The sequence below is a fragment of the Celerinatantimonas yamalensis genome (assembly GCF_046054155.1).
Classification (GTDB): domain Bacteria; phylum Pseudomonadota; class Gammaproteobacteria; order Enterobacterales; family Celerinatantimonadaceae; genus Celerinatantimonas; species Celerinatantimonas yamalensis.
On the sequence record NZ_JBEQCT010000005.1, the window covers coordinates 115,343 to 173,013 of the forward strand.

Annotated in this window: 48 protein-coding genes and 2 pseudogenes (2 of these 50 running past the window's edge); 34 read left to right on the plus strand and 16 right to left on the minus strand. The window is 45.1% G+C overall.

Annotation, left to right across the window (positions count from 1 at the left end; all coding sequences use genetic code 11):
- Window positions 1–163, minus strand: partial view of a putative quinol monooxygenase gene (locus ABUE30_RS11700; RefSeq protein ID WP_408623966.1) — the 5' portion only. 137 nt of this gene lie to the left of the window's left edge; only the first 163 of its 300 coding nucleotides appear in the window; it begins with the start codon at window positions 161–163; its stop codon lies off the left edge, out of view.
- Window positions 164–181: 18 nt separating this feature from the next.
- Entirely contained in the window at window positions 182–772 is a 591-nt protein-coding gene (locus tag ABUE30_RS11705; protein WP_408623967.1) for a malonic semialdehyde reductase, read from the minus strand.
- Window positions 773–929: 157 nt separating this feature from the next.
- On the opposite strand from ABUE30_RS11705, the gene ABUE30_RS11710 reads away from it, so the two are divergent.
- Window positions 930–1,898, plus strand: a complete 969-nt coding sequence (locus ABUE30_RS11710; RefSeq protein ID WP_408623968.1) for an AraC family transcriptional regulator — start codon at window positions 930–932, stop codon at window positions 1,896–1,898.
- A gap of 161 nt (window positions 1,899–2,059) precedes the next feature.
- Window positions 2,060–2,335: pseudogene (locus ABUE30_RS11715) on the plus strand (transposase); the annotation flags it as partial.
- A gap of 119 nt (window positions 2,336–2,454) precedes the next feature.
- On the opposite strand, the gene ABUE30_RS11720 reads toward ABUE30_RS11715, so the two are convergent.
- Together ABUE30_RS11720 and ABUE30_RS11725 are read right to left on the minus strand one after the other, a co-directional pair.
- Window positions 2,455–2,583 (minus strand): transposase, encoded by a 129-nt coding sequence (locus ABUE30_RS11720; protein ID WP_408623969.1) that lies wholly within the window; start codon window positions 2,581–2,583, stop codon window positions 2,455–2,457.
- Window positions 2,584–2,713: 130 nt separating this feature from the next.
- A complete protein-coding gene (locus tag ABUE30_RS11725) occupies window positions 2,714–3,607 on the minus strand; it encodes a LysR family transcriptional regulator (protein WP_408623970.1) in 894 nt (297 codons plus the stop codon).
- A 149-nt stretch (window positions 3,608–3,756) separates the two neighbouring features.
- Here ABUE30_RS11725 and ABUE30_RS11730 point away from each other — a divergent pair, with 149 nt between their 5' ends.
- The 3 genes from ABUE30_RS11730 to ABUE30_RS11740 all read left to right on the plus strand — a co-directional run bounded on the left by ABUE30_RS11730 (window position 3,757) and on the right by ABUE30_RS11740 (window position 5,950).
- Window positions 3,757–4,512 carry an SDR family NAD(P)-dependent oxidoreductase gene (locus ABUE30_RS11730; protein ID WP_408623971.1) on the plus strand — a complete coding sequence of 252 codons (756 nt, stop codon included), beginning with the start codon at window positions 3,757–3,759 and terminating at the stop codon, window positions 4,510–4,512.
- Window positions 4,513–5,191: 679 nt separating this feature from the next.
- A complete protein-coding gene (locus ABUE30_RS11735) occupies window positions 5,192–5,680 on the plus strand; it encodes a lipid-binding SYLF domain-containing protein (RefSeq protein ID WP_408624127.1) in 489 nt (162 codons plus the stop codon).
- Between the two features lie 111 nt (window positions 5,681–5,791).
- Entirely contained in the window at window positions 5,792–5,950 is a 159-nt protein-coding gene (locus tag ABUE30_RS11740; RefSeq protein ID WP_408623972.1) for a DUF3309 family protein, read from the plus strand.
- A 96-nt stretch (window positions 5,951–6,046) separates the two neighbouring features.
- Here the strand turns inward: ABUE30_RS11740 and ABUE30_RS11745 are convergent.
- Together ABUE30_RS11745 and ABUE30_RS11750 are read right to left on the minus strand one after the other, a co-directional pair.
- Window positions 6,047–6,614 (minus strand): annotated as a pseudogene (locus tag ABUE30_RS11745) (transposase).
- A gap of 291 nt (window positions 6,615–6,905) precedes the next feature.
- The gene (locus ABUE30_RS11750; RefSeq protein WP_408623973.1) at window positions 6,906–7,712 is read right to left on the minus strand and encodes a PRC-barrel domain-containing protein; all 807 of its coding nucleotides are present in this window, start codon (window positions 7,710–7,712) and stop codon (window positions 6,906–6,908) included.
- A 306-nt stretch (window positions 7,713–8,018) separates the two neighbouring features.
- Between ABUE30_RS11750 and ABUE30_RS11755 the strand changes: the two genes are divergently transcribed.
- The 4 genes from ABUE30_RS11755 (at window position 8,019) to ABUE30_RS11770 (ending at window position 21,635) form a co-directional block, all read left to right on the plus strand.
- Window positions 8,019–16,787, plus strand: coding sequence for a GH36-type glycosyl hydrolase domain-containing protein (locus tag ABUE30_RS11755; RefSeq protein ID WP_408624128.1), 8,769 nt, complete (start codon window positions 8,019–8,021; stop codon window positions 16,785–16,787).
- A 926-nt stretch (window positions 16,788–17,713) separates the two neighbouring features.
- On the plus strand, window positions 17,714–19,303 hold the full coding sequence (prfC, locus tag ABUE30_RS11760; RefSeq protein ID WP_408623974.1) for a peptide chain release factor 3: 1,590 nt from the start codon (window positions 17,714–17,716) through the stop codon (window positions 19,301–19,303).
- A 117-nt stretch (window positions 19,304–19,420) separates the two neighbouring features.
- Complete coding sequence (locus ABUE30_RS11765) at window positions 19,421–20,215, plus strand: TatD family hydrolase (protein WP_408623975.1); 795 nt, start codon at window positions 19,421–19,423, stop codon at window positions 20,213–20,215.
- A 160-nt stretch (window positions 20,216–20,375) separates the two neighbouring features.
- A complete protein-coding gene (locus ABUE30_RS11770) occupies window positions 20,376–21,635 on the plus strand; it encodes a NupC/NupG family nucleoside CNT transporter (RefSeq protein ID WP_408623976.1) in 1,260 nt (419 codons plus the stop codon).
- Window positions 21,636–21,688: 53 nt separating this feature from the next.
- On the opposite strand, the gene ABUE30_RS11775 is transcribed toward ABUE30_RS11770, so the two are convergent.
- Window positions 21,689–23,077 (minus strand): hypothetical protein, encoded by a 1,389-nt coding sequence (locus tag ABUE30_RS11775; protein ID WP_408623977.1) that lies wholly within the window; start codon window positions 23,075–23,077, stop codon window positions 21,689–21,691.
- A 631-nt stretch (window positions 23,078–23,708) separates the two neighbouring features.
- On the opposite strand from ABUE30_RS11775, the gene tal reads away from it, so the two are divergent.
- The 5 genes from tal to deoD all read left to right on the plus strand — a co-directional run bounded on the left by tal (window position 23,709) and on the right by deoD (window position 28,988).
- The gene (tal, locus tag ABUE30_RS11780; RefSeq protein ID WP_408623978.1) at window positions 23,709–24,659 is read left to right on the plus strand and encodes a transaldolase; all 951 of its coding nucleotides are present in this window, start codon (window positions 23,709–23,711) and stop codon (window positions 24,657–24,659) included.
- A 611-nt stretch (window positions 24,660–25,270) separates the two neighbouring features.
- Window positions 25,271–25,447 carry a hypothetical protein gene (locus tag ABUE30_RS11785; RefSeq protein WP_408624129.1) on the plus strand — a complete coding sequence of 59 codons (177 nt, stop codon included), beginning with the start codon at window positions 25,271–25,273 and terminating at the stop codon, window positions 25,445–25,447.
- A gap of 172 nt (window positions 25,448–25,619) precedes the next feature.
- Window positions 25,620–26,951 (plus strand): thymidine phosphorylase, encoded by a 1,332-nt coding sequence (gene deoA, locus ABUE30_RS11790; protein ID WP_408623979.1) that lies wholly within the window; start codon window positions 25,620–25,622, stop codon window positions 26,949–26,951.
- Window positions 26,951–28,186, plus strand: a complete 1,236-nt coding sequence (locus tag ABUE30_RS11795; RefSeq protein WP_408623980.1) for a phosphopentomutase — start codon at window positions 26,951–26,953, stop codon at window positions 28,184–28,186. The genes deoA and ABUE30_RS11795 overlap by 1 nt, the downstream gene beginning before the upstream one ends.
- A gap of 97 nt (window positions 28,187–28,283) precedes the next feature.
- On the plus strand, window positions 28,284–28,988 hold the full coding sequence (deoD, locus tag ABUE30_RS11800) for a purine-nucleoside phosphorylase (protein WP_408623981.1): 705 nt from the start codon (window positions 28,284–28,286) through the stop codon (window positions 28,986–28,988).
- On the opposite strand, the gene ABUE30_RS11805 is transcribed toward deoD, so the two are convergent.
- Window positions 28,971–29,612: an AhpA/YtjB family protein gene (locus tag ABUE30_RS11805; protein ID WP_408623982.1), complete on the minus strand. Its 642-nt coding sequence runs from the start codon at window positions 29,610–29,612 to the stop codon at window positions 28,971–28,973. The genes deoD and ABUE30_RS11805 overlap by 18 nt on opposite strands.
- Before the next feature lie 119 nt (window positions 29,613–29,731).
- Between ABUE30_RS11805 and serB the strand changes: the two genes are divergently transcribed.
- Window positions 29,732–30,721: a phosphoserine phosphatase SerB gene (gene serB / locus ABUE30_RS11810; RefSeq protein WP_408623983.1), complete on the plus strand. Its 990-nt coding sequence runs from the start codon at window positions 29,732–29,734 to the stop codon at window positions 30,719–30,721.
- 19 nt (window positions 30,722–30,740) lie between these two features.
- Here the strand turns inward: serB and ABUE30_RS11815 are convergent, their stop codons facing one another.
- Window positions 30,741–33,089, minus strand: a complete 2,349-nt coding sequence (locus ABUE30_RS11815) for a PilZ domain-containing protein (protein ID WP_408623984.1) — start codon at window positions 33,087–33,089, stop codon at window positions 30,741–30,743.
- Window positions 33,090–33,238: 149 nt separating this feature from the next.
- Between ABUE30_RS11815 and radA the strand changes: the two genes are divergently transcribed.
- Window positions 33,239–34,603: a DNA repair protein RadA gene (gene radA, locus ABUE30_RS11820; RefSeq protein ID WP_408623985.1), complete on the plus strand. Its 1,365-nt coding sequence runs from the start codon at window positions 33,239–33,241 to the stop codon at window positions 34,601–34,603.
- 11 nt (window positions 34,604–34,614) lie between these two features.
- Here radA and ABUE30_RS11825 read toward each other — a convergent pair whose 3' ends face one another.
- Window positions 34,615–34,983 carry a PilZ domain-containing protein gene (locus ABUE30_RS11825; RefSeq protein ID WP_408623986.1) on the minus strand — a complete coding sequence of 123 codons (369 nt, stop codon included), beginning with the start codon at window positions 34,981–34,983 and terminating at the stop codon, window positions 34,615–34,617.
- Window positions 34,984–35,374: 391 nt separating this feature from the next.
- On the minus strand, window positions 35,375–36,121 hold the full coding sequence (locus ABUE30_RS11830) for a lysophospholipid acyltransferase family protein (RefSeq protein ID WP_408623987.1): 747 nt from the start codon (window positions 36,119–36,121) through the stop codon (window positions 35,375–35,377).
- 191 nt (window positions 36,122–36,312) lie between these two features.
- Here ABUE30_RS11830 and ABUE30_RS11835 point away from each other — a divergent pair, with 191 nt between their 5' ends.
- Window positions 36,313–37,122 (plus strand): hypothetical protein, encoded by an 810-nt coding sequence (locus tag ABUE30_RS11835; RefSeq protein WP_408623988.1) that lies wholly within the window; start codon window positions 36,313–36,315, stop codon window positions 37,120–37,122.
- Window positions 37,123–37,238: 116 nt separating this feature from the next.
- Here ABUE30_RS11835 and ABUE30_RS11840 read toward each other — a convergent pair whose 3' ends face one another.
- The 4 genes from ABUE30_RS11840 to ygfZ are packed head-to-tail and all read right to left on the minus strand — an operon-like array spanning window position 37,239 to window position 40,437.
- Window positions 37,239–38,459 carry a flagellar assembly protein T N-terminal domain-containing protein gene (locus tag ABUE30_RS11840; protein WP_408623989.1) on the minus strand — a complete coding sequence of 407 codons (1,221 nt, stop codon included), beginning with the start codon at window positions 38,457–38,459 and terminating at the stop codon, window positions 37,239–37,241.
- The gene (locus ABUE30_RS11845) at window positions 38,447–39,205 is read right to left on the minus strand and encodes a flagellar basal body L-ring protein FlgH (protein ID WP_408623990.1); all 759 of its coding nucleotides are present in this window, start codon (window positions 39,203–39,205) and stop codon (window positions 38,447–38,449) included. The genes ABUE30_RS11840 and ABUE30_RS11845 overlap by 13 nt, the downstream gene beginning before the upstream one ends.
- 57 nt (window positions 39,206–39,262) lie before the next feature.
- Complete coding sequence (locus tag ABUE30_RS11850; RefSeq protein WP_408623991.1) at window positions 39,263–39,451, minus strand: DUF1289 domain-containing protein; 189 nt, start codon at window positions 39,449–39,451, stop codon at window positions 39,263–39,265.
- Between the two features lie 26 nt (window positions 39,452–39,477).
- Window positions 39,478–40,437 carry a tRNA-modifying protein YgfZ gene (gene ygfZ, locus ABUE30_RS11855; RefSeq protein WP_408623992.1) on the minus strand — a complete coding sequence of 320 codons (960 nt, stop codon included), beginning with the start codon at window positions 40,435–40,437 and terminating at the stop codon, window positions 39,478–39,480.
- Between the two features lie 124 nt (window positions 40,438–40,561).
- Here ygfZ and ABUE30_RS11860 point away from each other — a divergent pair, with 124 nt between their 5' ends.
- From ABUE30_RS11860 to ABUE30_RS11925, 14 genes are all read left to right on the plus strand, one after another.
- Entirely contained in the window at window positions 40,562–40,825 is a 264-nt protein-coding gene (locus ABUE30_RS11860; protein WP_408623993.1) for an FAD assembly factor SdhE, read from the plus strand.
- A complete protein-coding gene (locus ABUE30_RS11865) occupies window positions 40,785–41,168 on the plus strand; it encodes a protein YgfX (RefSeq protein WP_408623994.1) in 384 nt (127 codons plus the stop codon). Before ABUE30_RS11860 ends, ABUE30_RS11865 begins: the two co-directional genes overlap by 41 nt.
- A 347-nt stretch (window positions 41,169–41,515) precedes the next feature.
- Entirely contained in the window at window positions 41,516–42,097 is a 582-nt protein-coding gene (gene rpoE / locus ABUE30_RS11870; protein WP_408623995.1) for an RNA polymerase sigma factor RpoE, read from the plus strand.
- A 15-nt stretch (window positions 42,098–42,112) separates the two neighbouring features.
- Window positions 42,113–42,682: an RseA family anti-sigma factor gene (locus ABUE30_RS11875; RefSeq protein ID WP_408623996.1), complete on the plus strand. Its 570-nt coding sequence runs from the start codon at window positions 42,113–42,115 to the stop codon at window positions 42,680–42,682.
- 16 nt (window positions 42,683–42,698) lie between these two features.
- Window positions 42,699–43,736 carry a MucB/RseB C-terminal domain-containing protein gene (locus ABUE30_RS11880; protein ID WP_408623997.1) on the plus strand — a complete coding sequence of 346 codons (1,038 nt, stop codon included), beginning with the start codon at window positions 42,699–42,701 and terminating at the stop codon, window positions 43,734–43,736.
- Window positions 43,729–44,181 carry a SoxR reducing system RseC family protein gene (locus tag ABUE30_RS11885; RefSeq protein WP_408623998.1) on the plus strand — a complete coding sequence of 151 codons (453 nt, stop codon included), beginning with the start codon at window positions 43,729–43,731 and terminating at the stop codon, window positions 44,179–44,181. Before ABUE30_RS11880 ends, ABUE30_RS11885 begins: the two co-directional genes overlap by 8 nt.
- 90 nt (window positions 44,182–44,271) lie before the next feature.
- A complete protein-coding gene (lepA, locus tag ABUE30_RS11890; protein ID WP_408623999.1) occupies window positions 44,272–46,065 on the plus strand; it encodes a translation elongation factor 4 in 1,794 nt (597 codons plus the stop codon).
- 3 nt (window positions 46,066–46,068) lie between these two features.
- Entirely contained in the window at window positions 46,069–46,983 is a 915-nt protein-coding gene (lepB, locus tag ABUE30_RS11895) for a signal peptidase I (RefSeq protein WP_408624000.1), read from the plus strand.
- Window positions 46,983–47,657 carry a ribonuclease III gene (gene rnc, locus ABUE30_RS11900; RefSeq protein ID WP_408624001.1) on the plus strand — a complete coding sequence of 225 codons (675 nt, stop codon included), beginning with the start codon at window positions 46,983–46,985 and terminating at the stop codon, window positions 47,655–47,657. The genes lepB and rnc overlap by 1 nt, the downstream gene beginning before the upstream one ends.
- The gene (gene era / locus ABUE30_RS11905) at window positions 47,654–48,574 is read left to right on the plus strand and encodes a GTPase Era (protein ID WP_408624003.1); all 921 of its coding nucleotides are present in this window, start codon (window positions 47,654–47,656) and stop codon (window positions 48,572–48,574) included. The genes rnc and era overlap by 4 nt, the downstream gene beginning before the upstream one ends.
- Window positions 48,561–49,259 carry a DNA repair protein RecO gene (recO, locus tag ABUE30_RS11910; protein ID WP_408624004.1) on the plus strand — a complete coding sequence of 233 codons (699 nt, stop codon included), beginning with the start codon at window positions 48,561–48,563 and terminating at the stop codon, window positions 49,257–49,259. The genes era and recO overlap by 14 nt, the downstream gene beginning before the upstream one ends.
- 3 nt (window positions 49,260–49,262) lie before the next feature.
- Window positions 49,263–49,997: a pyridoxine 5'-phosphate synthase gene (gene pdxJ / locus ABUE30_RS11915; RefSeq protein ID WP_408624006.1), complete on the plus strand. Its 735-nt coding sequence runs from the start codon at window positions 49,263–49,265 to the stop codon at window positions 49,995–49,997.
- Complete coding sequence (gene acpS, locus ABUE30_RS11920) at window positions 49,998–50,384, plus strand: holo-ACP synthase (protein ID WP_408624007.1); 387 nt, start codon at window positions 49,998–50,000, stop codon at window positions 50,382–50,384. It abuts the gene before it with no gap.
- 73 nt (window positions 50,385–50,457) lie between these two features.
- Window positions 50,458–50,757 (plus strand): hypothetical protein, encoded by a 300-nt coding sequence (locus ABUE30_RS11925; RefSeq protein ID WP_408624008.1) that lies wholly within the window; start codon window positions 50,458–50,460, stop codon window positions 50,755–50,757.
- Window positions 50,758–50,813: 56 nt separating this feature from the next.
- On the opposite strand, the gene barA is transcribed toward ABUE30_RS11925, so the two are convergent.
- On the minus strand, window positions 50,814–53,621 hold the full coding sequence (barA, locus tag ABUE30_RS11930) for a two-component sensor histidine kinase BarA (protein ID WP_408624009.1): 2,808 nt from the start codon (window positions 53,619–53,621) through the stop codon (window positions 50,814–50,816).
- Between the two features lie 92 nt (window positions 53,622–53,713).
- Here barA and rlmD point away from each other — a divergent pair, with 92 nt between their 5' ends.
- The 3 genes from rlmD to ABUE30_RS11945 form a co-directional block, all read left to right on the plus strand.
- Window positions 53,714–55,018, plus strand: a complete 1,305-nt coding sequence (gene rlmD / locus ABUE30_RS11935; RefSeq protein WP_408624010.1) for a 23S rRNA (uracil(1939)-C(5))-methyltransferase RlmD — start codon at window positions 53,714–53,716, stop codon at window positions 55,016–55,018.
- Between the two features lie 19 nt (window positions 55,019–55,037).
- A complete protein-coding gene (gene relA / locus ABUE30_RS11940; protein ID WP_408624011.1) occupies window positions 55,038–57,263 on the plus strand; it encodes a GTP diphosphokinase in 2,226 nt (741 codons plus the stop codon).
- Window positions 57,264–57,364: 101 nt separating this feature from the next.
- Window positions 57,365–57,671: the 5' portion of a phosphate-starvation-inducible protein PsiE gene (locus ABUE30_RS11945; RefSeq protein ID WP_408624012.1), read on the plus strand. 95 nt of this gene lie beyond the right edge of the window; the window shows 307 of its 402 coding nt (coding positions 1–307); its start codon is at window positions 57,365–57,367; its stop codon lies beyond the right edge, outside the window.

Sequence of the window (57,671 nt, forward strand, 5' to 3'; positions counted from 1 at the left end):
GCTCTATGGCTACAATACGACCTGCAATAGCATCTTCAACAACAATATTGTAAAACAAACACCCTTTTTCTGCTCTCGTACTCGAAGTAATCTTTCGGATATCCTCGACAAATTCATTTACATCTTCTGGTTTTAAATGGACATAGCCCGTTAGAATAATCATTTATTTCTCCTTGTATGTTTATATAAATTGGCAAACTTCATCAAAGCTAAGACGTGGACCTCTTGCAAAGAGTTTTGAATCATCTCCATATCCCAACGTACAAAGAAAATTTGATTTTAGATCGGTTCCTGCAAAAAATGCCTTATCGACTCCAGCGTTATCAAATCCAGACATAGAATTTGTATCAAGACCTAATGCCCTTGCTGCCATAATCAGGTAAGCACCTTGAAGGGAGCTATTTCGAAAGGCGGTGTCAGAGCTTATTTTCGGATCGTTCTTAAAATAATCGGTCGTATCATAAGCCGGATAAAGCCTCTTAGCATTTGTATAAAATTTTTCGTCATAAGCAATAATGACGGTCACAGGAGCACTTTTCACTTGTTCAACATTGGAATCCATCAAGTAGGGATAAAGCTTTTCCTTTACCAATTCGGTTTGTACGAAAACAAATCGTGCGGGTGCCAAGTTGACGGAGGTTGGTGCCCATTTCATCACCTCATAAAGCTCGCGCAAAGTCTCTTGTGAAACCGGATGCTCAGTCCACGAGCGATGTGAGCGGGCCTTAGTAAATAGCAGCTCGATTGATTCATTTGGAATTGGATATCTCATTTAACTTCTCCTCGCTTCTGATGAGTCCAATATAAATGCTTTTAAAAGTACTATGAATGCCTAATAGTCTATATTTTCGGCTCAAAACGCCAAAAAATAAGATGAAAAGTGTTAATCATGGTATGGTTTTAATGATTCGATTTAGTTGGAGGGTTTTATGGATGTACTTGGGCAAGTAATGACTTTACTTAGAACAAAAGGCCATATCTATGGGCGTTTAGAAGCGCTTGGCGATTTTAGCATTCGATTTCCTTATGAAGTTGGTCACTGTCTTATCGTCACACGCGGTTCATGTTTTCTCGTTGTTGAAGGACAAAAACCTGTGGCTTTAGTGTCAGGAGATTTTGTCATTCTTCCAACCTCAAAATCTTTCTGTCTTAAAAGCAAACTCGAACTAAAAAGATCAACTGACATAACGCCAAAACAAGGCGAAGACTATGTGCAAACAGGTGTTCTCGCTTTTGGTAGTGGAGAAGGGCTGCCAGTATCAATGATCTCAGGATGCTTTAGTTTTGCTTTCGCCGAAAGCCGATTACTTACAGAATATCTTTCACCAATTATTCATTTAAAAGGTAATACACCGAATGCACCAATTGGAATCCAAACAATTTTACAGATGATTGAAAATGAAATCACTCAGGCACATCCAGGATCAACAACGGTCATTGATCGACTTTCTGAAGTGCTTCTGATTCATGCACTTCGAAATCATTTTGAATCATTATCTGAAAATAATCCAAGTTGGTTGAAAGCACTTGGAGATCCTCAAATTGGTAAATCATTAAGCCATATGCACGAAAAACCAGAGAGGACTTGGACGATCGAACAACTTGCAAAAAGTGTCGGTATGTCTAGGTCGGCCTTTGCTACCAAGTTTAAAATAGTGGTCGGCAAAACACCTCTTGAACATCTAACCGAGTGGAGAATGTTTAAAGCGGCAACGATGATAAGTGATCCCACCCCAATGAAAATCGAAGATATCGCGTTGGCAGTGGGATACGAGTCCGATAGAGCTTTTAGACAAGCTTTTCGAAAAATTATGGGCTCATCACCTCGCGAATATAAACAACGTAACCTGAACAAAGACATTAATGAATCTAATGGATATCATTCAACTCATGCATAGTTTAATAATTAGGGGCACATTGAAGCAGCATTGGAGTTGATTAGTGGTATTGATCTTCTTATACAGTCTAGAGGGTATTTTGTTGCCGTGTAGTGGCATAGTGAATTTTGCCACCTGAATAGAGATGTTAAGATATATCTCAGAAGCAAACAGGTGACTTTATGGCAAATCGTACAAGACGCACTTTTAGTGCAGAGTTTAAACTAGAAGCAGCACAATGAGTAACAAAGCATGGCTATTCGGTCAGCGAAGCAGCCAACGCAATGAACATAAGTAAATCGGCGATGGATCGTTGGGTTAGGTAACTAAAGCAAGAGCAACAAGGCATTGCGCCGAAAGCGTCTCCGCTGACGCTAGAACAAATAGAAATTCGTGAGCTCAAGAAGAGAATAGCCAATCTTGAGGAACACAATGATATTTTAAAAAAGGCTACTGGCCTCCTTTAGGATATATCTCTCCTGTTGCACACGTTTTAATTCACGCTGAAGCTGAGCTATTTGAGTTTGTAAATCTTGTTCATTTTCACGTTGTTTTGGGGGGGTGAGAATGTTTTAGTCTAAGCATATAAGGTTTTAGAACTGATCCCTAAACGCTCAGATACATCGTTGACAGAATAACCGTGCTTAATCACTTGATTGACGGCTTCTTGTTTAAATTCAGGTGTATAACGAGTGCCTTTACTCATGCTTGACTTCTTATGGTTTAAGTTACAATTTTTACCATAAAAAGTGTCTATAAGTCTCAGGCCTTACCAATAAGGCGTTTTTCACAATAGGTGTTTTTCAATAACTTGACCCAAAGCGCTGTGACTTTTATTACGTTGCTAGGGTGATTGATTGCAGCCAATCCATAAAGACAGTTAGGCGTTTGGTTGGTTGTCTTCGTGATGAATAGAGTAAAGACACCGGCATTGGCTCGGCTTCAAATTGAGGTAACACTGAAATAAGTAGCCCCTCTTTGATGAAGTCTTGCGCACCAATAACGGGGATTTGTGCAATGCCAAGCCCTGCTAAACAGGCATTTAAATAGGCGTCTGTGCCGTTTACCGCTAGGCTGCTTGGCATGGATTGTTGTTTCACTTTTTTGTCTTCCATGTACTCAAATTGTGCGTCGAGATTGCCTAGCGAATGGGAATATTCGATCAGCTTATGATTAGCTAACTCGTTAAGGCTTCGTGGAATGCCAAATTTTTTGATGTAGCTGGGTGACACACAGTTTAGACTTTTGTACTGCGTTAAGGGGCGAGCGATAAGGCTGCTGTCATCAAGAATACCTACTCGAATTACACAATCAATGCCCTCTTTAATCATGTCTACTCGATAATCCGCGCAGCTTATTTTTAGATGGATATTTGGGTATTTTTCGAAAAAGTCGGCCAAATGCGGAATGACAACTGTGGAGGCAAAACGGCTTGGCATGTCGACTCTCAGTATGCCTCGGACATCATTTGGATTACGTTGGAACTGACTTCCCAAAGCATCCAGTTCAGCCAGTAGGGTTTGGCATTGTGGCAAGTAGATTTCACCGTCTTGCGTTAAAGTGATATTGCGCGTACTGCGATGAAAAAGCCGCGTGCCTAATTCACTTTCAAGGCCTTGTATGGCACTGGATATGCTTGATTTTGGCAAGCCAAGTGCGTCTGCGGCTTTAGTAAAACTGCCAAATTGAGCAACCAATACAAAGCGCTGCATGGCTTCAAACTTGTCCATCTCTTCTACCTCTGTTCGTTTAATACGAACAATGCTATCACTTTTTGCTTATATATCGATCACAATAAATTATCTACTCTAAATAAGTACTAAGAGCCAGTGCAGCTTATAAGACTTAAAGATTCTTACACAATGAAATGGAGTAGACGATGAATAAATTAGCAATTATTACTGGTGGTAGCCGTGGTTTAGGAAGAAATAGTGCCTTAGCACTAGCGGACAAAGGTATAGACGTTATTTTCACTTACCACAGTAACGCTCAAGCTGCACAAGATGTGATTGAAGAGATTAAACAAAAAGGCCAAAAAGCCTTTTCTCTTCAATTGGATACGCGCGATTTTGATGCCATTCCTGAATTTGTTAGTCAGGTTGAGGGATTGTTAACCAATGAGTTTGCACGAAGCGATTTCGATTATTTGTTAAATAATGCTGGCACAGGTTTGCATGCAAGTGTTGAAGAAACCACTTATGAAGAGCTAGAAGATATGCTGGCGATCCATGTAAAAGGTCCTTTCTTTTTGACACAAGGTTTACTGCCAAAAATTAAAGACGGCGGTCATATTCTCAATATTTCTTCTGGTTTGGCGCGCTTTAGTTTGCCCGGCTCAAGTGCCTACGCGATGGCTAAAGGGGCGGTAGAAGTGATGACGCGTTACATGGCTAAAGAGTTCGCAAGCCGACAAATTCGGGTCAATACCTTGGCACCCGGCGCGATAGCAACAGATTTTCGTGGTGGAAATGTGCGAGACAATCAACAAATGAACCAGATGGTAGCATCCATTACCGCCTTAGGGCGTGTTGGCGAAGCGGATGATATTGGTAACGCGGTTGCCATGTTGCTCAGTGAAGGCAGCGGTTGGATTACGGGGCAACGCATTGAAGCATCGGGTGGTATGTTTCTTTAATAGGCGTTAAGAATAATCGAACATGCCATTGTCGTTATCATTGGATAGCTAGACTAATACTTTGGCGGGGGGATGGATTTTTCTACCTTAGTTATTCCAATACGAGCAGATGGGTGTTAGGTGTGAAAACACAAAGGCAGTTGGAAAAGTAAAGTATAGAATTTTCCAGCGAAAACTTAATGTTAAGGTGCGTGAGTATGCGTCTCATATTTTTACTGAAACAGTTGTGAATGGAGCCATCGACAAGGCTGGGTGAAAAGCGTTTAGTTGGCTGTTTAAATACATTTCTAGTCATAATGTGGCTTGCTAGACCATTAATATGGTAGTTCCTGTTACTCAAGGGGCTCAAGGTGAAAAGATGAGTTTGGCATCCCCTGTTGGCGAGCGGCGAGCCGCGCTCAAATGACCATTGGGTGTTCGTTTTATGGGGACCAGCCTTTAATTTGCTAGATACTTTTTCTGATTTCAAGGGCCCTCTATGGGCAATAAATCACATTCAACATGTATATAATTTGTCCGCTCTGTACGCTAGAGTACAGAGAATTATTTTACATTTCTTTACTCTTTTATTTGATAACAATGTTTCCATCATCAAACATGAAGAGGAATGACTATGTTAAATCTGAGGAAAAGACTACTACTCATCACGGCCATCATTGTAACATTTTTAACTCTTGGTATGAGTGCGCATGCGGCGACTGCTGAAGATTTAAACAATGACGCTATCCAGTCACTTAAGATTCTCTATAAATCAAATCCTGCGGCGCTGGATGTTTCCAAACGAGCTAAAGCGGTTTTGGTATTTCCTAGTATCATCAAAGCTGGTCTAGTTTTTGGCGGTAGTTACGGCGAAGGCGTATTGTTAGAAAATGATCAACCCAAAGATTATTACAACTCAGTGACCGGTTCTTGGGGCTTACAAGCAGGCGCTCAATCATACGGTTATGCGATATTTTTTATGAATGATAAGGCGATTAAGTATCTTGAAAAATCCCATGGTTGGGAAATAGGCGTGGGCCCAACGGTTGTTGTTGTTACCGAAGGTATTGCGAAAAACTTATCGTCATCAACGCTTAAAGATGATGCTTACGCATTCATTTTTGATCAGACAGGTCTGATGATAGGTGTCAGTATTGAAGGGACCAAAATTTCGCTTATCAAGCGTTAGAAGGTTTTGTGCGCTATGACATTTATCTTGCATAGCGCCTTTCTAAGGCATCTTTTGTGATCCTACAAAGCCTATTCTTGAATAGGTATATCGTTATAGGGGAAATACACCATGGGTTTAGGAACTATACTTTTAATCGTGCTCATACTCATGCTTATTGGCGTGATACCGGCTTGGCCGCATAGCCGATCTTGGGGATATGCACCAACGGGTGGCATTGGATTCATTTTGCTCATTGTATTGATTTTGTTCTTAATGGGCAAAATTTAGTCAAACTCATAGAGCAAGAGTCAGTGGCAAAGTTATAATGATACGATGGTGAGCGATTGACCGTATAACAGAGACTACGGCGTCAATAGTTAATTTTTAGCCGTATTTATATCCCACAGCACCGTCTCTAAGCATGGAATTTAGTATGGCCACCATCTTTCTGACGCAGGCAATAATGGCGACTTTTTTTGGTTTTCCGGCCTCAAGAAGTCGCTGATAAGTGGCTTTAAAAATGGGGTTACTTTGAATTGCTGACATCATCACCATGAACAATATCGTTCTGACCTAGTGACGCCCACCTTGGATAATTCGTTTGCCTTTATATCGGCCACTTTCTTTTGTAATGGGGGCGACTCCGATAAGTGAAGCTGCTTGTTTGTTGGTGATGTACCCTAATTCTGGAACGTTACTGATGATGGAAGTCGGAGTGGTTTTCCCAATGCTAGTCATGTTTTGAAGAATGTCATTTTTAGCTTTTCTACCGATGGCTCCAGCAAACTTGTTGATATGGAGCGGGTTGGCGATGACGTAGGGAGGTTTCGCATCAGCACATGCTTATCTTGGAAACAGAAAAATAAATGTCGAGTGGACAGATATAGATATCGAACTGTGATTTGCTGGTATCAACGCTGACATGAATGTTTTGAGGTGTGTTTGTATTCATAATAAGCTAACTTTGCATTGCAAAATGTGGGTTCGAGACCCAGAAGACTATTCGAGTGTGTTGCTTGGAGTGCTATGTAGCGTTCTTACTTGTTACCGGTCTCTCGATGGAGATGCCAACGTTCAATTGAACTGCTACATAGAGATCTTTTGTTGCAGCGAAAGCCTGGGTTTCACTTTACCCTAAGTTTGTTACTTATTATCCATACCAGCGGTTCGACCGATCCCGCTGGTCGCAATGTTGATATGACTCGAGTCCATATGGCTCACCACATTAGTTTTAATTGTTATTTTATTTTTTTTCGCGGGTCCAATAACCGGTTAATCCGTAGTGCTCGTAAATAGCCTGCTCATGCTGGTGGTTAAGCTGTTCAGTCGAATGGTATTCAGGCGCATCTTGTATCTTTTGCCGACTCAGATCGACTGAGACGGAGCAATCGAGCCATTGTACTTGGTCGATCCATTCTGGAGAAATCAACACATTGTGTTTTCCCCACCAACTGCTAGTATCAACAACGAAATAGCGCACCGCCCAAGTACTCTCTTCGACTAATAAACCTGATATATGCCCAATATCGCCGTCATTAGCGTGAATATGATAGCCGATGATGGCTTTGCAGCTACGCAGATTTGGATCGTCGTTTTGCTGTGCTTCGAGTTCAGTCTTGTCGTCAATGATGTGGGTGTTATTGGGATTCGCTTGTTCATATAAGAAATTGGTATAGCCTGGATACAGCATATATGGGTACATGCCAACACCCCATAAACAATCTTCTCCCCAATAGTAAGGATACCCGTAGAAGTCGAGATAATTCATTTCGTGTTGTCGAGAGACGGGTTTATCTGTATCGATGTCGGGGCTGTTTTTAACCTGATCTGTAGTCATCTGTGCTGGAAGGGTTTTTTCTTTCCAGTTTGGCTTTTGGAGGCTAATGGGCGAAATTAATACCTTGCGGTTTGATAACCAAGTTCCTGTTTCGACGACGAAATAACGGATCACCCATGTTAAGTCATCAAACAGAAAGTCTTTGACGTTGCCAACACTGCCATCGCTGGCAACGACTGTGTAATTTTCTAAGTCCTTTATGCTGCGTAACATCGGTAGTCCTCTTTTTTAGTTGGTAGTTCACATTCAAATGTAACCTTTGATATCGCGAATTTGGATGATGCATTGTCTTATGAGGTATGCGCTAAGTTAATCGCCATTTTGGCACTAAGTGACTGATAATAACGCTTGCTCGTTACCCTTCTTAAAGCCTAATCCGCTTAATGCCTGTCGTCAGTGCGCTGGCGAACAGACCTAGAATGTCTCTATCCAATAGTATGAAATGGCGAGGCTAGACTTCCGATATCGCCCTTAATGCCAGCTTAGTCTTGCAATTCACATAAGGACGTTCAGATGACAATGCTACGCGCTATTTATTCAATATTAGGTCGGTCGACTTCTTATTCACCTTGGCATAATGTCGTGCCAGTTCGGGAGGAGTTGTTTGGTTTAGAGCGGCTTGAAGAGCATGCGATTAGTTTGGCAAAAGCCCAACATGTTGGTGATTCAGTGCCTAGGGTATTGTCGTTACATAAGCGTTTAAATGACAACGCTACATCATTGTTAGCCTCTTATCGCGAAAGCGCCGCACAGTTAGAGGCTGGGAACAGTGTTGTTCCTGCAGCCGAGTGGTTGTTGGATAATTATCATTTGGTGGAGGAGCAACTTCGCGAGATTCGAGATGATCTTCCAGTTGGCTATTATCGTCAATTACCTAAACTATCGTCAGGACCTTTTGCTGGTTACCCACGGGTATTTGGATTAGCTTGGGCGTTCGTGGCCCACACCGATAGTTATATTGACCCAGAAATACTGATCCACTTTATTCGTGCCTATCAGAGCGTACAACCACTGACCATTGGTGAGCTATGGGCGGTGGCGATTACCTTACGAATTGTGTTGATTGAAAACCTACGCCGTCTGGCCGATCAAATTGCGGTTGGACGTAAAGCTCGCAATGACGCCGATCAACTGACAGAACGACTTTTAGTTGATGGGTGTGCTCATTCCGCGTTGCAAGAAGATATCGCATCGCGCTCATCAACCCCATTATCTGAAGTTTTCGCCGCTCAGTTGGCTAAGCGTTTACGCGACCAAGACCCAAAAAACACACCCACGTTAGATTGGTTGGAGCAGCGTCTTAAATCGCAAGGACTCTCTGTTGAGGAAGCCGTACAACATGCACAGCAACGCCAAGGAGCATCTAACGTCAGCATCCGCAATGTGATTACCAGCATGCGTTTGATTTCAGACATTGATTGGTCTGAGCTGTTTGAAAAAGTGAGCCTTGTCGATCAAGAATTCTGTCGCTATAGCCTATTTGCCAAAATGGACTTCCCAACGCGTAATTTGTATCGCAGTGCCGTAGAACAGCTAGCGCGAGGTTGTGATTTTTCTGACATTGAAATCGCTCAACGTGCTGTGCAAATGGCCAAAGAAAGCCTTAATCATGATGAGCAAGCAGAAGAGGCGAAACACCCAGAAATGGATCGTATTGAAAAAGAGCGCCTAAGCGATCCGGGGTATTATCTTATTGATCAAGGACGGCTTGATTTAGAAGCATTGCTGCACTACAAGCCAACATGGCGTTTAAAAATTAGACGCCTTCATGTTCGATTGGGCGTAGCGGGTTATAGTGGTTCCATCGCTGTGGTGGCATTGGCGTTGTTAGGGGGGGCTTCTTTATTCCCTAATTTCTTAACGCTTTCTGCCATACAGTGGTCGTTTTGGGTGCTTATTGGTTTTATACCGGCGACAGAGGTGGCCTTTGCCATTGTTAACCGTTTAGTGACGTGGCGATTTGGCGCTCAAATTCTTCCGGGATTGGAGCTGAAATTGGGTGTTCCATCGTCCTTACGCACCTTGATTGCGGTGCCGACCGTGCTGACGTGTGAATCTGATTTGTTAGAACAAATCGAACGTCTAGAAGTTCATTATTTAAGCGGCATCGATGGTGATATTAGTTTTGCCTTATTAACCGATAACGTGGATGCCGACCACGAAACTTTAGAAAACGATGCGGCATTGCTGGCATTGGCGGCGAAAGAAATCGAACGATTAAATGCGCGCTATCCTTATGGGGACAGTGAAGGGATGAGCGCTCGTGCAGCGCGCTTTATACTTTTGCATCGTCGTCGACAGTTTAACCCTAGTGAAGAAGTGTGGATGGGATGGGAGCGTAAACGTGGCAAATTACACGAACTGAATCGACTGCTGCGCGGTGCAAAGGATACCAGTTTTGTCGCGGTGAATGGTATTCCTCCGAGTGTACCGAGTGATGTTCGCTATGTGATTACGTTGGACGCCGATACCCGTTTACCCAGAGGAGCTGCGCTACGGTTGGTGGGGAAGATGGCTCATCCGTTAAATCGTCCCTGTTTAGATCTCGATAAGCAGCGAGTCGTTGCCGGTTATGGGGTGCTTCAACCTAGGGTGACGCCGTCATTATCGATAGGTTCAGAGGGATCTTTCTACCAACGTGTTTTTTCAGCGCCAGGGGGGATTGATCCCTATACCGCCGCAATTTCTGACGTCTATCAAGACTTATTTGAGGAAGGCTCGTTTACTGGCAAAGGCATTTACGATGTAGACATCTTCGAAGCCGCACTCGCGGGGCGTGTTGTCGATAACACGATGCTCAGCCATGATTTATTTGAAGGCATTTTTGTGCGTGCAGGTTTGGTGTCTGACATCGAAGTGGTTGAGGAGTTTCCAGCGCGCTACGATGTGGCGGTTAAGCGTCAGCATCGCTGGACACGAGGCGACTGGCAGTTGTTGCCTTGGATTGTTGCAAAACAGTCTAATAATCAGAGCATCACATGTTTAGGCCGTTGGAAATTACTGGATAATTTGCGACGTTCGCTGGTGGCGCCAATGACGCTGTTAGCATTGGTCCTGTGCTGGCTTTTGCCCCCGTTGGCTGCATTATGGGTGAGCTGTTTGTTGTTGGCCAGCATTGCTATTCCGGCTTTTATTCCTTGTTGTTTTTCGTTGATTCCCCATCACTCCGGCGTTAATACTCGTAATCATTTGCGCCTCTGGCTAGGCGATTTACGGCTTGCATTAAATCAGGTGTTTCTTTGTGTGGCGTTTCTTCCTGATCAAAGCTTTCGAACCTTGGATGCCATTAGCCGCACGCTTATTCGCTTATGGATCACCCATCATCATTGTTTAGAATGGATAACCGCTGCCCATTGCAATGGTACGCCCCGTCTTAGATGGTTGGGTTTTTACCGAATGATGCTAGGCGGATGCTTACTCAGCCTAGCTGTGTGTGGCGCAGCACTGTTAGTGAATCCTATGGTTTGGTTAGTGATTACTCCATTTGCGCTGCTTTGGTGTATGGCACCTATATTGGCATTTTGGGTGAGTCGCCCTCCTGTTATTGTGATTGATGATAAGCTAAATGGCGGCACTAAATCGTTACGACTGACAGCGAGACGAACTTGGCGTTATTTTGAAACCTTTGTCACGCCTGCTGAGAATATGTTGCCACCGGACAATTTTCAGGAAGATCCAGAACCGATGATTGCCCATCGAACGTCTCCGACCAATATTGGTTTGTATCTTTTGTCTTGCGCCGCGGCACGTGATTTTGGGTGGGCTGGCTTGGTAGAGACCATTGAACGATTAGAAGCCACGTTTGCCAGCTTAGACAAACTTTCTAAATATAAAGGGCATCTGTTTAATTGGTACGATACTCAGACATTACAGTCACTATCGCCTGATTATATTTCTTCGGTCGACAGTGGTAATTTTGCCGGTCACCTAATTGCTCTGGCGAACGCTTGCGATGAATGGCGAGATTTGTCGGCGCTAAACCCCATTGATGCCGATCTATCCGTTCGTGCTGGCTTTATGGATAACCTTGAATTGGCGCGAGCCATTGTCGCGGTTGTTTCTCCTTTGATAAGCGCTTCTACTGTGGCTAGTGCAACTCAGGGCAAAGAGGTTGAGCATCCATTGCGGATGGCTATAGATGATATTGTTGAGCAATTTAATAGTGGAACTGCAATTAGTATCTTGTCTCCGATCTTGATTAGATTGAGCGCGAGAACTATCCAATTGGTGAAAGAACAATCGCTCGGTGTTATTGACGGCCTGTTACCTGAGCGCTCTGAAGATTTTATTTTTTGGATGACTGCGGCACAAAGTGTGATGGTAGAGCAACAACGAGACAAACTTGAATGGCTTAATAGCTCCGATTTTATGATCACCCGATTGAACCGACTTGCTCAAAAAGCACGCGATATGGCGCAAGCGATGGATTTCTCTTTTTTGATTGATCCGGAAAGGAAACTTTTGTCAATTGGCTTTTCCCTCACCGAAAACAGCCTTGATCCAAGTTGCTATGATTTACTTGCCTCAGAAGCAAGGCTAGCCAGTTTGTTTGCTATTGCTAAAGGTGATGTTGTCACCAAACATTGGTTTCGTCTAGGACGCTTGGCGACTCCACTGGGGAATGGATCAGCACTTATTTCTTGGTCTGGATCGATGTTTGAGTATTTGATGCCTTCATTGATCATGCGGGCGCCAACAGGTAGCTTGCTGGAACAGACAAATCGTCTAATTGTACAAAGACAACAAGATTATGGGCGATTATTGGGTATTCCGTGGGGGGTGTCTGAGTCAGCCTATAATGCACGCGATATTGAATTTACTTACCAGTATTCAAACTTTGGCGTGCCAGGGCTTGGCCTCAAACGTGGGTTGGCAGAAAACACGGTGATCGCCCCTTATGCGACGGGACTGGCGACCATGGTGGACCCAAAAGCCGCGGTGTTGAATTATCATCGGTTACAGGCCATGGGTGCGGGTGGGCGTTTTGGTTTTTACGAAGCCCTCGATTTTACGCGATCCAGACTGCCTGTTGACAGTGAAGTCGCCATTGTTCGTAGTTTTATGGCACATCATCAGGGCATGACGATAGTGGCGATCGCGAACACTTTACATAAAGGAGTGTTCAGACAGCGGTTTCATCAAGAGCCGATGATCCAAGCCTGTGAATTGTTGCTTCAAGAGCGCATGCCAAGGGATGTGTGTATGAGCCATCCGCGAGCAGAAGAAGTGAAAACGTACGCGTTTAATGAACCAGAAAATACACCCAAAGTGCGCCGTTTGAGTGCCACAGCCAGTGGGTCGCCAGTCACTCATCTATTGTCGAATGGACGATACGTGGTGATGCTTACCGCCACTGGTGCAGGTTACAGCCGTTGGCGTGATATTGCGGTGACCCGTTGGCTAGAAGATACAACGTGCGACCAATTTGGCAGTTTTATTTTTCTACGCGATACCCACACCGAACAACTTTGGTCTAGCACGGCACACCCATTGGGCGGCGAAGATCGTTATTTATCTGGGGTGTTTGAGGAGGATTATGCTGAATTTGTGCGCCATGATGGCAGTTTAACGACAACGACCAATGTGCTGGTATCCGGGGAAGATGATGGTGAAGTTCGACGCGTTTCACTCAGCAATAATGGTCGTGGTGCGCGTGAGATAGAGCTGACATCTTATAGTGAACTGGTTTTAACAACGCCGGCAACAGATAATGCCCATCCTGCGTTTGCAAAAATGTTTGTGCAAACACAATACCTTGCTGAGTACGGCGCTCTTATTGCAACTCGGCGCAAACGTACTGCCCAGGAACCTTCGATTTGGGCGGCTCATTTTGCCATTGTGGAGGGTGAAGTAACCGCCGACCCTCAATACGAGACTAACCGAGCTTTATTTATTGGGCGAGGGAATTCCATCACGACTGCGACTGCATTTGAGCCGACTAACACCCAGCAAGGGCGTTGTGATCCGACTCATCCTGATTTATCAAGTGCTACTCTATCCAATACGGTTGGTACGGTTCTCGATCCTATTTTTTCACTGCGTTATCGTGTCAATGTCCCTGCTGGCAAGGTTGTTCGAGTGGCATTTTGGACGATGGTTGCCTCGTCTAGGGAGGCGTTATTAGCGTTAATCGACAGACACCATGATCGCAGTGCTTATGATCGTGCTAAAACCTTGGCTTGGACGCAGGCGCAAGTACAATTACGCCATCTTGATATTAGTTCGGTAGAAGCGGCTGGTTTTCAGCGTATTGCTGCGCCAATTTTGTACGCCGATCCTCGTTTTAGGGTCGCCGCGAAGGTGATTGTTCGCGGTATTGATTGTCAATCAATGCTTTGGACTCATTCCATTAGCGGGGATTTGCCAATTGTATTATTGCGTATTGATGATGTGGAAGACATCGATCAAGTGAAACAACTCTTGCGCGCCCACGAGTATTGGCGCATGAAACGCCTTGCCGTGGATTTAGTGATTATCAACGAACATGCCTCTTCTTATATTCAAGAGTTGCAGGTTGCCATTGAAACGGCTGTTCGTCGGAGCCAGTCACGTCCGCGTTTTATCGATAAATTCAATATCGAGCATGTCAAAGGTGCGGTGCATATGCTGCGAACGGATTTAGTCGAAGCCAATATTCGCGACTTGCTTTGTGCTGTGGCGCGTGTGGTACTGATTGCTCGGCGTGGACCGATTGCTAAACAGATTAGCCGATTGGCACCGGTCTCTAATTGGCATCAGTCAGCGCCATCTTTTGGACAACTTACCCGAATGGGACGATTAGCCCGAAGCAATGCAATGCCACCGATAAAATCGATGGATGGGTCTGCTGGACCGACGTCTTATGTTGATCCTAAAGTGGCTTCGTTAAAAAACACCTTAGAGTTTTTCAATGGGTTAGGCGGCTTTGGCCTCGGTGGTCGTGAATATACAGTCATTTTAAATAATGGTGCGTTGACACCTGCACCTTGGATTAATGTGATCGCCAACCCCCACTTTGGTTTTAATGTGGCGGCTGAAGGTGGCGGTTATACTTGGTCGGAAAATAGTCGTGAAAATCAATTGACGCCTTGGTGTAACGATCCAGTCTCGAATCCTTCTGGTGAGGCGTTGTATATACGAGACGAAGAAACATTGGCGCTGTTTAGCGTCACCGCGCAACCCAAGTTGAAGTCCAATACGGGCGCTTTTATTGCGCATCATGGGCGAGGTTATAGTCGGTTCGAGCATCAAGTCGATGGATTAGCCTTAGCCTTATTGCAATTTGTGCCCTTGGCTGACCCTATCAAAATTTCGCGCCTGACGTTGCACAATGGATCTAATCGCCATCGTCGACTGTCGATTACCGCTTATACCGAGTGGGTTTTAGGCACTTCTCGCAGTGCCTCAGGGCCGTTTATCACCACTGAACTGGATGGGGAATCTAATACTATTTTGGTTCAAAACCCATGGGGCGTTGCCTTTCCTGGCCGAGTCGCTTTTGCTGACATGGGCGGAGAGCAATCGTCGTGGACGACCGATCGCAGTGAGTTTTTAGGCCGGCATGGCAATATGAATGCGCCAGCCTCTTTGCTTAGCGACAATGCCCTTTCAGGGACCCTAGGCGCAGGGCATGATCCCTGTACAGCTCAGCAAGTTGTTATTGGTTTAGCGCCGAATCAATCGCTCGATGTGGTGATGTTTATCGGTCAGTGTGCTTCCAAACAAGAGGCTTCGGATTTGGTCACTCGTTATCGTCAAGCTGACTTAGATCAGATGCTTGATGACGTGATCAATTATTGGGATACCTTGTTAGGTGCGGTACAGGTTAAAACCCCTGAACGTAGCATGGACATCATGCTCAACGGTTGGCTTTTGTATCAAACGGTGGCGTGTCGGATGTGGGCGCGTTCGGGGTTTTATCAAGCGAGTGGTGCGTATGGTTTTCGCGATCAATTGCAAGATGGTCTGTCATTGACGTTTCGCCGGCCTGATCTCACCAGAGCGCATATCTTGCGTGCAGCCGGTCGACAATTTGTAGCGGGTGACGTGCAGCATTGGTGGTTACCTCACAGCGGACAAGGTGTGCGTACGCATATTTCAGACGATAGAGTGTGGTTGACGTTTGCCACGGCAAGTTATATTCAAACCTCAGGCGACGTGTCTATTTTAGACGAAGAGATATCATTTATTGACGGCCCATTATTGGAAGACGATCAGCACGATGCCTATTTTCAAGCGATGGTATCGGATGAGTCGGCGAGCTTATTGGAGCATTGTGCTCGCGGCTTAGATCAATGTTTAGCGCTCACAGGCATCAATGGCTTGCCTTTGATGGGGACAGGTGACTGGAACGATGGTATGAATCGTGTGGGAGAAGGCGGTCAAGGGGAAAGTGTATGGCTGGGCTGGCTATTGATCCGTACTATTGATTTATTTGTTCCTCTGCTGAAAGAAAAAGGGGAACGTGGACGCAAACAGCGTTGGGTCGCCCACGCCAGTAAGATCAGACAAGCAATTGAAGAGAAGGCGTGGGATGGCCAGTGGTATCGACGAGCCAGCTTTGACGACGGCAGTTGGCTTGGCTCAAAAGAAAACGATGAATGCCAGATTGATTCCATCGCGCAGTCTTGGGCCGTGCTCTCGCAAGCCGCAAATCCTGAGCGAGCCGCGCAAGCGATGGCCGCGATTGAGCAATGGTTGATTCAGCCGAAACAAAAACTGGCCTTGTTATTTACACCCCCGTTTGACAAAACCACCCATGACCCTGGCTATATTAAAGGCTATCCGCCCGGTTTGCGGGAAAACGGTGGTCAGTATAGTCATGCGGCGATGTGGGCTATTTTGGCCTATACCAAGCTCGGTGATGGGAACAAAGCTTTCGACTTGTTTCATTTGCTTAACCCGATTAATCACGCGCTTAATGCTGAAGATGCTGAGTGTTACAAGGTAGAACCTTATGTCGTGGCGGCCGATGTATATTCTGTTGCACCGCATGTTGGCCGCGGGGGATGGACGTGGTATAGCGGCGCGTCCGGCTGGATGTATCAAGCTGGAATGGAAGGGATTCTAGGTATTCATCGCGAGGGTAACGAACTGACCATTCAGCCATGTATTCCGTCACATTGGCCTGGATTTGAGGCTACGGTAAAAGTCCAAGCGAGTGACTATGCTATCACTGTGAATCAGTTACCTCACAACGGTGAAAAAAATATGACTGCCATCCTCGATGGTATGACAATTCAACCATTAAACCGTATTATTCGGGTACCACTCGATGGCAAAAACCATAAGTTAATGATTACTATTTGAAGTGGCGAGGGAAGCTAAGTCAAAGAGAATAAAATAGCGGAGTCTGCTTATTTATGTTTAATCGCTGAGTTGGGAGGCTCCGAACTGGGTGTGCGAGTTTTAGGCGATTGCTATCTCGTGTTTTATACCTTGGCATAAGGTTGTTGGCGTGCGCTTGGTTGGCTGAAAACAGCGGCCAGACTAGCGGAAGTCTAGGTGATGATGCTCACGATGTTTTACATTGAGCTATGGCCGGAGAATGTTGAATATACCGTGTTCTAAGGGCAGCGTTTGGCGGGTATTTTTAATTTTTATCAATCGATGAATGCCTACAACGTGGCTTGGCTTAGCATCACGTTTACCAATTCGCTGCACTCATTCCTACGCTTACTTTTTTACTCTAGTAATCAGCTGTTTTCACCAAGAAAATGGAGAGTATCAAAGGCAGACAAGCATGCATTAACAAGTCAACTGATTCTGTTCAAGTTGTACCAACTGCGAACCCTTGGATCATAACCTACTTTGGTATTTTTGCCATTGGTGCGATACGTATCATGATTCTTGTGGCGTAGCGTGTACTGATTGCGGGACGTTGCTTCACTACATGGCGACTTGCAACGCCTTGTCTCACTGCACAGCAAAAGTCGCCGTATGATTGGTGTCATGCAACAGGGTATCATCTATTTTTGCTGGCATGAGCAATGAAGGTTTAGCCACAATTGCTCATTATCTGAGAACGAAAGCGTGTGGACAGCAACCACTGAGCATTGATGTTCGCTGAACGTAAATGTGCATTGATCGGACAAGATTGATTGTTTATCAAGTCCAGATGAGCGAAAATAACGACCAATAACGATTAACATGACGGATTTGACTAGCGAAGAACTAAAAAGAGAGTGCTTCCAAAAGTGTGTACAAATCCGTGTACAAACTAAAAGAATTTATTCATGGCAACCCAAAATTTTCTCAATGAAGTGAACAAGCGAAGAACTTTCGCGATTATTTCCCACCCAGATGCGGGTAAAACCACCATTACTGAAAAAGTGCTGTTATTCGGACATGCCATTCAAACTGCTGGGACAGTTAAAGGACGCGGTAGTAGTCATCATGCTAAATCTGACTGGATGGAGATGGAAAAAGAGCGTGGGATATCGGTCACTACCTCTGTGATGCAGTTCCCTTATAACGATTGTATTGTGAATTTGCTCGACACCCCAGGGCATGAAGATTTCTCAGAAGATACTTATCGTACTTTGACCGCTGTTGATTCATGCTTGATGGTGATTGATGCGGCGAAAGGGGTTGAAGATCGCACCCGTAAATTAATGGATGTTACGCGGCTGCGCGATACGCCAATTTTAACTTTTATGAATAAGTTAGACCGTGATACGCGTGATCCAATGGAACTTCTGGATGAAGTTGAAACCGAGCTCAATATTGCGTGTGCTCCGATCACTTGGCCGATTGGCTGTGGGAAAGAGTTCAAAGGGGTTTATCATATTCAGCGTGATGAGATCATTCTTTATCAAAGTGGTCAAGGCCATACCATTCAAGAACTGCGAGTCATCAAAGGGTTAACTAATCCTAAGGTGGATGACGTAATAGGCACAGGTCTGGCCGCTTCACTGCGCGAGGAGCTTGAACTGGTGATTGGTGCGTCGAATGAGTTTGATGAAGCACTGTTTTTAGCCGGTGAGCTAACGCCAGTCTTTTTTGGGACGGCATTAGGTAACTTTGGTGTTGATCATATGCTTGAGGGTCTAACCGAGTGGGCGCCTGCTCCATTGCCTCGCCAAACGGATGTTCGAGAAGTCAGTGCTGATGACGATGCGTTTAGTGGCTTTGTATTTAAAATTCAGGCGAATATGGACCCGAAACATCGCGACCGGATCGCCTTTATGCGGGTTGTCTCTGGTGAATACACCAAAGGAATGAAGATGCGCCATGTGCGGATCGGTAAGGATGTTAGCATTTCAGATGCCGTGACATTTATGGCCGGCGACCGCAGCGCTGCTGAGCGAGCGATTGCCGGCGATATTATCGGGTTACATAATCATGGGACGATCCAAATTGGTGATACGTTCAGTTCGGGTGAAACATTTAAGTTCACGGGGATCCCGAACTTTGCCCCTGAGATGTTCCAGCGCATTCGGCTTAAAGATCCTCTCAAACAAAAGCAATTGCAAAAAGGTCTGATCCAGCTCTCTGAAGAGGGCGCGGTGCAAGTATTTCGCCCAATGCGCAATAATGATCTCATCGTTGGCGCTGTCGGGGTATTGCAATTTGATGTGGTGGTTCACCGACTCAGAACAGAATATAAGGTGGAGGCTGTTTATGAGGCGATTCATATTGCAAGCGCGCGCTGGTGTGATTGTAGCGATCCGCGTAAGTTGGATGAATTCACCCGTAAGGCGCATGAATATTTAGCCTTAGATGGCGGAGATAATTTAACTTATTTAGCACCGACAATGGTGAATTTGAATCTGACGATGGAGCGTCATGCCGATATTGAATTTTTCAAAACACGCGAACACTAATGGTTTACCTAAGCAATATGAGCCGTCTTTTTAGACGGCTTTTTTATTGTGAGTTGATTGTCTTGTGAGCGCTTTATTGTTTCAATGAGTAACTGCTCTTCTAATTCTGGAGTTGCCATGACTAAGTTGGCTGTGATAGACACGCATTGCCATTTAGATTTTTCCCCGTTTAGCGCACTTGAGTCTCAGTTACTGCATTGGCAAGCGCTGGGGATCGAGCGGTATGTGGTCCCTGCCATCGGCCCACAAAATTGGCAAAAGCTGTTTGCGCTTCACGCTAAGCACTCGCAAATTTCAATTGCTTTGGGCATTCATCCTTGTTTCCCTGATGGATTTGGACATCTGGATACACTGCGCACGCACGTTGCACAAGCCTATCACCAGATTGTTGCTATAGGTGAGTGCGGTTTGGATCGCCGCTTTGCCAATACGATGAGCGAACAGTGCCGTGTATTTGAGTGCCATTTGCAGTTGGCGGCCCAATATCAATTGCCACTTATTATTCATAGTGTTCGTATGAATGATGAAGTCTATGCACTGTTAAAGCGTTATTCAATTTCAACGGGCGGGGTTATCCATGCCTTTCAAGGTTCTCAAGTGCAGGCGCAGCGGTTTATTGAACAGGGTTTTAAGTTAGGCGTTGGCGGTGCCATCACTTGGCCTCGCGGTATAAAACTGCAAGATGTTCTGGCCACACTGCCACTTGAGGCATTGGTGTTAGAAACAGATGCGCCAGATATGCCGCTCTATGGCATGCACAAGGGAGACAATACGCCTGCTGCGTTATTTGCCATTTTGGCGAAACTATCAGATTTATTTTCAAAAAATGAAATATTTTTATCTGAAATTTTTGTGAATAACAGTTATTCCATCTTTTGGCCGAATGAATATAAGGGCGCGATAGCTAATTGACGCAGATTTGTTGAAAATGCAACATAGACCCGCATAACAGCGGCTTTGATTCACCCCATGAATCAGGCAAAATACCTTCCTAACGGGACCCTTTTCGTTAGAGTCCGCGCAAAAACAAATACCCCCTTTAACGTACACAACTGATTATCGGAATTTCAAGATGAATGTATTGATGAGCTTGGTCGGGATGGCCTTTTTGCTTGCTGTCGCTTACCTACTTTCAGAAAACCGTAAAGCTATTCGACTACGGACTGTCGGACTGGCTTTTATTATCCAATTTAGTATCGGTGTGCTGGTTTTATTTAGTGATACTGGTAAAGCTGTATTAGGTGACATGGCGGGAGGGGTTGAAGTGGTCATTCAAGCCGCTCAAGCTGGGATGACTTTCCTGTTTGGTGGTTTATCGACTGCTGCTGCTGGTAAAGCAGGCCTTGGATTTATTTTTGCCACAAACGTCCTACCGTTGATTGTATTCATCTCATCTGTGATTACCGTGTTATATCACTTGGGGGTGATGCAATTTATTATCCGTACTATTGGTGGTTTCTTGCAGTATTGCTTGAAAACAAGTCGTACTGAGTCGCTGTCGGCAACGGCCAATATCTTTATGGGGCAAACCGAAGCGCCATTGGTCGTACGTCCCTTTATTGCGAAGATGACGCGCTCTGAGTTATTTGCGGTCATGGTGGGTGGACTGGCCTCTGTCGCGGGTTCAACACTGGCCGGTTATGCGGGTTTGGGGATTAAGCTTGAGTACTTGATTGCAGCCTCATTTATGGCAGCGCCAGGTGGCTTGTTGATGGCAAAGATGATTGTTCCTGAAACACAAAAGCATAATGATGATATTGAAGGCACGCTGGCAGAAGAGGAAAAACATGTCAACGTCATTGATGCCGCTGCATCTGGCGCTGCATCTGGGATGTCACTCGCGCTTAATGTCGGCGCTATGTTACTGGCCTTTATTGGGATTGTGGCGCTATTGAATATGATCGTCGGTGGTATTGGCGGTTGGTTTGGTATTGATCATCTTACGATTCAACTGATTTTAGGATGGGTATTTGCTCCAGTTGCTTATTTGATTGGGGTTCCGTGGCATGAAGCCGTGGTGGCTGGTTCGTTTATTGGTGAAAAAATAGTTCTGAACGAGTTTGTGGCTTATATCGATTTAGTGCCTTATCTGCACGGTGATAAATTGGTGGCGGCCACCCAAATGGCGATGAGTGAACATACCAAAGCGATTATTACCTTTGCCCTGTGTGGTTTTGCTAACATTAGCTCAATTGCTATTTTGCTGGGAGGGTTAGGTGGTATGGCGCCTAGTCGTCGTCATGAAATGGCTGAATTAGGCGTTAAAGCAATTATTGCTGGGACACTATCGAACTTAATGAGTGCGACTATTGCTGGGTTATTTATTCACTAAACTCGATAAGGGTTGATAAAAAGAAGGCGTTCAGCCTTCTTTTTTTGTCTTCGCTAGCGTATCTCGCTGTGTGACAGTGGTGAAATGGCTTGTTGATAATCACTCAAAGCTGCTTGAACGAGTTCCTGCAGATGCTTAAAAACCGGCATCTTTAAATAGCTGGCCGGAGCGACTCGGTTGGCCTGAGTAACTAAGTTGTAACGACAGCGTTGGATCAAAAGATGATCATTGATCGGCGTTAAACTTTTCAATGTTCTTGGAAAGTGCGTATCCAGATATTCAAAATAATGTTGATTGGTTTGGATATCTCGCATCTGAAAAGGATAACGATAATGGGAGCGTTCTGTGACCGGACAATAGCCACCAAATGGCGTACTAAACCAGCGATCTCGCCACCATCCAACCGCTCGACCATCAGCTAAAAAAGCGGTTTGACGATCCGGATGGGCAAATAGATAAAATACCTCTGCCTGTTTTTCCCTAATTCTCTCAATAGAACCCATGATCGCCGCACCGCGCATACAACTTTCTTGCTCAAGATAATGGTGTAGATGATGAGCACTGTCAGTAATTGATCGTAGCATTTGAAAATGGGCATAAGTGACCAGTGATGGTTGAATCAAATAGTGGCGTCGCCAGCAAGGGGATGGGCCATATTGTAGATCTTCAAAATGGTAGCGATTCATCAACTGTTGATAACGGCGTTTGAGCGCTTCGGTTAATGGGGCATCGGCAAATGTAGTTAGGCGATTATCTGCTTTATTTTGATAGTGAGCGTCAGGCTCGCTCAGTTCACTGAGATTATGTGTGCTCATTAATTGGTAACCGCTGGTTGCCTCACTACTGGTTAATAACCACAGTCGTAAGCCACCCGCAAATGCTAAAACATGCCCCTCGGTTTGCATGGCTAACAGTTCTTTGGGCGCAAACTGTTGCTCTAATTGTCGAGTGTAGCGCCCCAGCAATAACGCAAATTCATGGAGCAATTGATAATAGCGTTTACTGGTGATCCCCAATCGTTGGATGCTTGTCGTAGCATTAAGTGATTGAGTCAAATGTTCTGCTAGGGTATGCAGCAATGCCGCTGTTGCAGGTTTAGTGGGGGTATATACTTTTAGACAGTGTCGGCAGCGTAAGCGCTGGCGGCCCGCACTGGTTAAGCCATAACGCTGCGGGCGCTTCAGAGTGGTTAAATCACAACCATTCGGGCATTGATCCATTGTTTGAGGGAATTGCTGTGGTAGTTTTTCAGCGATGAGCTGGGTCACGAGCTGATTGTCAATTAATGGTGGGTAACTACCACACTCAGCGCAATACAATGCTGGGTAACCCAGATGGTAACTGAGCGGTTGATAATCCGCACTGGCCGTCAGACCAAAATTTTTACAGCCCCAACTTTTGCAACAATTTAACTGCATTTTTACCTGTGTCCTATCCATCATCAGGCTACATCATTCAGGTTTTACTCATTTTTTTCAACAGATAGGGGAAATAAAATTAAAAGTGAATGAAAATAGATCACAAAACCTGATTTTTTGGCTTTTCAATAGATAGCTTTTCCATAAAATACTGAGGTGCATTGCTGGTTAACCCAGTTTGCTAGGCTGTTAAGCCGACTAAACCACATTCAGTTTGACTAATAGAGCGAATTTCCTTGCTGCTCGCTTTGTTAGCTTGGTTATCAGTGTATCTGTGTGTATGCGTGGACCAATGGGGGGGACACTATTCCTATAGATTAGTGCTGATAACTAAGCTGAATGTGGCTTTTCTCCCTTACATCTAAATCTTCCATCGATTTGCTAATCTGTTTGCAGTTTTTTATCCTATTTTCTATTACTGCATTAATTTCTACCAAATATTTGTATTAATTGACCGCTTTAATTCACTTTTTAACAATATTGTTGAGATGAATAGTTGATCATTCCGGCATGATTCTATCTAATGAATAGACAGAGTGCCCGGTACATGGGAACCTCGCAATAAAGCATTTGTGAGTCGCTCGTTAGTTGTAGGTCCCCATGTCACCAGACAATAGTTTCACATGTACCGATGAGAGTAAGAGGTTTATTATTCATGGCGACTTTACTAAGTCAGTTAAAACAATATACGACGGTTGTAGCAGATACTGGAGACATCGACACGATTGAGCAGTATCAACCACAAGATGCCACAACAAACCCATCTTTAGTGCTCAAAGCCCTGCTAAAACCATCTGCCGATGAGCTGATTAGCCAAGCCGCAAAATGGGCAACCCAACACAGTAATAATGCTGAAGAACAGGTCCTTGAAGCGGGCGATTGGTTAGCTGTTCATATTGGTAGTCAAATTCTTGATTTGGTTCCAGGGCGGGTGTCGACAGAAGTTGATGCACGGTTATCATATGATACTCAGGCAAGTGTGGCGAAGGCCCGCAAACTGATTAAAATGTATGAAGATAAAGGAATTAACCGTGATCGCGTGCTGATTAAGCTAGCTTCTACTTGGCAAGGGATTCGCGCAGCAGAAATTCTTGAAAGTGAAGGGATTAACTGTAACTTAACATTACTATTCTCGTTTGCACAAGCGCGTGCTTGTGCGGAAGCGGGGGCATTTTTGATCTCGCCATTTGTGGGGCGTATTCTGGACTGGCATAAAGCCTCAACTGGGCAAGAGTACACTGCGCAAAATGATCCGGGTGTTATTTCGGTCACTCAAATTTATAACTACTATAAAAAACATGGTTATAAAACTGTGGTGATGGGAGCAAGTTTCCGCAATGTGGGTGAAATCCTAGCATTGGCTGGTTGTGATCGTTTGACCATTAGCCCTGCACTACTTGAAGAGCTAAATAACAGTGAAGAAACACTGGAACGTCATTTGATTGATGATTTTAAAGTCGAAACGACACCTGGCAAAATGACTGAATCTGAATTTCTTTGGGATCATAACCAAGACCCAATGGCCGTAGATAAATTGGCGGAAGGTATTCGTAACTTCGCCGCAGACCAATTGCGTATGGAAGAGATGATCCGCGCTAAATTGTAAAATATAGCGGTATGAATAATGTAATGCGGTCGCCTTTCGGCGGCCGTTTTTTATCTAGCTAACTGAAGTCTGTTTATGGCGATCACGCTAGGGGCTGAAGGTATTATTTTAATTCCCTAGCAGAGTGTTTATCCGTAATCTAAGCCATATCTGAGGGACTTAAAATAGTAAACAATGATATAGTTTGACTCATTGTTGAAGCATTATTCACCAGACAGACGATGACTAGTTTACTCTACCATTCCCTATGGTTGAGCTGCATCGGTATCTTGATGGCACGGGGTTCAAGCACTCTTTGAATAAGGTCAACAACGTTCTGCACTTTTTGCAACGAATATTAATGAATTAAGCCAGTATCTGTCGTTCGCAAGGTTGCGAAAATGATCGACTGGGATTGTTACACAAGCTAGACGGAATGGCAGAACTGATTGAGCCTGATACGGTTGTTCGCATGCCTTATAACAATCGAGTTGATGCCGTTTGATTATAGCGAATGACGCTTTAGGTCTTACTGCTATGGTCACAAATTTTTCATTGCTTTGAGTGGATGATCAATGGGAGTGCACGGGGTGGCGAGACTATTCAACAGTTGGCGATCAAGTGTCGTGGACATGGTGCAAGATGGATACCCCATGATGGATTATCTCGCTGAGCATCAAATTGAGATTGAATCATGTCCGACGAGTCATTTGCATACTAAGATGGTGGTCAGTGAGGAAATACATTCGTTACCTCAATTTTTGCATGTTAAAATTGAGGTAAGTTTGATACGAATGCTCCCGCAGTGAGCCGGATTGATATTGCACATGAATATCAGATTGCCTAAACCGGACCTGGCTTATTTACGAGCGATTGCGATAAGTTCAGTGCTTTGGTGTACAGACGGCATGTTTAGCGCCGTCTCACAAGCAACAGATAGTTGATAATGCGTTGCAACGAATAAAAATATAAGGATGCTTTATGTTTTTACCCCAGGAGCTTATTCGGCGTAAACGTGATGGTGAATCACTAGGTGATGACGCCATTCGGTTTTTAGTCGATGGTATCAATAATGGTCAATTAGTCGATAGCCAAGTGGCGGCATTGGCTATGGCTATCTATTTTCAAGATATGAATGTCGTTGAATGTGCTGCACTCACCTGTGCGATGCGCGATAGTGGGCAAATCATCAACTGGACAGATTTTGACTTACCCGGCCCCATTGTCGACAAACATTCCACCGGTGGCGTTGGTGATTTAGTGTCGTTGGTGCTAGGGCCTATTGTAGCCGCTTGTGGTGGCTACGTTCCGATGGTATCTGGGCGAGGGCTCGGCCATACTGGCGGTACTCTCGATAAGCTTGAATCCATCGTGGGATACAATGCTTACCCTCAGCAGAGCCAATTTCAGCAAGTGGTGCGTGATGTTGGTATTGCGATTGTGGGTGCTAGTGGTGATATTGCTCCTGCCGATCAACGCCTTTATGCCATTCGCGATGTGACCGCCACCGTTGATTCGATCCCGTTAATTTGCGCCTCTATTTTAAGTAAAAAGCTCGCTGCTGGCATCAATTCATTAGTGATGGATATTAAAGTCGGAAGTGGTGCGTTTATGACAACGCCTGAGCGTTCAGTGCAGCTTGCCGAACGGATTGTCGCGGTTGCTAACCAAGCTGGCTGTCGCACTAGTGCACTTTTAACGGATATGAATCAATCGTTGGCTTCTAGCTGTGGTAATGCGCTAGAGGTAATGGAAGCGATGGATTATCTGACTGGGAATTATCGTCATGTTCGCTTACACGAAGTCGTTGTCGCACTTGCACAAATGATGCTGATGAATGCGCAATTAGTCGATAGTGCTGAGCAAGCTCGCAAAAAAATTGCAGATGTTTTAGCCACTGGTGCTGCCGCCGAGTGTTTTAATCGGATGGTCGCTGCCTTAGGGGGGCCAAAAGATCTATTAGCGCAAGGGAAATCCCATTTTGCTCAGGCGCCTGTGATTGCACCGCTGCTCGCCGAAAATTGTGGATATATCAGTGCCATTGATACCCAACAAATCGGTATGGGGGTGGTTGCATTAGGAGGAGGACGGATTCGCCCTGGGCAGCTGATCGATCACCGTGTGGGATTGAGTCGTTGGCATCAGATTGGTGATTTGATCCAAGCCAATGAACCTATTGTCATGATCCATGCGGCCGACCAAAGTAGTTGGCAAAAAGCGGCCCGTCGAATTCGACATGCTATCCAGTTTAGCGAACAACCCGTGGCTGTGCCACCTGCGGTTTATCAGACTATTTCGCTTGAGGGGGAGTAATGAAAAGAGCAATTATTTTAGTATTAGATTCATTTGGAGTGGGAGCGGCCGCTGATGCTGCTCATTTTGGTGATGCAGGGTCAGATACGCTTGGGCATATTGCCGAGCGCTGTCAAGCTGGCCTTGCTAATAATGATGTGCGCCAAGGTCCTTTGCAGTTACCTCAACTCAATCAGTTGGGATTAGGCCGTTTGGCTAAGGCGAGTCGCGGTGCTTCTGTCCCTGGGTTGGGTGATGTGCAGCCAACGGGTGCCTATGGATATGCTCAAGAGCTCTCAAGTGGCAAAGATACGCCCAGTGGCCACTGGGAAATAGCGGGTGTGCCAGTATTGTTTGAGTGGGGATATTTCTTGGAAGAGCACAATAGTTTCCCACAAGTATTGCTCGATGAACTAGTTGAACGTGCACAGTTACCCGGTTATTTAGCTAATTGCCATGCTTCAGGGACTACTATATTGGAGCAGTTTGGTGAAGAGCATATGCGTACTGGTAAGCCGATTTTTTACACTTCTGCTGATAGTGTGTTTCAGATTGCTTGTCATGAACAGACTTTTGGTGTGGAACGCTTGTACCAACTGTGTAAAATTGCTCGTGGGTTACTCGATGACTATAATATTGGGCGTGTCATTGCACGTCCTTTTGTTGGTGATAGTGCCGCTAATTTTGTCCGCACGGGGAACCGGCACGACTACTCAGTCAATCCCCCCAGTGCAACCGTGTTAGATAAATTGGTCGCTGCCGGAGGCAGTGTCACCAGCATTGGTAAAATTGCCGATATTTATGCTCATCAGGGGATTACTCGGCAAGTGAAAGCGACTGGGTTAGCCCAGCTATTTGATACCACATTACAAGAAATTGAAGTCGCCGGTGACGATAGCATTGTGTTTACCAACTTCGTTGATTTTGATTCATCGTTTGGTCATCGCCGCGATGTCGCAGGGTATGCAGGGGCTTTGGAATATTTTGATCAGCGATTACCAGAGCTTATCACCAGACTCAAAGCGGATGACATGCTGATTATCACCGCTGATCATGGCTGTGACCCAACTTGGGGTGGCACCGATCATACCCGTGAACATATTCCGGTACTTGTCTCTGGTCCAAAGGTCGCGCCTGTCGATCTAGGAGGTCGAAAAAGTTTTGCTGATATAGGTCAAACGCTGGCTGACTATTTTGATTTGCCGACGATGGATTATGGTGAGAGCTTTTTAAGCCAAATACAAAGCGCTCAATAATTTTTTTGCCATTATTTTTCATGATATGTAATGAGCAAAGATAGTGATGAGACTTTGCACAGTGTCTTTTTTATTAAAATAAATAGAAGGAATCGATATGGCAACGCCACATATCAATGCGAATCCGGGGGATTTTGCTCAAACTGTATTATTCCCAGGGGATCCATTGCGAGCTCAATATATTGCTGAAACATTCTTAGAACAGGCCAACGAGGTCACTAATGTTCGTAATATGCTCGGATATACAGGGATTTATCAAGGGCAGCGCGTTTCGGTGATGGGCTCAGGGATGGGCATACCAAGTTGTTCAATCTATGCGCGTGAGCTGTATTGTGAGTACGGTGTTGATAATATCATCCGAGTGGGTAGTGCTGGTGCAGTCAGTGAGTCAGTCAATGTGCGGGATGTCGTAATTGGTATGGGCGCATGCACGGATTCGAATGTGAATCGCAATCGCTTTAAGGGCAATGACTTTGCCGCTATTGCTGATTACCAACTGCTGCGCCGTGCCGTTGAAGCAGCTGAGGCTCGTAATATTCCCGTTCGAGTGGGGAATATCTTTTCCGCTGATTTATTTTATACGCCAGATCCAACTATGTTTGATGTCATGGAAAAACATGGTGTCTTGGCTGTTGAGATGGAAGCCGCAGGGCTTTACGGCGTTGCTGCCGAATGTGGTAAAGCCGCCTTGTGTGTCGTTACTATCTCGGATCATATCCGCACGGGTGAGGCCACTACGGCGCAGGAGCGTCAAACTACCTTTAATGAGATGATTGAATTGACGCTAACGTCGCTTTTGTAACCGTTGCTGCGCTTTGATGGACCGCCGTCGGTGGGTTATTTTAATTAAGCGGCGACGTTTTCGAGAGAGCTGACGGGCAGTGACAAATCCAACCCACAGCGCGAGTAACAGCATTAATTGCATTGAAAGTTGAGCACTATGGACATAACGAGAGGCGCGGCTGAGCAGCGAACTCTCTTCTAGGGTGATGCGCAGATACCCCAGCGCATCACCTTTTCTATTATAAATGGTTGCAATGTAAGGGCGTCTGCCAATACCTTGCAGCGGTGTGACTGAATTGCCAGACATCGGCAGTAATTCTCGAAGCGGCAGTGCATGGTCACTTTTGGCGAGCGTGACTCCTTGATGATTATAAATAGTCGCATCAAAGACAAAATTTTCTTTGACCAACGCATTGGTCAGCTGTTTGAGCTTAATCTGTTGATTTGACTCTATATAGTTTGCTGCATTGAAGGCAGCAAGCGAGGTTAGAGATCGAGCCAATTTTTCGGTTTGGTTATCCAGTAGTGCCTGGCCGCGTAAAGATAAGTTGGCATACATCGATACTGCGACGATCACTGCGACGAGTACACTAAGCCATTCAATGCGTCTGAGCCAACGAAAATATCGAGGGGGTTTGAGCACAGCTATCCTTATCTTTTTGATTCAAACCCATTGTAGGGTTGCCAAACTAAATTGCAATACGCTATGGTGGGGCGCTTGAATAAACATCTTAAAAGATAGTTGCTAGCAAGGAAGTCAATGTGACGTCAAACCCTATTTTTTCGCAATTAACTCATCTATCATGCTGGCCTTCCTCGTCAGTTGCGGTGGAGTCCGACGGCCAACTTCAACCCGCTCACCATGAAGGTCGCCTAACGTATGTGGTCGGCTGGTCTTATGATAAAGCGGATATTGAGCAGTTATGGCAATGGATGTATCAAACGGGCGAGCGTTGGATTATTTATCCGACCCAAACGCTGTTAGGACGAGTTATCCAAGTGTTTGCCTCGACACTTGCTATGGATGTGTTAAAACAGCGGCTCAGCCAATCATCGTTCAATTTTGATGCGTTGATCTGCGATCACATCCCGAGCCTAAACCGCCCAGGCATGCTGGTGATGGATATGGACTCCACCACAATTGAGATTGAGTGTATCGATGAAATTGCCAAATTGGCCGGGGTGGGAGAGCAAGTGAGTGCAGTGACTGCACGTGCGATGCGTGGCGAGCTAGATTTTCGTCAGAGTTTAACCCACCGAGTAGCACAGCTCAAAGGCGCCCCTAAGCGCATTCTTGATGAGGTCGCGAGCCAATTACCATTGATGCCTGGTTGTGAACTATTACTCAGCCATCTGCAAGTCAATGGTTGGAAAGTGATCTTAGCTTCAGGCGGGTTCACCTATTTTGCTGATGTATTGCGCCGTCAGCTTGGCTTTGATCAGAGTTTTGCCAATCAATTGGTTATTGACGGTGATTATCTCACGGGGGAAGTTACGGGTGACATTGTTGATGCTGCTTATAAAGTGAACTTATTGAAAACATGGCGAGAACGCTATCACATTGATCCGAGTCAAACGATGGCTGTGGGTGATGGCGCAAACGATCTGCCGATGCTCGCGGAGTCAGCGCTGGGGGTTGCGCTGCATGCTAAACCTATTGTGCAAGCGCAAGCAAAAGTGGCTATTAACCACAGTAACTTAGAAGGGTTACTCTTTTTGTTAATAGCCGGCCAAGTGATTTCAACCGGCTAATTACAGAGACTTTTAAGCCTTACTTATATTGGAGCGCTTGCCATTCATAGGTTAAGTCGTTAATTTCAACTACGGCATAGTTGCTCCATAATAATGCTTCAAGCTCTTTGACTTTATGCGTTGCGTAACGTTCAACATAGTTCATTTCTTGCTTAATATAGTCTAGGTCGGGTTTACTCGCCCGTGATGCCGTCAATTCAATATAACGAAAATGTCCGCTGTCCATGGCCTGCGATACAAAATCATCAACGGCTTGTATACTGTCAAAGTCAACCTCACGCCGACAAGCCATGACTTGTTTATTGTTGCGATTAATATGCATCAATAGTCGCAATGTGAGCTTGTCACTGGGGTTATCCATGGCTTTGAGCGGGGTGAATAGCCAATCCTGCCACAGCTCTGGTCGGATCAGTTGGCTTAAGTCAGCTTGGTGCTGGGCGCGCGATAGACGCAGTAATGGGTCTAAATAAGACGGACTTTTACCATAGGCGAGCGCTTCGAGTTTGAGCCGGCTTCCATCTCGGCTGACAAATAGCACATGCTTAAATAGATCATAGCAGTAGAGGTGACGTAGTGCCTCCGATAGCCCTTCCATCACATTAACTTCAGGTGCTTCCCCAAGCTTGTCAAGATTATTAGCAATGAGTTGAGTGAAAAATCGGCTACCTTCGTGCAGCTCATCTATGGCTTGTAGATGAAGTGTTTGCCTATTTTTTTGTACATTAACGACTTGATAGGGCAGTCGGCTCAGACGGTAAGTTCGTACTAACTTTTGAAACTGCGGCAAATTGATTGTAATCGTCTCGCCAAATTGCAGCGAAATGGGCTGGTCGAGTTCGATACGCATACCACCAGTAGAAAAATCAGTCACCCAGCCCACTAACTGCTGATTGTTAATGGTTACTTCGGCCAGCGATCGATATTGATAACGCGCCTCTTTTCGTAGCTGCAAATATTTATGTGAAATGACCTGCACATGGGGAATTGGATAACGATATTGCCCAAAGCGCTGTAGACGATTAGGATTGAGTGATGACTGAAAGCGTTGTTGATAGCGTTTGCTACTCGACTCTTGGGTAATATCAGTAAGCAGCCCAAGATAAGATAAATCAGCTAGCTTTTCACGCGCGAGGGTCTCATCTGCTCGAAGGGGCTGATTGGGAACAATCGATGGGGCAAAGGCATTTTCTAAGTGAACCCGTTGCCACTGGAATAAAAAGACGCGCCAGCTGCTTTTGCTTGCACCAAATTGAAAGAATAATCGACGGAGATCGGGATGAGCGATTAGTTCATCATGAGTGGCCGAGTAGAAGTAAAGTTTGCGGTTATAACTGTGAATAAAGCTGTATAGGATGGTCTGCCCTGATGGGCGCTGCACTAATTGAGCGATTCGCTGGTTGTGAAATAGTTGCCCGAGTAGATTCTGTCGATGCTCGTTGTACCAATAGCCTAAGATATCCTGACTGTTATTATTACATAATACATAGCGCAATTGTGGGGGGTGTTCACCACTGAAATACAATGGCAGAGAGTGGCTATTGGGCAGGAAGAATTGTTGGTAACTTTTGGTTACAATCGCATCTTCGAGATGAATGATATCGACGCGATAACGGCCCTTATAGGCGTTGAGAAACTTTTCAAAAAAAGTATCAAATTCCTGATCATCACGGTTAAGACGCTGAAGCCGTACCCATAATCCTTTGTCATCTCGATGAAAATCGACAATGACATAGTCGGTTCCTCGAGACAAAATGGGGTTGGCAAATTCTTTCTCAAGACCGGTAAAAAAAATCGTAAGGTGTTCGCCGATCTGCGGATCTTCATCGCGATCATAGCGAATTCTCAGCCCCGACAGTGACATATTTGATGACATGCCGGCATAGATCATCATCTGAGCGGTTTGTATCTCGATGGGTAAACTGATAAACATGCGCTCTTCAACACGATCATAATAGTGACCAAATTGGATGGCTTTGATGTGTGTGGCTGTTTTGGGCGCGCGCTTGGGCGTGTTAGGATTATTTTTAAGCTCGCGCAGGTTATTCTCAGTATGCTGCATTTGTTCATACACACCTTGCGTATAATCGCCATAAAATGCAATTAGCTTATTAAACGCTTTGATGCCGACTTCATCTAAATAATGGGTCATATCTTTGTATGCAAATGGCTGGCAATCCCCCTCGACCTTATCACGTAGGTCGATAATCCGCCGTGATGGCGTCACTAATCGCTTGAGTTCCATTTTGAGCAAAAATTGACTTTTTTTGCCCTCTGCTTCACTCATTCGCTGAAATATCTCATTAAAATCAGCTTCACGGTGAAGTGGAATTAGTTGATTAAGTAATTCAATCTCTCGTTGTTGATCCATAACATCCTAAATCAGCAGTTAAACATCCTCAAATTGATCGGGGCTTTGATATCATGGTGTGATATGTCAATTTTAGCACCAAAAATTGTGCTCAATTGGCAAACTCCGTTATCCTTGGGGAATTATCCCTGCTGTGATGAGAAAGGTAAATGGCAAAAGTAAAGACAGCTTATGTTTGTAATGAATGTGGCGCTGATTATCCACGTTGGCAAGGCCAATGTAGTGAATGTAAAGCTTGGAATACCATCTCAGAAGTGCGTTTGGGCTCAGTACCGGCAGCTCGTAATGATCGCCTGAGTGGCTTTGCGGGGGCCGCTCATTCTCAGGTACAGACATTGGATCACATTGACTTAGCCGACTTACCCCGTTTTAGTTCTGGCTTTAAGGAGCTTGACCGAGTCTTAGGGGGAGGGATTGTTCCGGGGAGTGCCATCTTGATTGGTGGCCATCCAGGGGCTGGGAAAAGTACTTTGTTACTACAAGTCATGTGCTATTTGGCGCAATCGATGTCAGCGCTTTATGTGACGGGTGAAGAGTCATTGCAGCAGGTGGCGCTACGAGCAATGCGCTTGGAGCTGCCACGGCAAAATCTTAAAATGCTGGCCGAGACCAGTGTTGAGACGATTGGCCATATTGCTTTGCAAGAAAAACCAAAAATAATGGTTATTGATTCGATCCAAGTCATGCATATGGCGGACATTCAGTCGGCTCCTGGCGGGGTCTCTCAAGTCCGCGAAAGTGCGGCTTGGTTAACGCGATTTGCCAAGCAACATCATGTGGCGATGTTTATGGTTGGGCATGTGACCAAAGATGGTTCATTGGCGGGTCCTAAAGTGTTAGAGCATTGTATCGACTGTTCAATTTTGTTAGAAGGGAGTTCTGATAGCCGTTTTAGAACGCTCCGTGGCCAAAAAAATCGCTTTGGAGCTGTCAATGAACTCGGCGTATTTGCTATGACTGAGCAAGGCATGCGAGAAGTGAGTAATCCTTCTGCTATTTTTTTATCGCGCGCCGAACAAGCGGCCCCTGGTTCAGTCGTTATGGTGGTTTGGGAAGGCACTCGGCCGCTGCTCATTGAGATCCAAGCCTTAGTGGATGATAGCCAATTGGCTAATCCACGCCGAGTATCAGTTGGGCTTGAGCAAAATCGCTTATCGATGTTATTAGCTGTGCTACACCGCCATGCTGGGGTACAAATGGCTGACCAAGATGTATTTGCCAATGTCGTCGGTGGGGTTCGGGTCGTCGAAACAGCCGCTGATTTAGCACTACTTGTGGCGATGATCTCAAGCTTTCGTGATCAAACACTTGATCAAGATTTAGTGGTATTTGGTGAAGTGGGTTTGTCGGGTGAGATCCGTCCTGTTGCAAATGGCCAAGAACGCCTCCATGAAGCGCAAAAACACGGGTTTAAACGTGCAATTATTCCGATAGGGAACGCGCCGAAAGAACCTCTGGAGGGAATGGAAGTCATCGCCGTTAGAAAGTTATCCGAAGCTTTAGAGGCGTTATAAACGCCTCAGTATTAGCGAGTTAACTGTTCAAATTGTCGATGTAGTAATTTCTCATCAGCTAAGTTTAACTCTAATAAACGCCGTAATCTGGAAGCACTATCGAGATCCATCGAGAGAAACTCCAATCCGATTGATTCGGGTTCATCATGGCGAACCCGAGTGAGGATATGCAATGAATGCTCACTTTCGTTTTCACCTAAATGCAAATGCAACTCTATATTGTGATAACTCGGTTGCCATTCACTTGGGCGAATGAGCAACGCGCCGTGTAATGAAATATCAACCAAGGTTGTTGGTAAAATATGTCCATCACAATGAAGCTGAGCGGAATGCTCAAAGTTCACTCGCTCGAAACGCCGTTGCTCTTCTTTCTCTGGCATGATGAGTTTCCTAAAAATAATTTAATCAAAGTTAAAGTGTAGCAGTTACTCGGGCGTGTAAACGTTTTGAGACTAGATTTTGTTCATTCTGAGATGTGTAAAGTTTTGTCACCGACTCACTCGGGCTAAGGTTCCTATGATTTATAATTATTTACCAAGCAGTTATATAAAAATGATAGGAGTGGACTGTACGTTGCAAAAAAATCCGCTCACTCATAGTAAAAATCCCCATGAAAATTAATATATCCTCGAATATCTTGATTTTTTGTAATGGTTTTGCGCAGTATCATGCAGCCAAGTTCTACTATATGGGTGTCTTAATACTGAGCATGCGATGCTGTGGATGAGTTGTCAGCACACAAGGGATGATGAGTGTGTCTATAGATAATGATTAACCTTTCACTGTGTTCGTTTGTATTTTGTGTATGGCTTGACTAATTTTTTTATGCACCAGTTGGTTCAACTGTTGGGGCGGCGTTGCGGCAACTTCTTGCGCTTCAATTGCGGGTAATACTTCAAGTGTCATTTTGGCTTGCCCAAGCTTTAGCGAATTTTTGGGTAGCGCTTGTGCTGTGCCATGTAGCGCAATAGGAATGATCCCAACACCACACTCTTTAGCTAGCTTAAATGCGCCATTTTTAAATGATCGCACTTTACCGTCTTTAGAACGGCTTCCCTCAGGGAATATATAAACCGAGCTTCCTTGCGTGAGGTGATGACGAACTTGGGCTGACATTTTGGCGACACTTTTTCGGTCCCCTCGATTTAGGGCAATATATTGATTTAAACGCATATTCCAGCCAATAAATGGGAGCCGAAAAATTTCAATCTTAGATAACCACTTAAAGGGTTTGAATAACCCGAACGCCAGTAGAATATCCACGCCCGATTGATGATTAGAGACAATAATATAAGGTTTATCTGTGGGAAAGCGTTCCGGGTGTATAATTTTTGACTGCCAGCAAGGCGGCACTGAAATGAGCATTTTTGCCCAGAGAGAGGTAAAGTAATGCAGATAAATCAGCCGATTATCCCATCTAAGCGATAAACACCAAATCAGACAGGCAATGGCAAAACAGATTGGTGCCGTGATGATAGTAACGACTAGTAATAAGACTGAATAAAATCTTGGTAGCACAGATCGACAACTCTCTTAATAATGGTTTGATAATTGCATCATTGGCGCTAGGGGAGGCCAAGGGTCTGCGTCATCATAGGACAGACAAGCATGCTGGCTGTGACTGGTTTCACCCTCATGGCAACTGAGCGGCAAGATGTTGCCGAATAATCACGATGATGATGGCAAATACCAACGATGGAGAACTGAACATGCAAAGTGTTGACAATAATCAACCGTCGATAATGAGTCGATTATCGAACTGGATGGAGGCAAAAACATCCTCATCGCAGTCTACCAATAATGATTTTGCCTCACAGCTCGCCCAAACAAAAAGTTTGGGGCTATCGAGTACCCAAGCTAGTCAAATGACAAGTGCAAGTATACAAGGATTAAGTAGTCAAAATAAATCACTAATGCAGTCGTTAAACCTCTCAGGATCGTCGGCCTCATCCCCCGCGCTTAGTGGTAGTCAAGGGACTCAGTTACTTGGTGGTGAATTTGCTACTATTGGGCAAGGAATCGGCATTGGTTTACTCGCCTCATTTGCAGGGAAAAATGGGGGATCGCCAATCTTTGGTACGACCGGTGACAGTAAAACAGACAGTAAAAGTCCGGGTGTAGATATAAACGATTTAGCGGGTAAAAATATGGTATTTGGTGTGAAAGCTGATTCAAAAGCCAGTGCTAGTTCTGCGGCAAGTAAGGCCAGTGCAAATCCGGCACCCACGAACAGTGCCTCTACCCCAACGGCGACCAGTAATACGGCGAATACAACTCAGCCAGCGGCTACTAATACTGCGGCGAATACACCACCTGCAGCTAATACTGCAACTACTGCAACTACCAACTCGCCACAAAACCCTGCTTCGACAACCGCTCAAAATAAACCTGCGAACACTAGTTCATCACTGAATCCGTTTGCTAATTTCTTTAAAGATCTTTTTGGCAATAGTACTAATACACCGAATGCTGCAACTACCGCAACTGCGAATTCTAAACCTACAGGGACGAAGGTGTAACTTAGAATTGTCATCATGATGGTATTGTTCTAGGACGATTAGAATTGACGCAAATTATGGTCAAATCAAGAGCCCCCTATTAAAAGGGGGCTCTTATTTTAAAGGTTACACTTGGTTTAATAATTGGTTTGGGTATGCCCGCGTAGCTGACTGGACGCGATGAGAATATCGCGCACCTGAACATTCGCCATATCTGAATAATGCTGCGCTTGTAAAATAGCGCGATTGGATTGTACTTCGACAACTTTAAATGTCGGCATCTGTCCTTTATTGAAAATAGGATTACTTTGTGAGCCATCTTGTGAAATTAAATAGCGGGTGCGCATCAAGTGAAATTGATCGCCTACTTGCACACCATTACTTTGGCCTAAGTTAATCACTAATTGATTGTCATCAATACTGACAACATCAGCAAGGGTTTGCTTACAGTATAATCCCACTTGGATATCTTGGATGGCGCTGCTGATAATATATTGGATAGCTTTGCCATATTGAGAATTCCAAAACATGCCGCTGTCAGGATTGACCTTCATGGTAAAATCAAAGTTCCATTCTTGATTGGTACTGTAGTTTTTATGAAAGACAATATCACCTTTAATTCCATCGACGACAAACAAACTCAGCTTAAAGCTGCGATGATGGGTGACGGCGGTAACATTCGTTAGTTCAGAAGTAGAGCTAGATTTGTAATTTGACAGATCGTCGATATCGCCAAACATAATGTATTGCACATCATATTGAGAAGAGAGCGCACGCGCCACTTGCAGCATGCGTGCTTGGTTGCGAAAACCCGATAAAGAAGCAATGGGATTTGTCATCAGTTGACGGGGATCAAGCCTGCGGTTATTTGCTTGAATTTGCTGATAAAACTGTTCTGAAAGAGTAGCTCCTAACTGGTATAACCCACCCATTTGAGCTTGCACTCGTTGGCGCAATGTAATAGGGCCTACTAGCAATGTTTTGGCGTAATTATCTTTGTTACAGGTTCGCATGGGGAATATATCTGCGCGCACCGTTACCGTAATTTTGTTTTGTGTGAGATGTTCACGCACTACCTGCATATTATGCACTTCACCGTTGGTTTTAACGGTGAGCTTGTCACTGGCTAATATGCCGGACTTAACCACTTGGACAGAGCGAATACTGGCTCCACCTTTATACATTAATCCGAGTAGGGCATTTTGTACTGCCTTATGACGGGCTTGGTCAACTTCGCCATTTTCGATGGTGGAACTGCCTTGCCCTTCAAACCACACCGCATGCGCTGTTAATGGCATCAAAAAAAGCAGTGTAGCAAGCTTTACTGCACGCGCTCGGTTTATCATTAAAATGGCCATAAGCTTCCATTAAATAATCGTGATAACCAACCTTGAGTTTGAGTGTTGGCTTGGTCGCCAGTGCCACTAAACTCAATTCTTGCATCCGCTATTTGTGACGAATTAACGGTATTCGCTTCGGTCACATCTTTAGGGCGAATGATCCCTGTGAGTCGGATGTATTCTTTGCCATTATTAATCACTAACCATTTTTCGCCGCGAACGACCAAATTGCCATTATTAAGTACATCAACGACTGAAACAGTAATTTTGCCACTTAATGTATGGCTTTGCGCTGAGTTTGCTTTGCCGTCAAAATTTTGTGATTGCTTCATCCCCAATTGCACCGTTTTGCCATTGATGGTCAACTTTCCGCCAGGCACTGTAATGGGGTCAAGATTGTAATCATTTTTATGGGACATATCGGTTGTCGCCGATTTTTGAGCTGATGCTGACTCGGTTAAAATAATCGTGACCGTATCACCGACCGCATAGACGGGTTGATAGCTATATAGACTGCTTGATTTTTGCGGATCGTAAGCGGAACCTGTGGGGATCACTTGCTCGGGTTTCGGGGACGGATCAATTGGCGAGTAAAATGGGTCATCGGGAACCGGTGAATGAGAATCGGTTGATACCGTTACTTGTCGCTGTTTATTATCAACTTTTTGTTGAGCTGTATCGGTCACTTTTTCTTGGGTTTGAGTCAGTGTTGAACACCCTGACAACCATATAGCCAAGCAGAGAGTGGCAAGTAGTTTTAGCATTCACAGATTCCTTTACATCAAAGCCGCGCAGCGTCTGCTCGCGGCGAAAAACCGTCATTAACGGTTATAATGCAGAATCTGTTCCATATATTTTTCGCGTTGCTTTTGCGTGCGCTTTAGAATGTGCTGTTGTTGCTCAGATGAGAACTGCTGCCAGCCAGTGATTTCGTTGAGATGACGAAAACAGCCCATGCACACATCGCTTTCATTGAGTGTGCAATGACGAATACATGGTGATCTGGGCATAAGCTGTTCCTGTTTAATGACCTACTTTATTGTGTTTCGAGTGAATATGGTAGGTGCGCTAGTGTGAGTTGGCTATCGCTCTGTCCATGCAATCGATAGTGGTTTTGTGTATCACTATCGGCGCGAACCACTGCCAAAATTTCAGTATAGCCGTCGGGCTGGCGAAAACTATTGATAATCGTGCCGCAGCGGCGCCAGTTGTCACCTAACTGCATTTCTAAATCTTGGCCCGATTCAATCGCCGCGCTTGATTGCCCAACAAATCGCAGAGCTGCGCGCTTATTGGTGCCGCGATATTTTGCCCTCGCAACAATTTCTTGTCCAGTGTAGCAGCCTTTTGTAAAGCTAATGGCATCAAGCTGATGCAGGTTCAGTGCTTGAGGAATAAACTGGCCCGCGGTGGCCGCACTTAAACTGGGATACCCTGCGATAATATCGAGCCCCTGCCATAACTGTAATAGTGCGTTTTGATCACTCCCAATGGCTTGATCGATTAAGCTGTTGGCTTTGTTATTGGGGACAATTAGTAGGTAGCGCATGGGCTGATTAGCGTAGCTCAAGCAATATCCTTCATCTAACAAACCACCTTGGGAGGCGATCGTATTGCCAAAACGCTGCTCAATAAATGCTTTGGCTTGTTTACCTACGACAGCAATAAGTTGGTAATCAGCTTCAGATTCAATGGTTACTTTAGAGAATACACTGTATTTTTTCAGCTCAGGCAACTCAACATCAGCGGTCGATTGGGGTTGAAGTAGCCAGAGCCAATCACCCGCGTTAATTAATCGGACAATAGACCATAATTTACCTGTTGGATCACAATGTCCCGAGAGCGTTTGCGCACCTTTAGCGAGCCCTGTTACTTCTGCTGTGAACTGACCTTGCAAGTAGTTGTGGCGTTCATCACCACTTAATCGTGTCAGTGACCAACTTGCTAAATTTCCGACCCATAGGTCTGGAAATGTACATAATTTATCCAGTTCCACCTTAATTGCTCCCATTTAATAGGTTTAGTTTTGGTCGATGATTGTGTTGATGGTATCTTGCTATACACAGTTTGTCAGCCATTGCGCTATTGTTTTGACTAAATGGCTACCAAGAGGAAGTACCATGGAAATGACACAATCAAAATCGCGGCTACTTTGGGCTTGTCGTCGTGGCATGTTGGAACTAGATGTATTACTTCGGCCTTTTGTTGAACAATCTTACGAGCAGTTATCTATTGACCAACAGCTCTGCTTTCAAAAGCTGCTGGCGTGCGATGACCCAGATTTGTTTGCTTGGTTTATGAAACACAAAGTGTGTCCAGATCCTAAAATGGCAGAGTTAGTGGATGTTATCCTTAGTCACAACCAGCTCACACATCCGCGTTAAGTCTAGCCGCATTGCACGCTGTGTATTGATTGTTGGCACCGTTGGGCTAATGGTTGGCATTTATATAGAGCGATGTCCATGGATTGATCTGTGGCTTATCGGTTGGGCCGCTTATCTGCTATGGCAACAGATTGCTCATGTGCCGACATCGGTCATCCTCCAAGGGCCTTGGCTGAATATCGAACAACGATGGTACCGACTTGAGCCTGGCTCGCAAGTTGGAACAGGATTTTGTTGGCTTAAACTGAGCTACAACGGAGAGCGTCGCTGTTTTCTAATGATCCATGACATGCTTGAGCAAACAAGCTATCGCCACTTATGTTTAGTTTTACGTTGTTTGTAAACTTATATTGCAAGCGATTGGCGTTACAGTGAAAAATCATGGTAAGAATTAGGTGATGCAGGTCTTTTCAGTTATTTTAGATGTTTGCAGCGAATGCTTATAGTTACCCATCGATGTGTCACGAAAACTGTGTTGCTTATTGGACGCAGGCGAGGGGGTTCGTCATACTTGTAGGCCGTGTTAGAGTAAAATGAGTCACATGAATTGAACTTGGTCTTTGTAACATGTTCTAAGTGCTAAAATAAATTCGATGAGAAGAGAACTTTTTTGAATAACCGAAGTCTTAATGATTATACGCGTTGTGGCCTATTTATCGGGATACTCTATCCGGAGGCTGGTCGCGTAGGATGAATCAGCAAAATTGGACAGATCAGGCCCTTGTTGAACGGATCCAACAGGGGGATAAACAAGCATTTAATCTGCTGGTTGGTAAATATCAACATAAAGTGGCTGGCTTGGTCGCAAAGTATGTCAATAACTCAGGGGATGTGGCTGATGTGACTCAGGAAGCCTTTATTAAGGCCTACCGAGCCTTGCCTAATTTTCGCGGTGAAAGTGCGTTTTATACGTGGTTGTATCGTATTGCTGTGAATACAGCGAAGAACTATCTCGTGGCTCAAGGTCGGCGTCCCCCAGCAAATGATGTCGATAGCGATGATGCTGAGTTTTATGATGGTAGTGAAGCAATGCATGAAAGTACTACCCCTGAGTCAGTATTGCTGACTGAGGAAATTCGTGATGTTGTATTCGGTACTATTGAACAGCTGCCTGATGAATTACGCACAGCAATTACCCTGCGCGAGATTGAAGGGCTCAGCTATGACGAGATAGCACAGATTATGGAGTGCCCCGTCGGCACAGTTCGTTCTCGAATTTTTCGAGCACGAGAAGCGATTGACAAACAGATTCAGCCGCTACTGGATCGGTGATTGAAGGGAAATTTTATGCTCGGTAAAGACGAACAGATTTCAGCACTTATGGATAGTGAGTTGAAGGATAAACAGATGCTGAATTCGTTAGTGTCTGATAGTTCTCGACATATGAAGTGGCAGCGTTATCACCTAATGCGTGATGTGATTCGTGGCGATGCACCTTCTGTTTTGAATTTAGATCTAAGTAACAGTATTGCCAGCGCTTTAGAGTTTGAAGCGACACATCAAATGGCTACTGATTGTAATACAACTAATAATGTTGCGACACTTTCTCGCAAATATATGCTACCGGATTGGGTGCGTAACATGGGCCAGTATGCGATCGCTGCATCGGTTGCTGTGATTGCGATTATTGGGGTACAACAGTATCAGCAAAGCGCTCAAACTCGTGAGGCTAGCATGCAGCAACCTTTGCAAATGTTACATACTATACCAATTGGTGGAACAGTGGCACCGGTGAGTTTACAGACTAGTTTCAATCAAGATAAAAATAAACTAACGAAGCAGCAATGGCTTGAACAGCGCAAAGAGATAGCTGCTTATTTGCAAGATCATCAAATGCAACAGCGAGTTTCCAATTAGGTCTATGTGTTATCGGATGATGTTATTTCCCTTGCTAGCGTCTTTGTTGACGCAGCCTGTGTTTGCTCAAAACACGCCTGAGCAGCCAGCAGTTCACGCATCATCAACTCAAACAACTGTTCCCCAACATTTAATTGAGCCAATTAATTTATTGCAGAAAATGCAGCAAGCCTTTCATCATGATAACTATGAATTGTCATACATCCATGTTCGTCAGGGCATGATTGAACCGATACGCCTATTTCATGGCGTTGTGGATCACCAAGAAGTGGTGCATCGCTTGTATCTCAATGGGCCCGTACGCGAAGCTGTGCGCCGAGGTCACCAAGTTGTCTATTATGAAATGGGTAAAGCGCCACTATCGATCAATGCGAGTCAACTGCCAGGAATGATGGAAACATTGGCTAATATTTCCATCGAGCAGTTAACCGCTAATTACGATCTGCTTGCGTCGGGTAAAGGGCGAGTGGCGGGGCGCTCGGTGCAAATTCTGCGTATCATTCCCAAACATGATAGTTTATACGGTTTGTATGTTTGGCTGGGGAGCCAATCAGGATTGCCGCTGCGCATCGATACTGTTGATCGCCATGGAAATTTAGTTGAACAGTTGATGGCAATAGGGTTGGTGCAATTTGATACGCCAACCGATTGGATGAAAAAACTGGCTAGTATTGATCTGCCCGCGATAGAAACGCCCCCGACGCCACCTCGAGCATCGCTCAATTGGAAATTGAGCTGGAAGCCTGAAGGTATGAAGATCATCAGTGATAATCAACATCGTCTGGCAATTACTCAACAAGATGTGAATTATATCAAGCTTAGTGATGGCTTGTTTACAGTGTCAGTTTACGCTAGTGCCGCCCCTGATAGTCGTATTTTACAAGGTGATTTAGTGCGCCAAGGGGCGACGTCGATGCACTCTGTCGTTCATAATGGTATGGAAATTACCGTGGTGGGTGAAGTGCCGCCACAAACAGCTGCTTTAATCGCTCAATCGGTTAAACTAGTGGCTAATCCGTCTCAAAGTAATACACAGGAGAGCTTGCGTGACTGACTTGACTGATATGGTGACCGAAACTGCATTGGTGATGGATGTCGATGGCGATTATGCTTGGGTAGAGTGCATTAGCCGCAGTGCTTGTGGGCAATGCCATGTCGCTGATAACTGTGGTAATTCGGCAGTCGCCAAAGCGTTCTCACCGAAAACTCATCGCTTTCAGGTGAGATTAACGCATCCCGTTTTACCCGGTCAGCGCATTGAAATTGGTCTTCCCGCACAAAACTTAGTTCGCAGTGCTATGTTGATTTATCTATTGCCTCTATTGACCATGATGATGGGGGTGATGGTGGCCGTTTATATGTTTGGTCATAGTGATAATGTGGCCTTAGCTGGGTGTGTTGCTGGTGCTCTGGTCGGCTTTTTCATGGCCCGAATTGGAGCGAAGCGATTAAGCCTGCGACGTGATTATCAACCGGTCATGCTGTCGTTAAGTCGGTAATTTCTGCTGACTTCATAGCCATACTCGGTTAAATCGAGTAAAATTCCCTACCTTATATATTCCGTTAACGTTGAGCAAAGCCTGTATTCCATGAAGCATATTCGTAACTTTTCTATTATTGCCCATATCGACCATGGTAAGTCGACCTTGTCTGACCGCTTGATTCAGCATTGCGGCGGTTTAGCTGACCGTGAAATGGCCGCTCAGGTATTGGATTCTATGGATCTGGAGCGAGAGCGCGGGATTACCATTAAAGCCCAAAGCGTCACGCTTAATTATACCGCGCGTGATGGCCAGACTTATCAGTTAAATTTCATCGATACACCTGGACATGTGGATTTTTCTTATGAAGTATCCCGTTCATTAGCGTCATGTGAAGGTGCTTTGCTGGTTGTCGATGCAGCGCAAGGTGTTGAGGCCCAAACGTTAGCAAACTGCTACACGGCCATCGATATGAATTTAGAAGTCATCCCGATACTTAATAAAATCGACTTACCACAGGCTGATCCTGAGCGAGTGGCTCAAGAGATTGAAGATATCGTAGGTATTGATGCCGTGGATGCGACCCGCTGCTCGGCGAAAACTGGCATCGGTATCGAGGATGTATTAGAGGCCATTGTCAAACAGATCCCCCCTCCAGAAGGTGAACAAGATGCGCCATTACAAGCCTTGATTGTTGATTCTTGGTTTGATAACTACCAAGGTGTGGTGTCGTTGGTTCGAATTAAAAATGGGGTGGTGCGTAAAGGCGACAAGATGAAAGTGATGTCGACTGGTCAAACCCATGTTGTCGACAAGGTGGGGATTTTTACGCCAAAACCGACCGAAACAGGGGTTTTGCATGCGGGTGAAGTCGGTTTTATCATTGCTGGAATTAAAGAAGTGAATGGTGCCCCAGTCGGGGACACATTGACACTTGCGAAAAATCCGACGTCTAACCCACTGCCCGGATTTAAGAAAGTGAAACCGCAAGTGTACGCTGGTTTATTCCCAGTGAGCTCAGATGATTATGAAGCCTTTAGGGATGCTCTTGGCAAATTGAGTTTGAATGACTCATCATTATTTTATGAGCCTGAAACATCGACTGCACTAGGTTTTGGGTTTCGTTGTGGCTTTCTTGGCATGTTGCACATGGAGATTATCCAAGAGCGCTTAGAGCGTGAGTATGATTTGGATTTGATCACAACTGCGCCAACGGTGGTCTATGAAATTCTCAATACCGATGGCAACATTGAATATGTTGATAGCCCTGCGAAATTACCTCCGATAAACAATATTGATGAAATTCGCGAACCTATTGCCGAAGTGAATATTTTGGTGCCTAAAGAGTACCTAGGCAATGTCATTACACTCTGTGTTGAAAAGCGCGGCATGCAAACCAACATGGCTTATCATGGTAATCAAGTTGCACTGACCTATGAAGTGCCGATGGCTGAAGTGGTGTTGGATTTCTTTGACCGATTAAAGTCAACTAGTCGTGGCTATGCGTCATTAGATTATAGCTTTAAGCGTTTTGAAGTGTCTAATATGTCTCGCGTTGATATTTTGATTAATGGCGATCGCGTTGATGCCTTAGCATTGATTACACACCATGATAATGCGGCCTACCGGGGTCGTGAAGTCGTGGAAAAAATGAAAGAGCTGATCCCGCGTCAGATGTTTGATATTGCGATTCAAGCCGCTATTGGCAACCATATTGTCGCCCGTAGTACCGTTAAGCAACTACGTAAGAACGTATTGGCTAAATGTTACGGTGGTGATGTTAGTCGTAAGAAAAAACTGCTTTCTAAACAAAAAGAAGGTAAAAAACGCATGAAACAAGTGGGTAATGTGGAGGTTCCTCAGGAAGCTTTTCTTGCCGTACTCCATATTGGGAAGGATTAATTCATGGCTGCTTATTTTTCGATTGTATTAGTCATCGTTACTTTATTAACTGGGATCGTATGGGCGCTTGATCGTAGTATTTGGGCTAAACGCAGACAAATGAGCTTGGATAACGCTCGCCAGTCTGCAGATGGAGAACTGCCCGAGGCTGCCCAAAATGCCTTATTGCAAGAACCTAGTTGGATTGAAAATTGTAAATCGGTTTTTCCAGTATTACTGGTGGTGTTACTGCTCCGCTCATTTTTATATGAACCGTTCCAGATCCCATCTGGCTCGATGAAGCCGACGTTATTAGTAGGGGATTTTATCTTGGTTGAGAAATTTGCCTATGGTCTTAAGGATCCTATTTTTAATGACACCTTAATTCCAACAGGCAAACCCAAACGAGGCGATGTTATCGTCTTTAAATACCCTCGTAACCCAAAAATTGATTACATCAAACGTGTCGTTGGTCTGCCAGGGGATACGATTATCTATCAAAATAAACGGCTTTATATTCAGCCTAAATGTAACGGTGATCAATGTCCGCCTAAAATGGAAGTTTCACAGAAGCTGGTGGCAGAAGGTAAGTTCCATATAGGTCCATACCCACTTAATACCTATCAGGAAAAGTTGGGTGATGTGACTCATGATATTTTGATTAGTCCAGATTTATCAGATCGCGTGAGTTATTACTACCAACAGCCGGGAACTGCGCCTAACGAGTTTATCGTGCCAGATGGTGAATATTTTGCCATGGGTGATAATCGTGATAATAGTGAAGATAGTCGCTATTGGGGATTTGTACCGACACATAATTTGGTGGGGCGTGCAGTCGCTATCTGGATAAGTTTTGAGTTTAATCATTCTGCGAATTCTTGGTTACCCAGTTGGGTTCCAACAGGGGTTCGCTTTAATCGGATTGGAGCCATTCATTAATGGTGGATGAAACAGGCCGACTACAACGGTCTTTAGGTTATGTATTTAAAGAGCAACACTTGCTTGAGCAAGCATTGACACATCGTAGTGCCAACTCAGTGCATAATGAACGACTAGAATTTTTAGGGGATGCTATTTTAAGTTGGGTGATTGCCGATGCTTTGTATCGACAATTCCCTACTTCTCCTGAAGGGGATTTATCGCGGATGAGAGCGACCCTAGTGAAAGGTAAGACATTGGCTGAATTTGGCCGTGAGTTTGAACTTGGGGAGTATCTGAAACTGGGTCCCGGCGAGTTGAAAAGTGGTGGCTATCGGCGCGAGTCTATTTTAGCGGATGCGGTCGAAGCATTGATTGGTGCGATTTATTTAGATTCTGGCTCCGCTGTCATTCAGCCTCTACTGCTACAATGGTATGAGCCGCGGCTTTCTCAGATTAGACCTGGGAACGATCAAAAAGATCCCAAAACGCGTTTGCAGGAGTTTTTACAAGGACAGAAAAAATCCTTGCCTGATTATGAAGTCGTACTCGTTAAAGGAGAGGCCCATAATCAGCAGTTCACAGTGAGCTGTAAGATTGATCTGTTAGATCACCCCGTAGAAGGGACGGGGACAAGCCGCCGTAAGGCTGAACAAGAGGCAGCACGGCGCGTCCTTGAGGAGTTTAAGGTATGAATCAAGTTCCTGAATATGGAACACACTGCGGCTTTGTGGCAATTGTTGGCCGACCGAATGTCGGCAAATCGACATTGCTGAATTGCCTATTAGGGCAAAAAGTCAGTATTACCTCGAAAAAGCCGCAAACAACACGGCATCGTATTCTAGGGATCCATACTGAGGATAGCTATCAAACTATTTTTGTGGATACTCCTGGACTGCATATCGAGGAGCAGCGGGCAATTAACCGATTGATGAATCGTGCTGCGAGTAGTTCGCTTGCTGATGTATCCATGGTGATCTTTGTTGTTGATGGCACTCGCTGGACTGATGATGATGAAATGGTGCTCAATAAACTTCGCCATGTAAACGCGCCAGTGATATTAGCCGTGAATAAGATCGATAACATTAGTGATCGAAATGAAGTGTTATTGCCTCATCTGCAAGTATTGGCCCAAAAGTATGCTTTTGCTCAAGTGGTTCCGATGAGTGCCAAACAGGGTACCAATGTTGACAAAATAATCGGGTGGGCCCAGCAATCACTTCCCGATAATGTGTTTTTCTTTCCAGAAGATTACATTACCGATCGGTCATCGCGATTTATGGCCTCAGAGATCATTCGTGAAAAATTGATGCGCTTTACCGGTCAAGAACTGCCTTATTCGACCACTGTTGAAATTGAACAATTTCGGATGCAGGACAATGGCGTCTATCAGATTAACGCGCTGATCTTAGTTGAACGTTCCGGGCAGAAAAAAATGGTCATCGGTAAAAAAGGTGAGAAGCTAAAAACGATTGGTCGCGAAGCTCGGATTGATATGGAACGATTGTTTGATAACAAAGTATTCTTAGAAATCTGGGTGAAAGTGAAATCAGGATGGGCTGATGATGAACGCGCACTGCGTAGCTTAGGCTATGGAGATGACCCACTCTGATCGTATGAACAATACTGATGCGTTTGTTTTGCACCGTCGCCCTTTTCGGGAAAGCAGCGCATTAGTGCAACTGTTAAGTTGTCGCTATGGCAAACTCAGTGCTGTGGTTCGGGTCACCAAAGATTCGCGTGGCTTGCTACAGCCGTTTATTCCGCTGCAATTGAATTTAACAGGGCGTAGCGCTTTGAAAACAGCCAGTCGATTGGAAGCCCAGTCACTGGCTTTTCCTTTGTTTGGTGAAGCGCTCTATAGTGGCTTTTATCTCAATGAGCTGCTCTATTATTTATTACCTGAAGAAGAACCCGTCCCAACTATCTATCAAGCTTATCAGCAAGCGCTGTTAGAATTGTCGGCAAACTCTTGGCCGTTAGCGGCAATTTTGCGACAATTTGAGCTTACCTTGTTAACCCAATTAGGTTACGGTTTGCCAAGTGTCGATATGCTGGAGACGAACCAGCACTATCAATTTGTTCCCGGTGAAGGCTTCATTGACTGCGTTCCTTTAAAGACGACGTTTAGTGGAAAAGCGTTGCAAGCTTTGAGTGCATTTAATCGAGATGATGCGGCGCAATTGAGCGTGGCCAAGCGTGTATTTCGAATCATGCTTGATGAGTTATTAGCAGGGCATAAGTTACGCAGTCGAGAGCTATTAATACAACACCGGGCGATTCAACGAGAGGACTAAATCGTGAAAGATATTTATCTTGGAGTTAACATTGACCATATTGCAACATTGCGTCAGGCGCGCGGTACTCGTTTTCCTGATCCGGTGTATGCCGCTGGCATAGCCGAGTCGTCGGGGGCGGATGGGATCACGATTCATTTGCGTGAAGATCGTCGTCATATTCAAGACCGAGATTTGCAGTTACTTAGCCAAACGGTGCAAACACGGCTTAATTTGGAGATGGCGGTCACCGATGCGATGGTGGCAAAAGCGTGTGAATATAAACCGCAGTTTGTCTGTTTGGTGCCGGAAAATCGTCAAGAGCTCACCACCGAAGGGGGACTCAACGTGGTTGCAGCGAAAGAAAAAATTACTGCTGCTATAGCGCAGTTGAGCGAAGCGGGAATTGTGGTGTCGCTCTTTATTGATACTGATCGTGAGCAGATCCAGGCCGCTCGCGAATGTGCTGCCCCGTTTATTGAACTTCATACAGGTCACTATGCCGATGCTCCAACGCCGGAGAAGCAATATGCTGAACTACAGAAAATCACCGCTGCGGCAAGTTTTGCTCAAAGCCTTGGATTGACTGTGAATGCTGGGCATGGATTACACTATCATAATGTTGCTCCTATTGCGGCGATCCCTGAAATATATGAGCTCAATATTGGTCATGCCATCATTGCTCAAGCGACATTCAGTGGTCTATCTAACGCGGTGAGTGATATGAAAAAATTGATGCAACAAGCACGGAGTTACTAGATGGCGCTGGTTGGTTTGGGATCTGATATTGTTCAGATTAATCGATTAGAGGGGAAGAATCAGGACGCCTTGGCAAAACGGATTTTGAATGACCAAGAGTGGCAGCAATGGCAACAAAGCCCGCAGCCAACTCAGTTTTTAGCTAAGCGATTTGCGGCTAAAGAAGCGGCTGCTAAAGCCTTGGGCACGGGGATCGCGCAAGGCATAACTTTCCGTGATTTTATCATTGATCATGACAGCAATGGTAAGCCTTGCTTGACATTAACAGGAAAAGCTGCGGAAATTGCAGCGCAAATCGGTGCGAACCATTGGCTACTTTCACTAAGCGATGAGCGTGATTATGCCTTAGCGACAGTGATCTGTGAGGGTACAACGACCGAGTCATAGCGATCAGAAACGCAGCGCATCGCCTGCCTATCTGATAATCATTAAGAATATTTAGTCATACGGAGTAACTGGCGTGATATCACAATACCGAGTGCAACTCACCCTTATGAGTTTAGTTAAGTTGTTAGCCTTAGTGGGGTTTGGCATTGGCGTGATTATTGGCATTGCAACCATCTTTTGGGCAGCCATCTATGGCCACATGTCAATTGCCCAATCGCTGCTGTCAGCGATTATTTCCCCTTTTAGTAATGCTGCCATTATGGGATTATTTGCCGTGATCGGGTATCCGTTTTATAACTGGTATTGTTTGCGTAATCGAGGTTTGGTTTTAAGCGGCAAGTTCCTCGAAGAACAACAGCAACACAACGCCTAAGTTGTTGCCAGCGCTTTAGTGGGTATTCTAAAGCGCTGCGCCTTCGATATGATTGATCAGCGCCATGGTGGTGCTCGGTCATAGTTTTTCAACTGTTCTATCCCATCGAGAAGTTCCAATAGCTCCGGCTCTAACTGTTCGGCGCGTTGTTGTTCTGTGAGCTGGGTTTCAATCAACGCCGCCAAGCGCTGTATCGCAACGGCGCCTGTATACGCACAGCCACCATGCAGTTTATGTATTACTGCACGCAGTTGGCTCTCATCTAGTTCTCCATCGAGTGCTTGTTGCACTTGGATTTGCGTTAACTCGAGTGTGTCTTGCAACATACTGAGCATCTCTTCGGCGAGCGTTTGATTTTTAGCAGCGCGCATTAGAGCGAGTTGCCAGTCATAGATAGGCTCGTCTGACACGACAATCAAATTGTCAGACTCCGATGAGGGGGGCGCAGTTAAGCTTAACATTGCGGGCACTTTATTGATAAGCGTCGGGCAACAGCGATGAATCACTTCAAGCAGATCATCTTCATCAATCGGCTTGGACAGGTAGTCATCCATCTGCTCACCGAGTAAACGTCTGCGATCAGCGGCACTGGCATGAGCCGTAACCGCCACAATGGGTGTTGTAAAATCCCGGTAAGTTTGACGAATAACAGCACTTGTGCGAATGCCATCCATCCCGGGCATTTGAATATCCATGAGGATTAAATCGTAATGATGTTCCCCAACCATTTGTAGCGCTTGTTCACCGCTATTGCAGCTATCCACTTGTGTGACTCGAGCACTGAGCATGGTGCTAAGGAGTTTGAGGTTTGCCGGATTATCATCGACGGCCAGCACTCGTATGGGATAGTGGCTCATGATTGGGTTGGCCGCGAGCAATGGCAACTGCGACTCTTTAAGCGGCGTATGGTCGATCAACTGAGCGGCCAGTTTTCGATATTGCAACGGTTTGACAAGACAGTGTGTGGCTCCAGCATGAAGCAGTTGACGAATACTTTGTGAGTCATGATCAACAACGCCCACCAGTAAGTTATCGGTATATTGAGTGACTTGAGCGACTTGTTCGATCAACAATTGCGAGGGTTGTTCAATGCTTGCACCTAAGATGACACTGCTGTTACTGCATCGACTGGTTTGCAGTGCTTGCAACATATCCTCAAGACTATCAAAGCTGATTAAGTTGAATTTTAGTCGCTTCGCTAAGTGGTTAAGGGATTGGCAAGTTGCTGGCATGGGTTCGAATAGATAGACGCTCTGCTGGGCAAGTATCTCCAAGGGTAATGGATCGCCAAGAGCAATGTCGGCGATATCGCACTCGATGGTAAATGAGAACGTTGAGCCTTCACCGGGTGTGGAATCGAGCGTGATGTCCCCGCCCATTTGTTGCACCAATTTACGCGTAATAACCAGCCCTAACCCTGTCCCGCCATAGTGGCGGCTGATGCTGGCGTCAGCTTGGCGAAATGCTTGGAAAAGCTGTTCTTGTTGCTCTTGAACAATGCCAATGCCACTATCATGAATAGATACATGCAGTTGGAACTTTTCTGATGATAGGCCTTGGTGCTGGGTGCTGATATGTACAATGACATGGCCATGTTCGGTAAATTTCAGAGCATTGCCAATTAGATTGGTCAAAACCTGTTGATAACGCAGCGGATCGCCGTAGATCCCTTCTGGGACATCGGGGTCGACATCGAGCACTAATTCGAGTTGTTTATCTCGCCCGGATTGAGCCAGCAGCGTGACGACTTCTTCGGTTGTATCGAGTAGGTGAAAAGCGATGCGCTCAAGGTTCAATTGACCGGCCTCAAGCTTTGAAAAATCGAGAATATCATTAATGATCGATAAGAGATTTGTGGCAGAGTTCTCAATAGTTTGTAAAAAGTCACGTTGCTCTGGGTTGAGCGGGGTTTTTTGCAACTGCCGAGCAAAACCAAGCACGCCATTGAGTGGAGTTCGGAGTTCATGACTCATATTGGCTAAAAATTCAGATTTCATCTTAGCCGCTTGTTGTGCCTCGCGTTTAGCCATATCCAATTCAATATTTTGGATCTCAATTTGTTCTAGGGTCTCGCGAAGATCACCGGTAGCCTGATCGATACTTTGATGCATCTCTTCATGGTATTCCGCCAGAGATTTGGCCATGGCATTAATGCCGTTTTTAAGCATATCGAGCTCGCCCGGTAAGTTTTTTTCGGTGACGCGGGTATCGAGTCGTCCTTGTCGAATACGGTCAACCACCTGAACCATTTTCCCAATCGGGCGGGTGGCACGGCGTACCAATTGATAGGCAAACAGAATGCTTAATAACACCCCCAATAACACAATAAAGATAGCAATGGTGGTATCACGGAACTGCATTAATAGCGCTCTTTCTTTATCCATGCGCAGCGCAATGTAGCCTAGCAGTTCGGGGCGTCCAGTCGTATACCGGCTAAAACTGTCTTCGCTATCGGCCCAAATGGGTGCGCGTACGATGATATACTCGTCGTGTTCAATCACTTCCGTCGTAGTCGGTAGCGCTTGTCCCTTAGGCACTTGCAATAAACCTAAACTATTGTGGTAGGTGCCTGTGACAAATAATTGATTATCGAGGGTAAATACCGCGATACTATGGATTTGTGATGATTGTTTGCGCCGGTTAATACTAATCACTTCTTTGACCCGCTCACGACTGTGGCGAGCCAAACCAAATTCGCTGGCAATCGCTAAGGGTTCAATGACATCAATGCCTTGTTGGACCGCAAATTGTTCCAGTTGTTGGTTACGATTGGAGATGAAATACGTTGCCAGTAGTATCCCAATCAGCAATGTGGGTAAAATAGTCAGCGTATAAACGCGTGCGCGTAATCCGTATTTGGTCATAGTCAGGTCTTGTGGGAGAATACAATCAATGATCTGCTGCGCTATGATGACATAAGCGCTCGATAAATGGTATTCATGCCTCTCGAGATAATATGGTTCAATTTTATAAGGCTAAACGTCCTGTTAAGAAAACGCCTCCAGCCTTTGAATGTGAGGTCAGTGCTCTTGACCATCGTCTGTTAGGTGTTGTTCACCATCAACAGGCAACTTATTTTACCCCCGATGTGTTACCGACAGAACGCATACGTGTGCAATTGATGGGCAAACATCAGGCTAAACTCGTGCAACTTTTGCAGTCACATCCTCATCGGATCCAACCTGCTTGTCGATTTTATCATCAATGTGGTGGCTGCCAAGGGCAAATTCTTTCGTCTACTCATCAATTGCAGTATAAAGCCGAGCAAGTGTCTTTATTGATTACTCAATTGAGCGGTTATACGTCATTACCGGAGCCGACGCTGATTACAGGACCCGCATGGCACTATCGGCGAGCGGCTCGTCTTGCCACTTGGTTTGTACCTAATTTGGGCTGGCAGCTTGGCTTTCGTCAAGAAAAAAGTAAGCAAGTAGTCACCGTTGATAATTGTTTGGTGCTCAGTGAGGTATTGAATCCGTTGCTCGCACCTCTTTCTCAATTGTTAAAAAGGTTTCCTAAATCACTGCGCGTTGGGCATGTTGAGTTGTATGATTGTCTACCGATGCCTACGATACGGTTACGTGTCGGCGCCACTCTTTCACAGGCGCAACGCCAAGCATGTATCGATTTGGCTCAAGTGCATCAGGTGAGTTTTCTGTTAAGTGACGATCAAACTGAGCAATGGTTACACGGTGATAGCTGCTATTACATGCTTGATGGCGGATTAAAACTTGCCTTCATCCCAGGTGATTTTATCCAAGTCAACGCAGCGCTCAATCAGAAAATGGTCAATTTAGCGCTCGATTGGCTCGATCCAAACGATGACGAGCGAATTCTCGATCTGTTCTCTGGCGTGGGGAACTTTACGCTACCTATAGCAAAGCGTGCCAAAGAGGTGGTCGCGATCGAAGGGGTTGAGGCGATGACTCAGCGTTTAAGTGCAAATGCAGCGCTTAACCACTGCTTTAATGTGACCGCGTTAAGCGGCGACTTAAATGATCGGCAAACATTAGCGGGTTGGCTGGATGGGATCGACAAAGTCTTGCTTGATCCGGCTCGCGCTGGAGCAAAAACAGCGCTTGAGTCAGTTGCGAAAGCCCGTCCGAAAGCCGTAGTATATATCGCATGTGATCCGGCAACGATGGCGCGTGATATTGCACTGTTACGGGTCAAAGGCTACCAGTTACAACGCTGGGCACTTATCGATATGTTTAGTCAAACCAGTCATATTGAAACTGCTGTACTACTTACTGCCACATAGAACAAGTCAAGGATATCTTATGGTTTCTATTCGTGAAACGCACCTCAATAAAGAATTACTGACCAATGAGCATGATTGGGCTGCGGCTCTGAATATCCCAGTTGCTGAGCAACAGGCATTATTGGCTCTTTGTGAAGCGTTTCGCCAGTTTGATGTTGATAAGGACGTGATCCAGAATTGCCTGAATAAAGGCAAGGAGATGGTTGAGATCTTAATCACGCTAAACATGGATAGAACCACCTTGGAGGCAGCATTGCTCTTCCCGTTTACTGAAGCGAATATATGTCCTCGTGAAGCATTAGATGAGGCGCTCGTTCATCAAGAGGTGCTAGAACTTAGCAATAAAGTTGCACAGATGAATGCCATCCATGATTTACGTTCAGGTGATAACCTATCGCCCGTACAAGTTGATAATGTACGACGGATGCTGCTCGCAATGGTGGGGGATGTTAGAGCGATTGTGATCAAAATCGCAGAGCGTATCTGTTATTTGCGGCGCGTGAAAGATGAGCCTGAAGAGGTGCGTATCATCACCGCCAAGGAGAGCCAAGATATTTATGCGCCGCTGGCTAACCGTTTAGGAATAGGGCAGCTTAAATGGGAACTTGAAGATTTAATGTTCCGCTACCAACATCCGCAGATCTACAAGCAAATTGCGAAGCAGTTGGATGAGAAGCGCCTTGATCGTGAGAAATATATCGACAATTTTGTCACGACGTTGGCCCAAGCGATGCAAGAGTCAGATATTCGCGCTGATGTCTATGGCCGACCGAAGCACCTCTATAGTATCTGGCGCAAAATGCAGAAAAAACACCTCGCTTTTGATGAGTTGTTTGATGTCCGCGCGGTGCGTATTATTGCTGAACGGTTGCAAGATTGTTACGGTGCATTGGGTGTGGTGCATACCCTTTGGCATCATCTTCCCAGCGAATTTGACGATTACGTTGCCAATCCCAAACCCAATGGTTATCAATCTATTCATACTGTTGTGATGGGCCCTGAAGGTAAAACGGTTGAAATCCAGATCCGTACTCGCCAGATGCATGACGATGCAGAGCTAGGTGTCGCTGCCCACTGGAAATATAAAGAGGGACCTAATACCGGCAAAAGCGGCTACGAGGACAAAATAGCGTGGCTACGCCAGTTACTTAAATGGCAAGAAGATATGACAGAGAACGGTGCCTTGATGGATGAGCTACGCTCCCAAGTGTTTGATGACCGTGTCTATGTTTTCACTCCAAAAGGTGAGGTAGTGGACTTACCTGCAGGTTCGACGCCATTAGATTTTGCCTATTATGTTCACAGTCAAGTGGGGCATCGCTGTATCGGTGCAAAAATTGGTGGGCGTATAGTGCCCTTTACTTACCAATTGGTCACCGGTGAACAAGTTGAAATTATTACCCAAAAGGAACCGAATCCTAGCCGTGATTGGTTAAATCCAAACCTTGGTTATATTTGTTCTTCCCGAGCACGTAGTAAGATCGTGACTTGGTTTAAGAAACAAGATCGTGACAAGAATATTGCTGCTGGTAAGGAACTGCTCGATACAGAACTTGCTCGTCATGGTTTTAAATTAGCTGACACTGAACCGTGTTTAGAGCGATTCAACGTGCAAACCCAAGAGGATTTGCTAGCTGCAGTTGGGGCAGGCGATGTACGAATTAACCAACTGATCAATCACCTTGAGAGCATTTTACATCAACCTTCTGCGGAAGAAGAAGATCGCCAAGCACTGGCGTTGCTGGAAAAAAGTCGAGCTCAGATTAAAAGTCAGCAAAAAAAAGCGCAAGCCAAAGACCATATTGTGGTGGATGGTGTTGGCAATTTAATGACCCATATTGCTAAATGTTGTCAGCCGATTCCAGGCGATACGATTCAAGGTTTTATCACCCAAGGCCGTGGCATTAGTATTCATCGCAGCGATTGTGAACAGCTCGGTGAGCTCAAGTCGCGCTCACCTGAGCGCGTAATTGATGCAATTTGGGGCGATGACGTCAGCGGCGGAGGGTATTCATTAACGATACGGGTGACGGCCAATGACCGCAATGGTTTATTGCGGGATATTACCACGGTGCTCGCTAATGATAAGGTCAATGTATTAGGGATGAATACTCGGACTGATATTAAATCGCAGGAGGCGACCATGGATATTGAGATTGAAGTGTACAATATTGATACTGTGTCGCGTGTTTTAGCTAAAATTGGACAACTGCCAGATGTGTTAGATGCGAGCCGACATCATTAGTGATGAGCTTAGCGTATTGATTTTATTGTGTTCAAAATGATTCAATTACCACATACTATCCGTCGTTAAGCGGCGTATTGATTTTGTGAGTAAAAGAGATGATGAATAAGTTTAAACGTGCCTGGTATAAATCGTTAGTTGTTGTTGAAGATTTGGGACTTATCTTCATTGCCGCTTTGACCATGATTGCCATGGGAGAAGAAATTTGGAAAGTGGTGTCACATTTTGAAGTGACATTGCCTGATTTATTGTTGTTATTTATCTATTTAGAAGTCCTCGCGATGGTGGGACTTTATCTTAAATCTGGACGTTTTCCAGTGCGGATGCCGTTGTATATAGTGATCGTGGCATTAGCTCGGTACATCATGCTTGATATGAAAAACTTAGATACATTACGCACACTAGGGC

Coding starts and splice junctions, on each gene's coding strand:
- ABUE30_RS11705 (WP_408623967.1), bottom strand. CDS start 772: ATGAGATATCCAATTCCAAATGAATCAATCGAGCTGCTATTTACTAAG.
- ABUE30_RS11710 (WP_408623968.1), top strand. CDS start 930: ATGGATGTACTTGGGCAAGTAATGACTTTACTTAGAACAAAAGGCCAT.
- ABUE30_RS11720 (WP_408623969.1), bottom strand. CDS start 2,583: ATGAGTAAAGGCACTCGTTATACACCTGAATTTAAACAAGAAGCCGTC.
- ABUE30_RS11725 (WP_408623970.1), bottom strand. CDS start 3,607: ATGGACAAGTTTGAAGCCATGCAGCGCTTTGTATTGGTTGCTCAATTT.
- ABUE30_RS11730 (WP_408623971.1), top strand. CDS start 3,757: ATGAATAAATTAGCAATTATTACTGGTGGTAGCCGTGGTTTAGGAAGA.
- ABUE30_RS11735 (WP_408624127.1), top strand. CDS start 5,192: ATGAGTGCGCATGCGGCGACTGCTGAAGATTTAAACAATGACGCTATC.
- ABUE30_RS11740 (WP_408623972.1), top strand. CDS start 5,792: ATGGGTTTAGGAACTATACTTTTAATCGTGCTCATACTCATGCTTATT.
- ABUE30_RS11750 (WP_408623973.1), bottom strand. CDS start 7,712: ATGTTACGCAGCATAAAGGACTTAGAAAATTACACAGTCGTTGCCAGC.
- ABUE30_RS11755 (WP_408624128.1), top strand. CDS start 8,019: ATGCTACGCGCTATTTATTCAATATTAGGTCGGTCGACTTCTTATTCA.
- prfC (WP_408623974.1), top strand. CDS start 17,714: ATGGCAACCCAAAATTTTCTCAATGAAGTGAACAAGCGAAGAACTTTC.
- ABUE30_RS11765 (WP_408623975.1), top strand. CDS start 19,421: ATGACTAAGTTGGCTGTGATAGACACGCATTGCCATTTAGATTTTTCC.
- ABUE30_RS11770 (WP_408623976.1), top strand. CDS start 20,376: ATGAATGTATTGATGAGCTTGGTCGGGATGGCCTTTTTGCTTGCTGTC.
- ABUE30_RS11775 (WP_408623977.1), bottom strand. CDS start 23,077: ATGATGGATAGGACACAGGTAAAAATGCAGTTAAATTGTTGCAAAAGT.
- tal (WP_408623978.1), top strand. CDS start 23,709: ATGGCGACTTTACTAAGTCAGTTAAAACAATATACGACGGTTGTAGCA.
- ABUE30_RS11785 (WP_408624129.1), top strand. CDS start 25,271: ATGGTGCAAGATGGATACCCCATGATGGATTATCTCGCTGAGCATCAA.
- deoA (WP_408623979.1), top strand. CDS start 25,620: ATGTTTTTACCCCAGGAGCTTATTCGGCGTAAACGTGATGGTGAATCA.
- ABUE30_RS11795 (WP_408623980.1), top strand. CDS start 26,951: ATGAAAAGAGCAATTATTTTAGTATTAGATTCATTTGGAGTGGGAGCG.
- deoD (WP_408623981.1), top strand. CDS start 28,284: ATGGCAACGCCACATATCAATGCGAATCCGGGGGATTTTGCTCAAACT.
- ABUE30_RS11815 (WP_408623984.1), bottom strand. CDS start 33,089: ATGGATCAACAACGAGAGATTGAATTACTTAATCAACTAATTCCACTT.
- radA (WP_408623985.1), top strand. CDS start 33,239: ATGGCAAAAGTAAAGACAGCTTATGTTTGTAATGAATGTGGCGCTGAT.
- ABUE30_RS11825 (WP_408623986.1), bottom strand. CDS start 34,983: ATGCCAGAGAAAGAAGAGCAACGGCGTTTCGAGCGAGTGAACTTTGAG.
- ABUE30_RS11835 (WP_408623988.1), top strand. CDS start 36,313: ATGCAAAGTGTTGACAATAATCAACCGTCGATAATGAGTCGATTATCG.
- ABUE30_RS11840 (WP_408623989.1), bottom strand. CDS start 38,459: ATGGCCATTTTAATGATAAACCGAGCGCGTGCAGTAAAGCTTGCTACA.
- ABUE30_RS11845 (WP_408623990.1), bottom strand. CDS start 39,205: ATGCTAAAACTACTTGCCACTCTCTGCTTGGCTATATGGTTGTCAGGG.
- ABUE30_RS11850 (WP_408623991.1), bottom strand. CDS start 39,451: ATGCCCAGATCACCATGTATTCGTCATTGCACACTCAATGAAAGCGAT.
- ABUE30_RS11860 (WP_408623993.1), top strand. CDS start 40,562: ATGGAAATGACACAATCAAAATCGCGGCTACTTTGGGCTTGTCGTCGT.
- ABUE30_RS11865 (WP_408623994.1), top strand. CDS start 40,785: ATGTTATCCTTAGTCACAACCAGCTCACACATCCGCGTTAAGTCTAGC.
- rpoE (WP_408623995.1), top strand. CDS start 41,516: ATGAATCAGCAAAATTGGACAGATCAGGCCCTTGTTGAACGGATCCAA.
- ABUE30_RS11875 (WP_408623996.1), top strand. CDS start 42,113: ATGCTCGGTAAAGACGAACAGATTTCAGCACTTATGGATAGTGAGTTG.
- ABUE30_RS11880 (WP_408623997.1), top strand. CDS start 42,699: ATGATGTTATTTCCCTTGCTAGCGTCTTTGTTGACGCAGCCTGTGTTT.
- lepA (WP_408623999.1), top strand. CDS start 44,272: ATGAAGCATATTCGTAACTTTTCTATTATTGCCCATATCGACCATGGT.
- lepB (WP_408624000.1), top strand. CDS start 46,069: ATGGCTGCTTATTTTTCGATTGTATTAGTCATCGTTACTTTATTAACT.
- rnc (WP_408624001.1), top strand. CDS start 46,983: ATGGTGGATGAAACAGGCCGACTACAACGGTCTTTAGGTTATGTATTT.
- era (WP_408624003.1), top strand. CDS start 47,654: ATGAATCAAGTTCCTGAATATGGAACACACTGCGGCTTTGTGGCAATT.
- recO (WP_408624004.1), top strand. CDS start 48,561: ATGACCCACTCTGATCGTATGAACAATACTGATGCGTTTGTTTTGCAC.
- acpS (WP_408624007.1), top strand. CDS start 49,998: ATGGCGCTGGTTGGTTTGGGATCTGATATTGTTCAGATTAATCGATTA.
- barA (WP_408624009.1), bottom strand. CDS start 53,621: ATGACCAAATACGGATTACGCGCACGCGTTTATACGCTGACTATTTTA.
- rlmD (WP_408624010.1), top strand. CDS start 53,714: ATGGTTCAATTTTATAAGGCTAAACGTCCTGTTAAGAAAACGCCTCCA.
- relA (WP_408624011.1), top strand. CDS start 55,038: ATGGTTTCTATTCGTGAAACGCACCTCAATAAAGAATTACTGACCAAT.